Here is a 49,203-nt window from a genome sequence, read left to right as displayed (position 1 = left end):
TAAAAACACTCATTACTTATTCTCCAATACCGACATCATAAAAAGTCTTTTTTAATAAACCGTCCAAAGTTTGAGACTTCAATAACTCTTTTATTTTTATTGAAGCGCCACTATTTCCATAAGGATTTTCGACTTTATCCAGTGTTTTTTGAAATTCCTCGGAAAAAAGCCTGTTGAATGCATTCAAGATAGCGTCAACTTCAGGCTCACAATGAATCACGCTGTCAGCGCAAAGACGCCCTCTTTGTCTGTCGCCGATGTTAATTGTCCCAACCTTAAAAGCCGGCGCTTCTATCAAGCCGCTCGATGAATTTCCTACTACCGCATCGATATGTTTCAGCAGCGAAAGGTAACGTAACGACCCTAATGACACAAAAGATGCTATCCGCTCGGGGAAGCGCTGCCGGTATTGCTCAATCATGCCTATAATCACGCGGCCGTCAGTATCCGCATTTGGCTGGGTAAAAATAATGTGGCTATCGTCAAAACAATCCAGAGCTTTCAGAAGATTGTCAAATTGTGCCGCCGCCGTCGCTGTTTCCAACGTCACTGGATGAAAAGTCACCAGCAAATTACGCTTGCCCAATTTGAAATCAATAGCCTCTTCAAGCTCCGGCTTATCCAGCAGCTTCAAACGAAAAATATTGTCCAAACCCGGCGTGCCGGTGTTAAAAACCCGTTGAGGATGCTCCCCCAACTGAATGACCCTCTGCCGATAGCTTTCAGTTGCCGTAAAATGCAAGTGGGACATTTTAGTGATGGCGTGGCGAATCGCATCGTCAACCGCACCTTCCGTTATTTCGCCGCCATGAATATGAGCGATAGGTATGCGGTGAGTCATAGCAGCCTGAACTGCGGCAAATGTCTCGAAACGGTCACCTAAAACCACCAGCAAATCCGGCTGCAAATATTCCAGTGCATCGGCAAAACCGATAACGCCCAAGCCTATGGATTTACTGATGCCAACCGGCGTATCCGATGAAAGCAGCATTTCCACTTTACGACTAATAACAAAGCCGTCTTGCTCTATCTGTTTCCAGGTCAAGCCGAATTCCGGCGAAAGATGCATCCCTGTGACGATAACTTGCAACTCCAAAGCTGAATCGCCCTGAATTTCTTTCATCAACCAGTACAACAGGCCATATTCAGCCCGGGAACCGGTTACTACGCAAACTTTACGCTTTGTTTGCTGCATTTCAGATCACACTGCTTGGGATATTCACAACCCGCTCAGCCGCCCATTCCGTATTAGCCAGGTTGCCTTTTTGGCACTGCCGGTACATGGACAATTGATGCATGGGTTCCCAGATTGGCCTTGTCATTACGCCTTGCTGATTTGTTGCTTTTAAGAAAGCATCCCGCTCAGACATATCTTCAAGCATTACAGCATTTAACCAGTAATTCGAACATGCGGTTTTCGGCTCAATAAGACATTGAACCCCGTTTTGCTGTCCCCAAGCTATATATCTCGCAGCCAGCTTCCGCTTTTTCTCAAGGAATAATGACACACATTCAAGCTGCGCCACACCGAGTGCAGCATTAAGATTGGGCATCCGGTAATTAAAGCCTACCTGATCATGTATAAATTGCCATGAATGCGGTTGTTTTGCTGTCGTGGTCAGATGCTTGGCCTGTTTTGCCAAGGTTTCATCATCGGTCAAAATCATTCCGCCACCGCCGGTCGTCATGATTTTATTGCCGTTAAAACTTAAAACGCCTACTCGGCCAAAAGTTCCGCAATGCTGATTGTTTAACGTGCTGCCCAACGCTTCTGCTGCATCTTCAACCAGAGGAATATGATATTTTTCACATATTTGTACAATCCTGTCCATATCGGCAGGATGCCCAAACGTATGCATGGGTAGACAGGCGGCAATCCGTTTGCCGGTTTGTTTATTCCAGGTCTCGCCGTTGCGCTCTTCGGCAAATTCATCCAGATAGTCTTGCAACGCTTGAGGAGATAGCCCTAAGGTCGCCCTATCTACATCGACAAAAATCGGCTCAGCGCCGCAATAATGAATGGCATTGCAGGTTGCAATAAAAGTTAATGCTTGGGTAATTACTTCTTCATCCCGCTTAACACCGACAAGCATCAATGCCGTATGCAAAGCTGCCGTGCCGTTAACCGTAGCGACTGCATATTTTGCCCCGGTATATTCGGCGCAATCTTTTTCGAACCGGTCGACGTATTTCCCGACGCTGGATACGAAAGTGCTGTCTATAGCATCAATCAGGTATTCTTTTTCCCGGCCCTGAAACCGGGGCTCATGTAAGGGTATCAATTCATCAGTCTGATAAACTTCCCTGACAAAACGAATGAAGTCGTCATACATTGTAGATACCGGACTTGTACTTTTTCAGGTTTTCCGGATTTAAAAACCAATCCACCGTTAGCCGCAAGCCTTCGGTTATATCAATCCTGGGTTCAAAACCGGTTAGCGCCTTAATTTTTGTATTATCGCACCAGAGCCGGTTCACTTCGGATTTTTCAGGACGTAAGCGCTGGTCGTCGACAATAAACTCTACATCGCTATGCATGATGTTTTTAATGATATTCAGCGTATCGCCTACCGATATTTCCGAATTGGAGCCGATGTTAACCGTCTCACCGAGCGTTCTCTCCGACTCAGCAAGGGCAATAAATCCGCGACAGGTATCTTCCACATAATTAAAATCCCGTGTCGGCGATACATCGCCTAACTGAATTTGTTTTTTACCGCTGGCAATCTGGGTGATGATAGTTGGAATCACGGCTCTTGCCGATTGTCTGGGACCGTAGGTGTTAAAAGGGCGGGCTATCGTCAGCGGCAGTCCAAAGGCATTGTAAAAACTCATCGCCATTGCGTCGGCAGCAATTTTACTTGCGCTATAAGGCGATTGCGGCTGCATAGGGTGTTTTTCATCTATCGGCACATACCGGGCGGTCCCATAGACCTCGCTGGTTGATGTATGCACTACTCGCTGGACTTGGTTATCCAAAGCCGCTTGGCAAATATTTAAAGTGCCTTTGATATTAGTGTCGACATAACTGTCAGGAGCCACGTAAGAATAAGGGATCGCGATCAACGCAGCCAGATGGTAGATAATATCGATGCCTTGGGTGATATGTTTGCAATAATGCGGATCCCTGACGTCGCCGCTCAACACTTCGACTTGGTCCAGGCAATCGATGTCTTCCAACCATCCCCAGTTATTAAACGAATTGTACTGGGATAAGGATTTAACCTGGTGTCCCCGCTTAATCAGCATTTCGGTAAGATGCGAACCGATAAACCCATCGGCCCCGGTCACTAATATATTTGCCATAACTTCACTGTGTTATTGTTCAACCAACCCTGCTGTTACCAACGCCTCGGCCATGGCCCAGTCGGTTGGCGTATCGATATCCAAGCTCATGACCGCATCCATAACCAACGGCAACGTGCGTTCGGAATAAAACGACCGTTTTTGCTGCAAAACCGAAGTCTTGCACAGGTACATTGCGCCGTTCGGCGTCAATAACGACTCGACATCCTGGCGCCGAGTCTGCACGCGCTCCTCGCTCAGCGCGGTTAAAAAGCCGTCCCGAGTCCTGAACAGCGTCGTCAAATCGCGGTGTATTTCCTTGCAGCCGATCACGCAGTCCGCCTTCCGTTGCGCCATCATTGCCAACGCTTGCTCAATTATAGCAGATGACCGAAAAGGCGAAGTCGGCTGTAGCCACATCACTTGTTCAGGCAGATAATGATATTCGCCTGTGAACCATTGCAGCGCATGATCGACCACAACCAATGCCGAAGCCGTATCGTTCGCGCAATCGAGTGGCCGGATAAAAGGCACATGCAGCCCGGCCTCGCGGCCCACGTCGGCGTAACGCTCGGAATCGGTCGATAAAACGGCAACGCAATTGCCGGGATTAGCTTTTTCGATTGCCCTGGCCGTCCATGCAAGCAACGGCTTATCGCCCAGTAATTTGATGTTTTTATCCGAAATTCCTTTTGAGCCGCTCCTGGCCGGAACGATGATTAGCGTTTGTATGGGCATATTTTCTCGATGAGTAAATTCAACTTTTTGCATCAACAACATGTTAGACTTTCCGTTCAAATCTAGTACAAAATTCGCTTTATAGCTATCTAGACACTTAACTCCAAATAACTACACAAGTTATACCCGACACTATTAACCCAGAAATCGAACCGCACCACCTATGACTTCGCAACCACTTCGCGCCGCCATATTCATGCCCCGCGCCAATACATTTTATTTGTCTTTACTATTTGGACTAAAAAGAGGGTTTGAGCGACACAATGTCGAGGTATTTGCCTCGACTAGCATGTACGACGAACCCTGCTTACTGGAATTCTGCAACCAATTCAAACCCGACCTGATTTTTGAAATGAACCGTTCGCGCAGCCAATTGCCGAATCTGCCGCGACATATCAAACATGCCGCGTGGATCGTCGATACGCTGGGTCATACCGTCGATTATTATCACGGCAGCGATATGACTTATTTTTTTGGCGGCAACTGGAAACGCGCTTTTACCGCGGACGGCGGTTTGGTCGATTGGTTGCCTCCCGGCGCCTGCGAAATCTCTTATGATTTCCAGCCCCAACAACCAGTATCGGATTTTTCTTTTGTCGGCCACATTCCTAAACCTTGGACCGAAGAAGAACTGTCCCGCGAGATTTGTAACTATCAAAACCAAACTCTCAAGTTCGGCCAGTTGCACGACGAACTGTTGGACTACTGGAAAGCGATCAGCTTCGAGAACTTTGAAAACATCACTTACCTTACCTCGGCCTATGAGCTGGTCGAGCAGCGCTACGGGCAAAAAATCGATATAGAAGACCAACGCCTACGTTATGACCTGGGCTGCCGGATGGTGCGATTGAGAAACCGTCATCAATTGATGTCATTGGTTCTGCAAAGTTCCGACTCAATGCGAATCTATGGCTCCGAAAACTGGACGGACTGGCCGCAATACCGCCCCCATTATCATCATTTTGTCGATCACAGCCGGGAGCTGAAACAGATATATCAATCGACAAAACTCAATCTGCATGAAGGCGTCGGCCCACACTTTCGGGTATTCGATGCGATGTCGGCAGGCGGCCTGATGTTTGCCAAGCGAACGCCGGACGACAGTGCCGAAGGCGGTATACTCGAAATTTTTGAACCGTTTGTTCATTATGTTCCGTTTTCGGAAGAAGATTTTGCCGAACTTGCCGATAAATATCTCAGCGACGATGCGGCAAGACAGAAAATCGTCGCGAACGCAGCCGACAATGTACGCGCCCACCATACTTGGACTCATCGAGCAGAAAAGATTATTCAGGATTATTATCGTGTCGTTTGATACCGCCGAGCCCCTGCATCACCCGATGGCGACATTTTACGCCGAACAGGTGCACAGCCATATTCTCGCCGATGACCAGCAAGCTTTGCGCAAATACCAGCGCAGGATAAGGGCGGAACTGGAACGGTTCGGCATTGCCGTCGACCAGTTGCGAGACAAAACCATTCTGGACATAGGTTCAGGATGGCAAGCAATCGTATTTCAGCAGCTTGGCTGCCGGCAGGTGTACCACCTGGACATCAACAGTCGGCATGTGAAGTTTTTAAACCGTTACTGTGCCGACAACCAGATCGCCAATATCATCAGCGAGCAAGCCGACATCAGCCTGTCCCTTGGATCGGCCAAGCAGATCGACTTGGCTTTTGTCGCCGGCGTCTACCATCATCTTCAGGACCGCGAAGGCTTCATCAAAAACCTGCTGCCGAACATGGCGGCGAACAGCGATATTTTATTTCGGGTTTATCGTGCCGGTACCTGGAGCCGCTGGCTGACCTCAGCCTTAAGAGTAGCCAGCGCTGACCGGTTGACACCAACGCAACTGTTGAGCGCTTACCGGCTGCTACATCCGTATGGCGAAGACAATCAGTTCGTCGGCGACATGATCGACGATTTATTAACTCCGCAGTGGTTGGCGTTTCACCCACGCGAATTCATTGCCGATGCCGAACTGCTCAGCCTGCAATGTCAATGCCTGTCCGAGCCGTTTGCGTTCGATTTTTCCAGCCAGGATGAAAATTTCCGTGTGAAATGGCATATCGCCGATAAAAACGGCTTCCATAATCTCCTGCATCCGCTTACGACCGGCAAAGCCCATATTGTCGATGAGACCAACGCACCGCTGGAAATAGCCGAATTGCATGAACAGTTGCTCGACCTGCTAGCCAATCTTAACCGGCATACTGAACGCGACGCGGCGCTAGTCGTCGTATCACTGTATTTTTTGGTTAGAAAACACACCCATATTGACGCTTTTAACGGCCAAATCTCGCACGCGCCAGAAAACCCCGATCTGGCCGCATGGCGCATTGAACATCTGAAAAAATCATTACTCCATTTCCGTAATTGGTTGAACCAATGAACATTCTAGGTATCACTTCAGGCAGCGAAAGCGGCGCCTGCCTGTTCCAGAACGGCCAAATCCGACTGGCCGTCAGCGAGGAACGTTTATCCCGCAAAAAATTCGATGATGCTTTCCCGGAGCGGGCAATCGCCTGGATTCTTCGGGAAAGCCGGCTTGCAGCGGACGATATCGACTTGATCTGTTACGGCTTCAGCCTTGATCTTAACGACGCCGACGAACAAGCTTTAATCGATCGAATGTTAGCCACCGAACCCTCGCTAAATCAAACGGCTATGGTAATCATCCGTCAACGCATAACCAACGAAAACAACATCGACAAGGACAACCGACGGGCTTTTTTTGAAGCAATCCGCGAACAATTCCCGGATACCGCGATCTACAATTGCAGTCACCACGAATCCCATCAGGCCGCGGCTTTTGCTCCTTCGCCGTTCCAGGAAGCGCTTATCGTTACCGCCGACGGCCGCGGAGACTTTAAATCATTGACCATCAGCCGCGCCGGTAAAACCACAGGGATTGAAGAACTTTACACCAGCCCCAGTTGGCGTAGCCTTGGTTATTTTTATGGCCGCATGACCCACTTATGCGGTTTTACCGCGAACCGGCACGAAGGCAAAATTACCGGACTGGCGGCTTGCGGCAAGCCCGAAGCCGCTCAAACCTTGGTCGAAAGCATCATTCGCCTGGACAATGACTTGATCTGTCCCACTTTCGGCGAGCTTTATACGCCGTTTTTCACCAATTACTCGGATAACCTCATTGAACAAGCCGCAGCCTATTCTCGCGACGACTTGGCCGCTGCCGCGCAACAGCACCTGGAAAAAATTGTGTGCAGCTTGATCGAAAAATACGCAGTAAAAACCGGCCTACGCAACATCTGCCTGGCCGGTGGCGTGTTCAGCAACGTCAAGCTGAATCAAAAAATCCGCCAACTTGATTGTGTCGATGAGGTGTTTGTCTACCCGGCGATGAGCGACGGCGGCATCTGCGCCGGCAGCGTTTATCATTATCTGCTATCAGAACGTGAATCGATTGCAGCAATCGATCACGTCTATCTAGGTCCGACATGCGAATTGCCCGGCGCTAACACCGACCTTCAACAGCATCACATTCGGGTCGTTGCCGAACCCCGACCTGTCGATAAACTCGTCGCATTGCTTGAACAGCAGGCCATTGTCGGCTTGGTATCCGGCAGAAGCGAATTCGGCCCCCGTGCATTAGGCAACCGAAGTATTATCGCTTCGGCTTTTGATAAGAACATTACCGCGAAAATTAACCGCATGCTGCAACGCGACGACTTCATGCCGTTTGCTCCCAGCATCGCCGAAGATTTTGCCGGCCGTTGCCTGAAAAGCTACAGCCCGTCCTGTTTATCAGCGAACTTTATGACGTTGAGCTTTCCGGTTACCGAAGAATTTGCCTTGAACTCGCCGGCGGCAGTACATATCGATCGTACTGCTCGTCCACAAATTGTGACCCGGCACAGCCACCCGTTTTTTTACGATTTACTGATCGCCTGGCACCAGAAAACCGGCGGCCTGTGCCTGCTGAATACTTCGTTCAACATCCATGAGGAACCGATCGTAAACAGTGCTGGCGATGTCATACGCGCACTTGAACAGCATGCTGTCGACATCGTATTTAATCCGCCCAACCTATTCCTAAGCAAATCATAGCCTGGCATCCAATGAACAAACCTGCGACATTTTCCGAATTGCTGAACCCTGCCAATAACCATTGCATACACCCATGGGCGGACTTGTGGATTAACGCAGCGGGCCATGTCACTTGCTGCCCGCAAAACCGCACTCGTTTCGGCAATATCCATCAGCATAGCCTTGCCGAGTTATGGAATTCGGACGCCGCGCAATCCGTCCGCAAACTGATAGCAAATAACGACTACCAGGCGGCCGGCTGCGAAATCGAGTGTCCATTTTTACGCGGAGCTCCGACAGCGCCGGCAACGCAACCGCCCGCAGCCGAGCTGATTAACCAGGACTTCAGTCTACCGTTAGACGAGTCGGCCCTTGGAAAAAATATCGCCACCGTCGCCGAAGAATACAAAGCTAAAAAGCATTATTTGTCAGGCTTGCCGGTTTATGTGGATAGCCAACCGGTACTTCGTTGCAATTCAGCTTGCACCATGTGCGGCCAGCCGCATACTAGCGATCAGCAACATTCCGATGAGATACTGAGAAAAATCGAACCTCTGAAGGAAACAGCCAAGGTTTTTCGCTGGCAAGGCGGGGAAATTTTTACCAACAAGCGATTTTTTAATTACCTGCAACAATTCGACTCAGGCAATAACAGCGAATTAATAAAATACGTCATCACCAACGGCAGCGTATTGACAGAAGACCGTATCAAAGCGCTTACCAAAAACGAAAACCCGGTGTTTTTCTTACTCTCTATCGACGGTGTGAAAAAGCGAACGTTTGAAAAGATCCGTATCGGCTTGAATTACGAGAGAGTCATCGACTGCTTGCATAAGCTCAGTAAAGCCCAAGCGGAGAACAGGCAAGACAGGAAACTGGTCTGCTGGAATTATGTTGTTATGAACAGCACGCTGGACGAGATGTGCGATGCGGTCGATCTGGCCTCCGAGCTGAATATAGACTTGAATTTTGCCGCCTTGCAGGGAGATTTCCCTGAAGAAAATTGTTTTCGCTATCCGCTGCATGATGCCCAAACATTGCTGGATAAATTTACTGCGCTGAAAACTTACAGTCTTACCAAAAATATCAACGTCAGCGGTTTTGACGGCCTAGTCTACCGGCTAAAACAACGATTCGTCTAAGGCATCTTGGCCTGAACCAGTATGAATATGGATCATGCCGGTACAAGCCACAGTTAAGTCAATAGCTTTCCGACAACCGGCTCAACTCGTCCCTAAGATTGAATTTGGGTGAAAACTGCCATTTTTGGTAATTGAAGTTCATATGCGGTATTGCTGCATCGGATTCGTGAAATGCATAGCCAATCCTTGAGTTCGATTTAAAACTCGATACCACCAAAGTCGCCAGCTCTTCGGCTGTATAAGATTCATTCGACCAGATATCAAAGCATTTCTGCATATTGCCGGACTTTTCCAATAACTCGACAATTTCCTGTATCGAAACGATAACGTCCTGTATATGAGTAAAATGAAAACGGGTTTCGCTATCCAGCACCTGGACCAGTTCATTTTGTCTCGCTCGTTTTACGAAAGTCGGCAATAGCTTATTCACGTGATCTCGCTTACCTCCGTAAACATCGGATAAACGGCAAATAGCCAGCGGAATATTAAAACTATTTGAAAAAGCCATGATCAACTGCTCTGCGGTCTTCTTTGAAATAGCATAAATATGGTCTATAGAAACTTGCTCTTCGTCCATCCTATCGTAAAAAGATACTTCTCGAGTACTCAGATAAATAAACAGCGGTTTTTTTGCAGCTACAGCCCCGGTTTGACTGGCGATAATTTCAATCAAATTAGTTGTCGCCAGAATCGTGGAGTTTATACATTCCAAAGGTTTGGCTCTCGCCTCACTAACTCGGGAGACGCCAGCAGCATGAATAACAACATCAGTATTGCACAATAATGGACTTAATCGCTCTTTATCCAGCAAATCGAGATTGACATATTTAATGCCCAATTCAGCAAAATCGCGCGCCGTCTCCTCATTTGGAGAAGCTCTGTCTACACCTGTAATGACATATCCTAATTTGGCTAAAGCAATCGCCAATTCGCCGCCGACAAAACCGGATATTCCGGTAATAAAATATTTAACAGCCATTAAAAAACTCCTTAACAGCGCCAATCACATAATCACATTGCTCGTCCTCAAGGAACGGATGCATAGGCAACGATAACACCTCTCTAGCTACCTGTTCGGTAACCGGCAAACTGAAATGGCCGAGCTTCAGATGCTCGTTGCGGTGCAGCGGCGTTTCCCAGTGAACAAAGCATTCGATGCCTTTTTGTTGAAGATGATTCAATAACCGGTCCCGCTCTGCGCAACGGATCGGGTAGGAACTGAACACATCGAAATAACCGGTTTCTTGCGGCGGATTGGGCAATTTGAGGCCGGCGCAATTTTTCAGTCCAAAATCATAGCGCAAGGCGATTTGCCGACGCCGCTTTATATCGCCGTCAAAATATTTCATGTTAACGTTCAAGAAAGCGGCCTGTAAATTGTCCAGGCGGGAATTAAAGCCAAAAGCCACCAGTTCTTTATTCGGAGTTTGACCATGGTTTCTCAACAACCTGACTTGCTCGGCCAAACGGTCATCGTTAGTAGTGATAACGCCACCGTCGCCATAGCAATGCAGATTTTTCATCGGGTGCAGACTGAACGCATTTATGCTCCCGAAAGTCCCCGCATAGGCTCCGTTAATATGCGCTCCCATCGATTGCGCGGCATCCTCAACCACAAGCAGATCGTGTTTATCGGCAATCGCCAATACGGCATCCATCTCGCAGCAACGGCCATTCATATGCACGGGGATAATCGCTTTGGTTGAGGCGGTTATCGACTGTTCCAACGTTGCAACCGCCAAATTGAAATCGTCCGCTATATCGATTAAAACCGGTTTGGCTCCGCAATGTACTATCGCCGCAATCGTAGCGACAAAGGTATGCGCGACGGTGATCACTTCATCGCCTTGACCGATATTCAAGGCTTTCAGAGCCAAGAACAGCGCGTCGGTACCGCTATTGACACCGATCACGTGCTTCACTCCCAGCATTTCGGCAATTGATCTTTCGAACAGCCCGACCTCTTCCCGCAAAATGTAACTGGCATTAACCGTGACATTATTGAACGCCGACGCCAGCTCCTGTTTACGCTGCGCAAATTCTTGTTTTAAGCCGACATAGGGCACTCTAAATAAATCATGTTCTCGCAAAAGAATATTCCCAATATTTTTATAAAGAATTAATATCTTCAATAATTCTTTTTACCCGGCAATCCCAAGTATGTTTATCATTAATCAGCTTAATAGTATCTGCTTGCGCTTTGCTACCTAAATACCCTGAACTTTTGGCTTTTTCATAAACTTCATTAAAGGTTAACCAGGTAAATTCATAATAATGATATTGATACTCAAAGAAATTCGATAACCCTAGAATTTTGCCTGGACCATTACTGCTTATTTTGTCTTTATAAATATTAAATTTATCGCCATCATTTGTGTTATACCACAACAAAAGCGCTCCCGACGCCATGCAATCAATCGAACGGAAATGAAACGAAATACCGTCGTGCATATTAAATTGCGAACACTGATGAATACGATTAATTTCGGATTCTTTTTCAACAAACCCTTTATAAAACCGCGAAAATTTTGACCATTCCAGCCAGTTTTCAGTACCGTAGATATTGATCAATGACGAATTCCGTACAGCAAAATCAAGCAGTTCAACCCTATTGCTAATCCGTTTGGTTCTTATCAACAAATCGTAATATATATCCTGAGCCAGTTGTACCGGCTCACCCAATAGTTTCTCGGCAATATTATCGATGATTTTTACACAGGACTCGTGGGTCTGCCCAAAATAAGTATTAATCTCCATATATTGCGTATATTCATTTAATAGAGATTCAAATGTAATACTATTCGATTTCCCTGATAATACCCTATTTAATTCCTGCCGGCTCCAGGGTTTTGGAATATGACCTATAAAGCTGAACTCCACCGTATCGGTTTTCGATTGAGTGCCCGGAAAAAAAGTTTGTGTACAAGTCCCCGGTGGCATCCAGGCAGTATAACCGCCGGTATTGAAACTGAATTCCCAACCCGGATCGATAAAATAGGTTATCTCGCTACCTTTTATCTGGCTTTCCGAACGTCCGCCCATATCGACCAGCCATGAAATATGCATAACGTTCATTTCATCAAGCACCGGGATTTCATTTTTTACCCGGTTCATTTCAAAAACCACATCGGGTTTATTATCCCTAACCCATGCACACATTTCGTTCTCGGGTAGAAGTTTGCATTGTCCTGTCACTTGCCAGCCTTGTTTTTGAAATGCTCTGGCAAGAAACCCGAAAATTCGCCGATGAAACGAACTTTCGGAAGGCATGAATAACGAAACGTGTTTACTCATCAAATAAAAGATATAACTGAACTAAAACAAACAGGCATTTAAACGCGGGCATAAACTACATTAACTCCAGCAACGGCAGTTTTCTTTCCAAGCGTTTTTCAATCGCATCGCGCAGTAATCCGTAGCTTTTCATAATATCCGCCCTTACCGCACCGTCTTCTTGGCAAGCCCGCTCCCAACACATGACTTCCATTTTTAGCGGCACGGGTATGCGTTTTTTCACGTACTCATGAATATTTTTATCCATGGCGGTTGCGTTGGAAAAACCATAATCCCATTGCCGATAGTTTTCGTAAAGCACTCCCTCAATAAATTTAATATCATCAGGCGCAAAAAGATCGGGATGGTCATCTTTTAAATGCTGGGTCGAAAAACCGGTCAGTGCCCCGCGCTGGCTAGAGTGGTTCCATACCATGGGATGGCCGAAATAAGTGCTCTGCAATAAAACTTCCGACCATGATATGCCCAAGCGCTGACTGACTCTTCGCAGTGTCTGTTCAGGAGTGGTATGAATATCTTCCAGCCGAATCGCGAACTCATCATCGCCTGGACGGCGCTCCACCAAAGGCACGTCGCCGCTCAGCAATTCAGTAAAAAGTTTATTGACATAATCATGGCTGGGAATATCGTTTTTTACCTCGACTTCCGTCGGATACATATAGCGCTTGAAATGCGAACCTAATGTTTGCAGTGGCTTTCTTATCATGTGAACCAGCGTGATTTTCGGAAAAAACTTTTGCGCATTTTTCGCCAAAAGAGGATCCGGCATGTGCATATTCCAGGCTATTTTTGTAACAGACTCCGCATACTGCCTGCCCATAGCCCAGTTGTAAGCAAGATTGAATGTGACAAAAAAATCCTTTTCGGACAGTACCGTCGATTTAATACCGCCGAAATAGGTTTCTACCAGATGCATAAAAGTAGAAATAACGTACCCCACATACGGTCCCTGATAAGCAAACGGGTCATTATTTGCCGGTTGGCGAAAAAACAGCCTGCCATCCAGCGGTTTATCCGATAAAAAATCTAGCGTCGCCGGAACGTGTATTAATTTGTTATTTATTTCAACGAAATTTTGATTGCACTTGCCCTCGTATTCCATATTCTTGCCGTAATGTCTTATGCAGTTGCTTAACTGGCTCTCAACATGACCTCGGCCTATCATTATGTCGAAATATTTAAAATATTCGCGAAAGTCAAAGTTTCCTGTCTTGATAACTTCGGGATGGCCGTCCAATAAAGAACTGAAAAACACTGTCCCCGATCTGCCGTAATAACAAATCGGAATAATCTCGTTGATATTGTCAGGATGCGGGCCAATATAAGACTGGCATTGATGTAAATCCGCACCACTGTTTATTTTTATCAAAAACTCATCAGTAAGAGCTGCCATTTTTTACCTTCTAAATATGACCGTTAACAGTTAGCGAAAAGCTTTGTTTAAAACGGTGCTATATAATCAAACTCAATTGAATGCTATGCGCACTCAAACATAAGCCTTTAAATCTTCAATCGAATCGACTTCGCCCCATGATTTTTCATAAGGTATCGCAGTAACCGGTATCCGCTTAGCTTCGATCAGCCTTTGCAAAGTGCCGGTCATATGCATCCGGTCGCATTCGGCACTGGTCAGAACCGTTCGGATCCGCATCACTTCCGCCCAACTCTCCGGCGTGAAGCGCAACAAGCCCATGTATTGCCCCTGTACTTCGGCTATCGACTCGGGCTTGTTGCCGATCTCAGCGACAGTGCCGTCGCCGTTTAAACGAAAGGTTTCCGCATCCAGCAGCGGGTCGCCAAAACGCTTTTCCCATAACGCTTGCCAATGTGGATCGAACGTTACCGCCAATGGAGCGTTGCTAGCCATCAGCGACGCGACTGCGTCAGTTTCGTAGAAAATATCCGAATAGCTGACTATGCACGGCGAAGCTTGCAGCCAAGCTTGAGCGCAAGCCAACGACGACACCATATTGGTTTCCGACCAGCGCGGATTGTGGAATTCGGTTAAACCGGAATCAGCCAGCAGTTCCCGCTTGTAACCGGTGACAATCGCAATATCGCCGATACCGGCCTGCCGCAAAGCATCCAACTGCCTTTGTAGTAACGACTTTCCATGCAACTCCACCAGGCATTTGGGTCGGTCGTCCGTCATATCCTTCATACGGCTGCCGCGTCCGGCAGCGAGAATGATTGCTTTCATATAACCTCGATTGATTTTGTTTAAACTCGACGGGAGAAAGATGACCGATAACAGCAATGATTCATAAACGACAGGAAAGAACCATCCGATTATCGGCTGTCAGCACGGTTAAACAAAACCTGTAACCGCTGCATATCCGCTAATTGGAAAACCGCCTCGCGCTCAGGATGCCACATCCAGCCTTGCCACGGCAGAGTTTCATGGCGAATCGCCTCGATACAGCCATCTTCGGACGTTGCGGCCACGGTAAAACCCGGCGGGCAAACGGCCACGGCAAATCGATGAAAACTGTTAACATCGCCCGTCAATTCGCCTTGCAACCTATGCTTGGTGCCGACATGCCCCGCCACCGGCTGCAACGTCGAACCGGCCCACACGCTCAACATCTGCATGCCTCGGCAAATGCCGAGCACCGGCAAACATTTTTCTTCGGCATAGGCTAATAGACAACGTTCGGTATTATCGCGCTCGGGCGCATCGCCTATGTCATTGCCGCCGGACAACAATATGGCGTCAGGATTCGTTGCCGACAGCCAGTTTTGCATGGGCGAAGGATTGTTTCCCTGCATTTGCCCCATAACGTTAGGCACCGGCATGGGCATATAACCGGCAGCGACCAGCCATCGGCACAGATTCTGGTCCAACGCATCGCGGCGCTCGTTGCGTTCGGGCAGCCAATCCACCCGCTGGCTCACAGCCACCCGTATCACGCCAGCACCTCGACTCTTCGTCCGGCGCAGTCCATATGCAAACGTTGAGCGCCCGACCATCGGCGAAACAAGGCTTCGCCTACCCCAATTACCGCCGGCAATCCCAGCTCTCCGGCACGAATCGCCATATGCGAGTTAACTCCGCCCCAGGCCGTAATCAGACCGGCGATGGGATAAGCGAACAACCAGTCGAACCCAGGATCGGCGCTGGCGATGCAAACAATAGAGCCTGCCAATGAATTCCGCTCCTGATGTCCAACCACCGGCCCGGTCACTTGTTTTTGCGTAATGAAATTTGCCGACATTTCCGGCCATTCGAACGCCCAGACATCCTCAGAACTGGCAATCACTGGCGGCAGCGATACCATTGACGTTTCCAGGTAGCGCGCTTTGCCTTGTTCGATACTGCGCGCCAGCACATCTCGCGGATTGGCCGCAGCGACGTGCAGCTCCTTGAACGCGGTAATGTCGGCATAGGCCAGGTCTTCCCTCGAAAAGCCCCACTGTGCCCCATATTCGGCTATCAGGATCAACGCATCGGAAAGATTGCGGGTAAAGTGGAATTTTGCCAGTTCGCGCAGTTCGATGCCCGCCTGCAAGAAATCAAATAATCCGACAGGATCGACTTGCAATTGATGCGTCTTCAGCAGTTTGACCAGCTCGCGCATCTGCGGCAACGTGATTGCAAACGGCTTTACCGGTTCCGGCACCGGTAAGCGGCGCTCCCAATCGAAATACAGGTCAGGTGCTTCATCGTAACGCGGCGAGAGTATGTCATAAGTGCCGGGACGCAAATGGCCGTAACGCATCAAAAACGCGTCCTTATCCAGCATTGCCCGGTCCCGTGCCAACTGTCCGCTAACGGTGGAAATTCCGGCAAAGAAAGCGTCGTAATCCGCCTCGGAAAAAACCCCGACCGCAACCAACGATTTGAGCATTTGCACGGCGATAAACCCCGCCCTGGCCAAACCGGCAAACGGCAAAGTACCATAGCGTTTGGCATCTTCCAGCAACCAATAGATCCGCTCCAGTGAATCCATACCTGAATTCAATAATTGTTCGCGCCGGACATTAAGCCGATCCAGCTTCGCGGCATCGCTACGCCATAAACCATCCTGGGTATCGACGATACGATTGGTTAATCGCCGCAAACTGTCGGCAATTACCGCCTGTTCGTGTTTTGAAAACCCGGCTTGGGCAAGCCGCTCCAAACGCTGCGGCAAATCCAGCGTGTAACAGGAAAAAACAATCTCGAACTCCATCTTGTCGTGCAGCGTGGGTTCGGCCAATAGCCTGTCAATGTAATGATCGACCAGGCGTCCTGCCAAATCCTTGTCCAAATCGGCCGGAATAAACGAGTTAAACGATAAGCGTACATCAATATAAGGCAGGCCAAAGAAATGCGGCATTAATGGAAAACTGCGCAAGTTCCGGTAACCGTAGTTATGCCGCTGATAAGCCCAGATAGCATCGGTAACCAGCTCCCGATACAGCGAAAGCGCCAACGGCTTGGGCCGTATGCCGATAATTTCGGCCGGATTCCAGTCGGGCATCACGCCGTATACTGTACGCCGCCCCATCAATAACGGATGCGGTTGCATACCGCGCGCCACCTTATCCTGAATACGTTGCAAACGTTCCGCTTGCACGGCTTCGCTTTCCGACGGACTCGATAAAACCAGCGGACGGGCCTGCAACAGCCATAATATATCCTCTCCACCGGAACCCACCGTTACAGCAAACTCACAGTCAACCGGCACGCCACCAAACAACTCCAGCAATTCATCCAGCAAAGAGAGTACCCCAGCCAGTTCAACCGGCGGCCGGACTGTCGACAAAGCCGCCCGTTGCCATGTCTTTCCGCCCAGCCCTCCACCGGTTACCGCCGTGGTATCGGCTCCTTCCTGCCAATTTATAACCCGGTACGGCGCACAGGTATTCGGATCGTGGGAAAACGCGACACCGGACCATATCGTATTCTGTAGCATCGGCTGGACCAATATTTCGTCTATGTCTGCGGCTTGTGGGCCGTAAGAGGATATTACCTGTTCTATAGCGTTCTCCAGCTCTGTCGGCCAAACGTCCGGCAACGACAGAAAAGCGCCGGCATTCGATTGCATTTGTCCATCTTCAAGTAGACAACTAGAGCGCACGATCCACGGGCCTGTGCCTAGCCTTGCCACAACCTGGGCAAGGCAAATGGCGCGTGTCGCCCGCCATTCACCGACAGTAAAATGCGCCAGCGGCGCAATGCGTGCCGAGCGCAGCTCGTCCTTCAATAACGCCAGCGTGCCGGCCTTGGTAGAGAACCCTAGAGACATCGGCTTCTTTAAGCTAACTGGGCAATCCAGATATGAGTGGAATAAGGAATCCTGATCATTTCAGTATTCAAGCTCTGCAAATAGCCTTCAATAGCGGCCACTACCGATGGAAATTTATCGCCCGCCTGGCGGGCCAGGGTCGCATGAGAGCGCCAAGCCTCGACGCATTCGACAATTGCCTGCTGGTGAACAATCCGTGAATCCAGATGCACAACCGGCCCGTAAAGGCCGCTCGCATCGATTACCGCAGTTTGATCTTCCCTGCGTGAACCATAGCCGTAACCGGCAACATAGGTTTTGATGATGGCTTCAATCTGCGCTTGAATCGGGTCGTCGAGCTGGCGATGATTCCACATGCAGGCAAACCAACCGCGCGATTTAAGAATGCGCGCTGTTTCTTTTAGTGCACGCGCCCGATCACAAACATTGAACGAACTGCCAAAAGTCACCATATCAAAGTGACCGGCAGACTGGCCGGTGTGCTCTCCTGTGCCTTCCACCCAACATACATTAGTCATTGCGGCAGTACGCCGGATACCGTTGGCCCGCATCGCGTCGTTAGGCTCCACCGCCGTCACATTAAGCCCGCGAACCGCCAGCATAGCCGTTAAATGAGCCGTACCGGCTCCGACATCGCAACAGCTGCCGCCTTTTTCCATGTCGGCAATCGCCAGCATTGCGTCAATCGCGGCGTCGGAATAATCGGGTCGCAATAAATAGGCATCGGCTAATAGCGTGTAATCCCATTCAGTTTTCATGATTTTTCTCCATTAATCGATTCATTAATTCATCCGCTATCTCCTCGGCGGAACGACCGAGCTGGAACTCCACCACCCAATCCGCCGCTTCCGGCTCGTCAACTTGTAAATCCAGACCTGCAACATCAGTCAGCTCACCGGCATCGAAACGGCGGTAGATTCCTTTCGGATCACGGCGACGCAGCTCTTCTATCGGCACTTTCAGATAAACTTCAAAATAACCGGGTAGATTTTTCCGGTTCCAGGTATGAATTTCGCGAAACAGGGAAATAGTAGCGATCACCACAATCAGCCCTTGCCGAGCCAAGATGCGGCATAAATGGGCATATTGAAACGCCAACGCCAACCGGCTTTCACGGCCATGATTGTCGGTATTGACCGATACCGCACCAAACACTTCCCGTAATTCATCGCCGTCCAGCAAAACCACTTGTTCGCCCTTTATCCGCAAACGCCGGGCAAGCTCCCGTGCCAAAGTGGTTTTTCCGGCAGCCGAAAGGCCAGTCAGCCAATAAACTCTCATCGTTAAAAGCCGGATTTAATTTGCTCTAAGGCCGAAAGCCTTGTTTTAACCAATTTTAATAATTGTCCGGCAATAGCCTGATAAGAAAACGTCTTGGACAATGTTTTATAAGCCCGTTCGGCGATTGTTTTTCTTTCACTTTCATTATTTAAGTAATAAATCACTTTATTGATAAAGTCGGTCTCATCCGTATATAAAACAACTTCTTCATTACTGAAATAATCGGTTATTTTCGAACTGTCATATAATATATCCCTGGATAACATAAACGAACCTGAGGCCATTATCTCTAGTGCCCGCATATGCAAAGTCATTCCCGGACTGGTATTAAGGCAGATTTTGGCTTTATTCATAATGCAATTAAGAACAGCCCCATTTTCGGCAACACCTTTAACGTAAGGTGAAAATTTTTGATATTTATCCCAATTATTACCATAAATATGAATATTAAAATCATACCCTGAATCAATTAACCGGGATATGAACCATAATTTTGTTTGCGTTAAAAACTCATAATGAAGACGCGTTCTTAAAATAACATCCACTGCTTCATCACTTAATTCAAAACCATGAATATTTAACAAATCATTAAGCTGCTTGTGATTATAATTTTCTGCTATAAGCGTACAGAACTCATGGAAGGCGTGCATATCCATGTGTTTGCAATAATCATCGATAATCCGGTAAATATCGAATAAATCCTGCTTGGAAAAAACGCCTTGCTCAACCAATACCGTTTCCCTTTCATTGAGCTGGAAATCATATTTGCTTGGATTACGAATGGGCTCGAATGTAATCGCAGGATCAACCAGATGGGTAACCAACAAAATATCGCAATCGTAATTTTTAATATTACCGATGGGATAATATATTTTGTCGTTATACCCTAGAGGCAGGAAGCCCATATTGCTATTGGCATATACCGGAAATTGTTCCAGCCCCAACCAATCTTTAGCAACAACGCAAGTAAAATCACGCGTCTTAGGCGGAATCTGATTATACATAATGCCAGGCAATATATCCTGAATCCAATTCACGAATGGAATCGATTCAGGCACGCCGGGAAATTCATGGCGGAAATGATTAATCGTTAAAATAATATCGGGCTTGAAATTATTTATTTGCTCGATGAAATATTCGATATTGGCAAGATAGTAATTTTCTTCCTCGATGCAATTTGTAGTAATTGCACCCAACCGGTCAAACCCGTCCAGTAAATCGCGGATACAGTATTTCAGGAAACTAGAAAACCGGGATATAAACCCCATTACTCGTAGCGAGTTAATATTTTCCGGCTTGAATTTATCCTGCCATCCGGCATCCGTTATGCTGCCGTAATACTCATGGATTTCATGCAGATTAGCAGCATAACGCTGAGCGCGTTGCTGCTGGGCTTGATTGATAAGTTCGAGCATCTGCTCGGCCCTTAATCCGCCCTGCACTTTCATATCCAGCAAAACGGTCGGTAGCGCAACCTGGAATTGCAAAAACTCCTGGCAAAGCAGACCGATAGCATTATGGTTAAAAAACTGGACCCGTTCTGACCTGATGACCGGTTCCCAGTCATGAAGCAGCATATTCAGCACAAACAGGCCGGGTTCCTGCTCGATGACATAAACAGGCACCTCGAATTCTTCCATCTCCGGGATGGGCCGCTCGGTATTTTTAAAAGCTTCCAATAACTCATAACCAGAACCCAGACTCAGCAATGCGTAGCAGCTGGTATTTTCCCGCTTATAAAGACTTGAATTATCGCGGATAAACTGGCAATTACCCAATAGCGCGACATTATCCAACCGGTAATAACTATTGCCGTTTAAAGCTAACGATATTTCCCAATATTCCTCACCTATCAACTTATCAATGACAATATCGATGTGGTTACTTTGGATGCCTGCGATCAGTTCGTTAAATAATTCAGGCCGGCTAGCGTTTAAAACCGCCATATTCTTAACCAATCTGTCCCGACAAGCCTGTATTGTGCCTGAAGATCGGCTACGCAAGACCACATTATCGCCAAATAATTCAACCAAGACCGGTTCGGCATGATTTGCAACGGCATCAGGTGTTGGATAACCGCTCAGCGCCTTTACCGACGATTTTTCAATAAAATGCTCGACAGCGGCATTGTAAGTAAAGTGCTGCGCCAGCAATAACGGCGATTTAGCAGGCACCAAGCGGTTATCGAGGATATTTTTTAAATCTTGCTCGGTTTTGAAGAACAGGCAACAATCATCCCAATGCGGCAGTTCTGCGACATCCCGGCAATCGTAAACCACTGGAATACAGCCGCAAGCAGCAACTTCGGCAAGACGCTGGGAATTAATCTCAAACGGATGGGAAACGATCGCATAAGCCGCAGAACGATAGGCATCGGCAACCTTAACGCCATGTTGCAGCTCACCTTGATAGAAAGGCGCAATCAGCGGGTCCTGATCCCAGTAACGCCCGTAAATCTCCACCGGCAATGTAGAATTTTGACAAAGCCACTTTACCGAATAATCCCTGATCACATAATGCAGCAGCTTCCAAAACACAAACCAATAACTAAAAGCTGAACGTTCGGCGATGTTTGTTACCGTTTGTTCATCAAAACGTCCCCCCTGATTTAATATTTCAACCAACTCCGCAATAACGTGCAGTTGCTGATCGTCAGCCAAATTCACTACCGGCAAATAGGAACTGCCGACAAAAATAACTTTTTGTTGCCGTTGCTGTTTATCGTCCGAATAGAATATGTCTTCATCAATGACAAAATGTTGGCGTTCCACCCTTTCGTCACCGCACTGTTTAAGATGCTGGTCAAAAATCGGCGAAATGGAAAAATTAAAATCATGGTTCCGCCAGTTTATTAACTGGTGGTTTCTAATTCTCGGCATCAAATCCTGCCACCACATAATATTGATGACATCATCATGAAGAAATTCGTGATTTACATTATTCACGTTGAAAGTAACATGCGGATTAAAATCGATATATTTATTAAGCATATCGACAACATTGCCCGTTTCCATGTCATTAGACTCAATATAAAAGAGAACTTGACAGCCTCTTTTTTCGAACGCTTTCGCCACGCCTTGCGAACTGTATTGCATGACCGTTGTCAGGCGATAGCTGGGAATAAATATTCGTATTGGCTCGCCTTCAACAACCGGTTTCAGCGCTTTCGCCTTTCGAATTAATTGTTGAGCAAATGCCAGCCGTTTTTTTTTGATAATCTCCAAAGCATTCGCAAAATCTTCCTGCACAGCGGCTTTTACTTCTTCTTCCAAATCATTGGGCATTTCAACCCTTTCAGGCAGTCGCAGTCTGGATATGATAAAAAAGTCGACAAGATCGGGTAATTCGACATGGATCAGGTTTTCAATACCATGTAACGGTAATTCCCCCCGGTAATAACAGACTTGCAGGCCGTCTATGGTCGGATGACCGCAATAGACCCGTTTTTTTTGCTTGGCTTCGTTTAACGCTAAAAGCGGGTCGACAAAATAGGTATCCCTATCAAGAAAATCCGATAGTTTTTTGTCGCTCAACTGGTTTTTTATTTCATAGAAAATATCGGCGCGTTCGCGGCGTTTGACATTAATCTCCTCAATGATATCGGCGGGCATCTCATTAAAATGCACTACACCATCCTGAGAAATAGCAATGATTTGCGGTATCGGCAAATGATTATACGAAAAAAACTCAACAAAGCTGTCGGATTGCACCTGAATAAAATTATCCAGTACGATATCGGTTAACGGTCCATCGTAATAACAATACTGCAAACGCTCACCGCCTCTTGCATCGACGATTTTGTTTTGCTTCACCGCTTCCGAATAAGCATCTTCTATATTAAGAAAAAATGTATCCTTGCTCATCTTACCTTGCTGGTCGTCTCCACATTGCTCAGCCATCGTAATGCCAACTTAAAACCATCAAATAAAATTGATATGCTCGGGCGGGTTTTTTAAATCCCACAGGAACTTGTTAACATAATCCTGCCGACAACCGATCGCACAATCCTTATGCACATCCACTGATTCGGCAACATCCTTATGCACCTGCCAATAACGCTCGCTGTGACTAACCAGATCGTAAAAGGAATCCTGATGTAAATCGCCGATATAGAAGCGCTCCTTATTAAAGAAAGGTCCGCAAGGATAGATTTTCCCGTTGCCGGAGATTTGCAATAAAAACGGCGTACCGAAACATTGATCGTATTTTCGGTAACCGTCTTTATACAGATTGGTTTCTCCGGCGGCATTGATTTTGTTCCATTTCACCTGCACCACGTAATTGTCATTGCTGAATTTTTCGGCCTGTTTCAACATGTCGCCGATTTTCAAATAAGCGTCGTAATCGATGCCGATTTCCTTATATTCGGAATCCGAGCAATGCTTGATCACGAAATAATCCACGCCCAACTCAGCGCCTAGTTCGGCTTCCGCCAATACCTCATCGAAGCATTCAGGGATCAGCACCATCTGCAAACCCAGCGTGCATTTATAGTTGTTTTCTTTTTTGATTTTCACCAACTCACGAATTTTGTCGATCAATAAATGGAAATTGTTTTCGCTGGATTGATGCACACGCCGAAAACCTTCCGGAGTACCGGCGGATAGATTGAAGCGGATATAGCTCATGTTTTTCAGCAAATCGTGCGCCCTATCCATATCCAGCAACAAGCCGTTGGTGGCCATTGCGGTGTCGATGCCCAGCTCTGCAGCCAGCACAGTGGCATCGTATAGCGTGGGATTGAGAGTCGGTTCGCCGTCACCGATAAAACCCAGCGACTTGACTCCAAGTTTGCCGCAATCCTCGACAAATTGCAGCAGCGCCTCGCGGCCAATCATGGTGCCCTTGGTCATATTCTGAACCACGGCATAGCAATATAGACAGGCGGTATTGCAAAATTTGGTCAGCCCCATGTCGATATGCACCGGCGCAAAGCGCTGGCCGTTTTGCCAAGCCTGAATCCTGTCCAAGTGATGCAGCATTTTATGGCCGTCGAAACGAAAGCGTTCCTTCTGGGTTCGAAAGCTGGGCCCGGTAAATTGATTCGGTACCGGTTTGTCCTGCTCGCAGTCCTCTTCCAGTCGAATAATGCCCTTCTGATCATCATGCGAAACACTTTTCAACTTCTGACCCGGCAGCTTGGTCAATTGGCTGGTGTCGATTACTTGATATTCACTGTTCGACAAGGCGCTACGATCGACAATCCGATTAGAGGTTCGCAATTTGTGCCCGGGCTGACTGAATATTGGAACGTTATCAGGTATTGAGGTTACGACAGAGTTGCCGAAACGGTTGGTTGATTCGTCTTTTGCCATGAGTAATGCTCTTATCTGTTCGTTAGAAAGGACCGGTGAAACTACGGTCAGGCAAGTCTCTTGCCAAATCGGATTGCAATTCCATCTTCACTGTTTGTTTTAGCGGCTGTTTATTCAACATCTCCAGTACCGTGACCGCAATTTCTTCCGCCCCCGGATAATAATGATTGGCCATAAAGTGCGAGGTCGGCACAGGATGATTGGGATAGGCAATTAACCGGGGCGGCTGTTTCAGGCGCTGCCCATGCGACTGAAACAGTTTGGACAGCAGATTATGCGCCATTGACGCTATTTCCGGCGCACAATCAGCCACGAGCAACAAGCCGGTCTTATCTATGGATCGGGCAACGCTATCGACATCCAGCGGCGTCAGGCAGCGCATGTCCAACACCTCGGCATCAATGCCGTGTTTTGCCAACACGGCCGCGGCTTTCAGCGCTTCTATCGTCATATGGGAAAACGCCGCCAAGGTAATATCGCCGCCTTGCCGCAACAATGCTGCGCCGTTCAACGCACTTGGGGAGCGATTTTTATCGACCTCGCCTTTGATGTGGTGCAACCATCGATGCTCGATAAACAACACAGGATTATTGTCTGCGATAGCATCCAGCATGGAGTGATAGGCGTCTCCGGCTGTGGTCGGCATTACTACCTTCAAGCCCGGCACTTGTGCAAACATGGCTTGCAAACTCTGCGAATGCTGAGGCCCCTGTCCCCAGCCGCGGCCAATGATGACTCTGATCACTAATGGCACTTGCTGTTGACCGTCGAACATATAGCGCCATTTGGCCGCATTGTTGACCAACTGATCGACCGACAGCAAGGCAAAATCGATGCGTTGATGCACCAGCACCGGCCGCATGCCGCCCAGCGCCGCGCCGATGCAGATACCGGTCATGCCGTTTTCGGCCAGCGGCATATCCAGCACCCGCTCCGCGCCGTATTTCTCGCGCAAACCCTGAGTAGTGGCAAAAACGGTTTTCGGATCAGACACGCCTTCGCCGATCAGGATCATCTCCGGATACGTGGCCAGACCATCATCCAACGCCTCACGTATCGCTTCGCCATAACTCATCATCGTTACATTACGCATACAGATGATGCCTCATACTATCGATAGACGGGCGGTTGCCTCGCAGCGACCACTGGAAAGCCTGTTCAATTTCATCGGCAAGCACCCTCTCCATTTCCGCCAGCTCCGATTCATTGCTTAAACGACTCTCCAGTAAAAACTGCCGGGTTTGCAAGAGTGGACAACGCTGTTTCCAGCCATTAAGTTCGCCGGGGCTACGATAACCCAGCTCGTCATCTTCGTTAGGTCCGCAGTGTTCCGGCCAGCGGTGGGTATGCAATTCCAGAAACTGAGGTCCTTGACCGGCTCGGGCGTTGGCAACGGCGGTTTGCGCCATTGCATACACTTGATCTACTTGGTTGCCATCGCCGCTGACAGCCTGCAAGCCATGAGCGGCGGCTATTTTATATATATCGCGTTCGGGCTGACGTTCTGTCAACGGCGTCATCACCGAATATTGGTTGTTCTCGCAAACAAACAGCAGCGGCAATTTTTTCAACGCCGCAAAATTCATGGTTTCGTGCATCACGCCTTCTTCAAAACAGCCGTCGCCGAAAAAAACCACCACGACATTGGTCGCTTCCGGCGTCCTCGGCTCTGGCCTCCTGCTTCGCTCTACCTCCTCCATCCATGGAGTCGTGCCTCCCGCGACACTGGCACATCCCTGTGCGGCGCCGGATTTTTTCATCTGCTCGGCCCAGGCATAACCGCCCGCCAATGGCACCGTACCTCCGACTATCGGCGTGGAAGCGATAAAACCGGCGGCCAGATCGGTCAGATGCATCGAGCCGCCGCGGCCGCCGCAACAGCCTTCAGCAAAACCGTACAACTCAGCCAGCAAGCGACGCAAGTCACCGCCCTTGGCCAGGTAATGACCATGACCGCGATGATTACTGAACACTTTGTCTTGCGGCGTCAAATGAGCGCTGACACCCACTGCGATGGCTTCTTCGCCGATACAGAGATGAGTCGGACAACGCATTTCCTGCTGTTGATAACGCTCGGCAATCGCCTCTTCAATTCGGCGGATACGAAGCATTTGAAAGTAGAGTTGCTTTAACTCGGCAGTTGCTTGGGCCATGGCGGTTATTTCAACAAAGTCGTGATGTATTTAAATAATGCTACTGCCCTTACCGGCTCACGATTGCAAACAATCTGCACATCCAGCGCAGCAGCGGCGCTACCGGCAAACAAAGCCTGCTCCGGCGCTATTCCCCCTCCCAAACATAAACCCGCAATTGATAAAAATGCATCTCCTGCACCTATTCTGTCCACCACTTTCGAGGACAGAGCCGGAATTTTATAGGCAGTTTTGGTTTCGTCCAGCATCAGTGCGCCTTTAGTACCACGAGTAATGGCAATATGCGTGGCCCGCAACCGGTCCGCTAATTGTCCAGCTAATTCTTCAATCGCTCCGCCTTTGTCATGAACCGCTAACCGTAATTCCGGTTCGTTCAGAGACAAAAAATCGGCGTTAGGATAACGTGTAATGAGGTGATAGCCGCGATTGCCACTGTTGATCTGAGCATTTACTGCCAGATATTTCGCGCCATTTGATAGTGCCGCCACCATTTCACTAGAGATAAAGCCGTTGCCGAAATCCGGCACAATCACCACATCGTACTCGCTCAGATGCTTATTCAGCCAAGCGACGATCTTACGATTAGTTTCTTCGGGGAGCGGTCCATCGTCATAGAAATACACTTCAAACAACTTGGCAATATCATTATCCACATATCGCCGTTTAACGATGGTCGGCCGGTCCTGGCTGAAGAAAAATACGGGGTCGATAGCCGGATTGAGATTGGTACGAATAAAATCCTCGTGGCTTTTGGTGGTGCCCAACCCAGACAGCAACGTAACATTATCGGTAAACTCAGCAACATGATTGGCCACTGCAATCGCACCGCCGGCGAAACGTTCATAATCGTTGTATTTGACCGCAAACACGTTGCCCTTGCCAGTCTGGCCCAGCGGCGAGGTGTAATGGTACTCGTCAATTATTGCCTCACCAACCACCAGCACGTTGAGACGGCTCAGGCTTTTCAGCTTGTCAATAATATCCGCGGTAGTGATAGATTCCTTGAACTGATCGAGATAGCCGGAAATTTCCGGCGAAAACACCTCAAAAAATTCATTTAACAACTGGGTCGAGCTGGAGGTCAGTTCATCAGTAAAGAAAACCCGTCCGCCGTGACGTTCAACGGCGTCCTTTTCATGCTGGATATTGCCGGTAATATCGTCGCTGGTGCTTTTGTAGTCGCTGCCTTTTACATATAAATCCGGTTTGACCTGGTCCAGCACTTCGACCGCAGTCACTGCGTGGTTGATCGCTACTTTGTCGACACAAGCCAACGCGGCGATATTTTCGGCGCGCAGATATTCGTTGAACACAGGCCGCCCAGGGCCTTTATTGACGAACTCGTCGGCAGTAACGCTGACCAGCAAGCTGTCAGCCTGCCGCGAGGCGCTTTGTAGATGGCGTATATGCCCGATGTGCAGCAAATCGAAAGTACCGTGACACAGTGCCACGGTTTTGCCTGCTGCTTTAAGTTCGGCAGAACGCTGAGCCAGTTGTTCGATAGAAACAATTTTTTCCGTGGACATATCGTTATTTCCTGACGAGATGATCGGTAATATGATGCAGTACGAACAAATGGCCTAGCTCGACCATGCCGTAATGGTTGCTGTCCAGCCAATAGTTCCAGCGTCCCAGCTTGCGTAGCGGATTGTCGTCCTTGAAGCCGCTCAGCGTCATCACCTCCAGGCCTTTGGTGTTGGCGGCCTGCACCGCATTAATAATGTTCAGCGATTGTCCAGAACTGCTGATAGCAATCAATAAATCGTCGGTGTTTGCAAAGGCGGTAATTTGTTTGGCAAATGCCTGCTCGTAGCCGAAATCGTTGGTAAAACAGGTCAACGGCGCCGCCTCGTGCAACGTCAATGCGCACAAACCGCCGACATTACGCAGATCGGTAATCACATGGCTCGCAATCGCCGCGCTGCCGCCGTTACCCAGCACAATGACCTTGGCTTGCTGTTCGCGGACTCTGGCAAATTCGGTCAATACCTGTTGAATCACTGCTTCCCCATCCAGCGTTTGTGCATGGTGATCTGTAAAAATGCTGCTCATCAACAACTGTGCGAATTGTGATGCCGCTTGTCCTATAGCCATCTGCCGCCTCTTTATTTGCCGAGATATTTAAACCAGTCGCTAGTGGCATCGGCTATCGAAGCAGATGTCCACAACGGCGCGTTTTGCCAATAATCGATATGAGCCAACATATTGGCGACGCCTTGCTCAAAACTAACTTGCGGCTGCCAGTCAAGTTTTGCCTTGATCTTGCTAGTGTCAGCAAAGGTGCAATCGGGCTCGCCGGGCCGCTTGGGAATGTATTCAATCGCGCCACCCAGCAACCCGACCAGCTGGTTAACGCTATAAGTACCACCGCTGCCAACGTTCATGATTTCGCCGCAAATGTCCGACTGCGCTGCGGCGATGAAGGCCCGGGCGACATCGGTGACATAGGTAAAGTCGCGAGTCTGATTGCCGTCGCCAACCACGGTAAACGGTTTGTTGTTGATCTTTTGCGCCAAAAACACCCCGAACACTGCGCCATAAGCGCCGGTAGTGCGGGCATGCGGACCATAAACGTTGAACAGGCGCAACGATATGGCCGGCAAGTTATACAGTTGCGCCCAATGCATCACCATTTCCTCGCCAAGATATTTGGTCAGGGCATAAGGATATTGCGGTCTGATAGCGGCAGTTTCCGGAGTCGGGAATTGCTCAGCCAGTCCATAGCAAGACGATGACGCGGCATAGACGAAACGTTTAACATTGGCGGATCGGGCCGCTTCCAGTACATTAAAAGTCCCACTGACATTGGTTTCATAATAGGCACGCGGCCGTTCGATCGACGGCACGATGTCGGCCAATCCCGCCAGATGAAATACCCAATCGATATCGGCGAATAACGGCGCAATCGCCTCGGCATCGCGAATATCGGCCTGGTGAAACGCGAAATGAGCTTGGCCGAGCAGGTCGGCAATGGTCTCCTTGCGACCGCCGGAAAGGTTGTCGATCACCCTGACCTGATAGCCTTGCCGCCACAATTCGCGGCTTAAATGGCTACCGATAAAGCCTGCACCGCCTGTAACCAGTACTTTCATGTTCCGCGCCTAGATAAAGTTGATATGGGCAGGTTGCTGCACCGTTAATTTGTCGAGATATTGGTTAACTGCTTCCATCCTGCAATTTTTGCGGCATTGGGAAATATCCAGTTCCTGAGTGATGTATTGCCAGTTCTGCCGTCTTTTGTCGCTTTCCCAAATGTCTTGAAACGACTGCTGATGGATATTGCCGTAGGCAAAGCGCTGATCGGTCAGATAGGCGCTGCAACCGTAGACTTCGCCGTCGGCCATGATATAAGCCCAGAAATACGGCGTGGCATGGCAGGTTTTATAGCGCACCGCATCGGATATGGAATAATTTTTCATGGTCTGTTCGCGGAAAATCACGTTAAAACCATCGCCGTTGAATTTGTCCAGCTCCTCCGCCATACCTAGCAGATTATCGTAGCGCAGGTTTTCGTAGCGGCGGGTTTCGCTGGACAGATGCTGAGAATAGGGCTTGACCACTAGATAATCCAAGCCAATGTCACGGCAGATGGCCGCCAGTGTGGTCACTTCATCGCGGTTTTCCGGCAGCAGCAGGATTTGCGCGCCCAAAGTGCATGATAATTGATGGGCTTTTTTATAGGCGGCGGCACGGCGCAGATTGCTCAGCACCAAGTCGAAATCCGAAGCCTTGGTTTGATGAATCGCGGCATAATTCTCAGCACTGCCGGCATTCAGCGACACCTTGATCCATGACACCAGTGGCAGCGACTGCTCGACAAAACGCTGGCTCATCAAAGTGCCATTCGTGGTGAAGGCTGTGTCGATACCAGCATCGGCAGTCAGCCTGACGATTTCGTTAATCTCCTTGTGCAACATCGGCTCGCCTTCGCCGGCATACATGATGCTCTTCACGCCCAATCGGCCCATTTCGGCCAGACGCTCCGCCAAAATTTTGACATCCAGCCGCTGCGCTTTGTAACCGATATAGTCGACCGCGCAAAACGTACAGCGATGATTGCAGGCGCCAACCGGCGAAACCTCCATATAGATAGGATACAAGGATTTGGCTTGTTGCCAGTCATGCTTGCCAGTCAACCACTGCGTCACCCGCTGCGGGTGATACATCAGTTTGTGACTGTCTATGCCGTAATTATCTGCCATGTTTTTGTCGTTTAGTGTGCTAGAGATGTTTGGTGAACATTGCAGAAATTTTAAAAGCAATTATTACGCCAACGTACCAATACTACGACAAGCAACGATTGACTTTTATATTATAAGTATAGACTATATCAGCCAAATCCGGTAAACCCCGACTGCTGTGTATATCCAATCATGCACCTCTGTTGAGATAATTGGCTTTAGTACCACAAGCAAATCAGCGGAAAAATATAGGCTTTGTGCCATGCAACCTGGCTTTAATCAGGCACGTAGCGCTGAGTTTCATTCGACACACAATAGGCCACATCAAAGCATAGCTTGCGTCTTGGTAAGATGCGAGCTGCTATCAACGATAATTACTGCTTTGAACTGATCTTCGGGAAAGAGCCAACTTAGAGCGATTGCCCTGCACCTCACTTACTCTAGTTATCGGCACTCAAACCGAATAACCAAGCTTGCCCAAACAGCTTGAAATTCTTTACCGCATCAGCCAAAACCTCATCAACTTTGGCTTGGTTAACCTTAATAGTGTCCCCTTGCTTCAGGTTTTCAGCACGCCGAACTAAGCTCATGTTGTTTTTCAACCAACTGTACCCTCTGGGTCACGCCGCATACCAGAGCATAAGGTATGGTGCCTGCCCAACATGCAATTTCTTCAACCGGCAAACCTTTGCCCCACAAGGTCACAGGGTCGCCGGGTTGTGCGTGGACTTGATTTCCAAGATCAATAGTAATCATGTCCATTGACACCCTACCAATAAGCGGAAAACGCTTGCCATTAACCAATACCGGCGTTCCGGCTTTAGCATAGCGGGGATAACCATCACCATAACCTATCGCAGCAACCCCCATTGTTGTTTGTTTTTCGCATATCCAGCTTCCGCCGTAGCCAACTGTATCTCCTGCTTCGATTTGCTTAACCGCTATCAACCGTGAATGCAATTCCATAACCGGTTTTAACCCCAGTTGCCGACCTGTTGACTCAGGAAAAGGTGATATACCGTACAACATAATGCCAGGGCGTACCCAATCGCTTAAGGACTGCTTCCAGCCTAATATACCCGCAGAATTAGCCATGCTACGCTCACCGGATAAACCTGCAACAGCTTCGTTGAACAGACTGATCTGTTTTAGCGTTTTATCGTCATTAAAATCGTCGGCACAGGCAAAATGCGTCATCAAATTGATCGGTTGCTTTATCAGGACGCATTGGCTCAATCGCTGATATGCAGAACTAAATTCTTTTGCCTTGAAACCCAGACGGTTCATGCCAGTATCAAGTTTTAGCCAGACAGCACAAGCTCCCGAAACTTCTCCGGCTTCAAGAATTTCCAGTTGAGTTAAGGAGTGCACCACTGCGTCCAATTGATAATGCAGTAATTCATCAAATTCTTCGGCACAGGTAAATCCTTCTAAAACGGCAATTCTATTTTCGAATCCCGCTTTGCGCAATCGGATGCCTTCATCAACCCTGGCCACTGCAAAGGCGTCGACATATTGTAAAGCTTCGGCAATACGCAACAAGCCATGTCCGTAACCATTGGCCTTGATGACCGCCATCACTTTGGCATCAGGTGCACAACTGCGTACTTTGGATAAGTTATGCCGAACTGCATCCAGATTCAGCACTGCATAGGCTGCCGGGGTCATTCATAATCCCCGCTACCATACGGATTCCCGGCAAAATTCTCAAAGCGGGTATATTGCCCCAAAAATGTGAGTCTTACAGTCCCCAATGGACCATTACGTTGCTTGCCGATAATGACCTCGGCAATGCCTTTATCAGGACTATCTTCATGATATACTTCGTCCCGATACACGAATACGATTAAATCGGCGTCCTGCTCGATAGCGCCCGACTCGCGCAAGTCGGACATCATTGGGCGTTTATTAGGGCGCTGTTCAAGATTACGGTTGAGCTGGGACAAAGCTACTACAGGAACGTTCAACTCCTTGGCCAGCGCTTTTAAGCCTCTGGAAATATCTGAAATCTGCTGCACCCTATTATCGCCACTGGAAGGTGATTGCATGAGCTGTAAATAATCCAATACAATCAAACCCAGCTGGCCATGTTCACGCGCCAAACGTCTAGCTCTTGAGCGCACTTCGGTCGGTGTTAATGCAGGGGTATCGTCGATGAATAATTTAGTCTCAGCCAGCAAATTGATGGCCGACGTCAAGCGTGGCCACTCATCATCTTCTAGCTTGCCGGTTCTGATTTTATGCTGGTCGATACGGCCTAATGATGACATCATTCGCATAGCCAGCGAGTCCCCCGGCATTTCCATACTGAATACCGCAACCGGTTTATCACCTTTAATGGCAATATTTTCCGCCATATTCATAGCAATAGTCGTTTTACCCATGGAAGGTCGGCCGGCTACGATAATCAAGTCGGCAGGTTGTAAGCCGGAAGTCAGTTCATCAAAATCAGTAAATCCTGTCGCTGCTCCGGTAATGGAACCTTCCTGTTCAAACAGTGTTTCAATCTTATCGACAGCTCGAGCTAACAACGATTTGATAGTTGCAAAACCGCCCTGCCCGCGCTGTCTTTGCTCGGCTATCTTAAAGACTTCGCGTTCGGCATTTTCAAGGAGGTCGGCTGTCTCGCGTCCTTCCGTATTGAATGCGGAATCCGAAATCTCGGTACCGACATGAATCAACTGACGCAGTACTGACCGGTCTCTGACAATATTGGCGTAAGTGACGATATTCGCGGCACTGGGAGTGTCTTTTGCGAGCATGCCTAAATAAGACAGGCCGCCAGAATTTTCCAGCTCTCCTACCGCTTCCAACGCCTCTGATATAGTAATCACATCAAAAGGGATCTGTTTTTCGGCCAGTTGCTCAATCGTCTTGAAAATAAGCCGATGGTCTCTGCGATAAAAATCACTTTCAACCACTTTATCCGACACAGAATCCCAAGTTTGATTATCCAGCATTAGTCCACCCAAAACCGATTGCTCAGCCTGAATTGAATTAGGCGGAATTTTTAAAGAATCTAACGAATAATCATGAATAATTGAGTAGTTTTCAGACATAATCCATAGCAGTTAAGACATAAAACCTAGAAAAAAAGTCCAGAATATTAAAAAATACAAAAAATAAAATAATATCAGCGATAACGGCAGATAAGTTGTTGCAGCCCAATCAATTTGTTATCAACCATGCCTTATGCGGTTAAAAAATCAATCTAGCTACTGTTGGCATTATAAACTAACTTGTAACCTTTAACCTGGTTACAGTTATTCATGTCCAGGGCAAATGCATATAAGATATTAAAAACAACATTTTTTCAAAAAAGCTAATGAGTCAGCCTGAAAAAAGCCGTCTCAACAATGATTACCGATTCCAAGGCCTCGATCTCAAACGGGCACAAGCCCTTAAACGGAACTCGTTTCGATGAATAGCGTTTTCCTGCCCCCAAAGCCGAAGCAGGCTGGGTTTGATCGTTTTGATGGTCAAAATTAGCGCAAAAAATAGCCTCATCCAGAGTCTGAAGTTCCAGGCCACGGCTGCCATCAATAAATTGATGCAGTCCCCGACGGGGCTCTTGAGGAAATTTCTCGCTAAGCGAAAGTCGGACTTTAAATGACCAATGATCGGTTCAATCGCTGCCCTGGCCCTGCGCTGGCAACGTTTGCGTTTTTTGTCCCGTTGATAACGATTGTCGCGTTTTAGCGGCGGAGCCGGCAAAATTATTTGCGTGCCGTCTACCGTTTTTGGGCCACGGTAACCGCGGTAGCAGACACCGGTTTTCACGGCCTTGCCGCGGCTGTTTTGACAGTGCGCCAGCACCTCCGGTAGGGTCTTGCTGTCATGCAGATTGTGTGGATGACTGACCACACCGACAACGATGTTGGTCTTGGCCGTGGCGGCAATGGAGACTTTATTGCCGTATTCGTAAGGTTTGTGGTCCTTGCCTCTAGTGCCCCGTGTGGGTATTGCCGATGCAGTACACGTCGAGGTTCATGCAGGGCGTAAATTTTGTCGCTGTCTTTGGGGTGTTGGCTCAGAACCCGCTCGTAAAACAGAAAGTCTTTTTGATAATGTTCGAACAAGGCGTAGCATGGCAAGGTTCTGCGCAGTTCCCGGATCAGGAATGGGCAATGGTGCGCAGTCGTTTCAACCTAAAAAGAGCACTTGCCCTAGCTAAACAGGGACCGGTGGCAGTTTAGGGGTTGCAATTGACGGCCGCGAAGGTATTTTACCAGCGCCAAACTCAGGATCCGGCACCAGCGTTGTAAGGGCAAGTGCTCTTTTTAGGATTATTGTTCTTACGATATCTTCGATGATCAATGGCATCCCTTCTTATGATTATATAGTGATGTCATCTCCAGATTGTCAGCTAAGGACTTCCAAGATTATTTTATCAGTTGAACGAAGAGTGTATCGACACACACTGAGGAGCGCTGATCAATGCAGATGGCAAAACAGCGTGTGGTCGCGGGATCGAAAACACAATAAAAATCCGCTTTATAGGGGTCACAGTGCCTGGGGTTCTGCAAACCGACTGGTTTTAGGCCAGAAGGGGACGGAAGTTCAATTGCTGGAACTTAAAGGCTGAACGTAACTCTGGATACGATGGGCCGCCAGCGCGAGATTGCCAAACAGATTATTGATGAGGAAAGTGATTATGTCCTGGGGTTAAAGAAAACCACGGCGCTTTGCATGAAGCCAGGACACTTAATAAAATGACTGACCGCGATATGTTCGAAAGCTAACTCGTGATATAAACTGGAACTGAAGGTCTGGCGATACTTTGATTGTGTGTCGACTTATACAACAAAGCCCTTATCAAGTCTAAGATTCTGACTTTTTAAGGGCTAATGATTTGTAAAGTTTCCTGTATTTATATAGTTTTGTCTAAGTTACTCTTCTATAGTAACAACTGGTCTATCAACCAGTTCGACATAAGCCATAGGCGCATCATCACCAGGTCTAAATCCGCATTTCATAATACGCAAGTATCCCCCCGCTCTATTTTTATAACGAGGACCGAGCTCATTAAAAAGCTTGGTTACTACATCACGATCACGTAACCGAGAAAAAGCAAGGCGCCTTTTAGCAACGCTATCTTCTTTAGACAAAGTAATTAATGGCTCAGCGAAGCTTCTTAACTCTTTGGCTTTTGGTAAAGTTGTTTTTATTAATTCATGTTTAAATAATGAACTAACCATGTTACTAAATAGCGCCTTACGATGACTACTATTTATATTGAATTTTCTACCGGATTTACGATGTCTCATTGTAAGAAGACCTAATGTTAGTGATTTATTGCGTGAGTTTGATCTGCAAGGTTTTCAGGAGGCCAATTTTCCAAGCGCATACCTAAAGATAAACCTTTTAAAGCAAGAATGTCTTTTATTTCTGTTAAAGACTTTTTGCCAAGATTTGGAGTTTTTAATAACTCAACTTCGGTACGTTGAATTAAGTCACCAATATAAAAGATATTCTCAGCTTTTAAACAGTTAGCAGAACGTACTGTTAACTCGAGATCATCTACAGGACGAAGAAGAACGGGATCAAATATTTCTTCAACTTCAACTTCTTCCTCAGCAAGCTGATCATTTACTTTTTCGAAATCAACAAAAACTGATAATTGATCATGAAGTATTGTGGCAGCAAGCTTAATAGTTTCTTCCGGATCAACAGTGCCATTTGTTTCCAGTTCGATTATTAATTTATCTAGATTAGTGCGCTGTTCAACACGTGTGCTTTCAACCTGATAAGCAACCTTGACAATCGGGCTATATGAAGCATCAAGCTGAAGTGCGCCAACAATGAGGCTATGTTCGGAATTAGATTTACGAACACTTACAGGTTCGTAACCTCTTCCTCTACGTACCCTGATTTTCATATTCAAGGCGCCATTCTGTGTCAGATTAGCTATTACCAATTCGGGATTGATAATCTCCACATCATGTGGCAGCACAATGTCGGCTGCGGTAACGCATCCTGCTCCATTCTTTGAAAGGGTAAGCTCAACTTCATCTTTAGAATGAAGAACAACCGCCAGTTTTTTAAGATTAAGTAAAATATCAATTACATCTTCCTGAACACCTTCTATAGTGGTGTACTCATGAAGAACGCCTTCAATTTCAACATCTGTAACTGCGCAGCCAGGAATTGTGGACAACAAGACACGCCGCAATGCGTTACCAATAGAATGACCAAACCCTCTCTCAAGAGGCTCAATAACAATCTTAGAATGATTAGGTGTTTTGCTTATAACCTCAACTAAACGAGGCTTCAGCAAGCCAGAAATAGAATTCTGCATTTATATCCCTCAAAACTACGATTATTTAGAGTAAAGCTCAACTACCAACTGCTCATTGATATCGCTACCTAAATCTACACGATCCGGCAGAGAGCTGAATGTACCTGACATTGCTTTAGAATTAACTTCAACCCAAGAAGGAAAGCCATACTGTTCAGTAACAGCCAAAGCATCAACAATTCTTTGTTGTTTTTTTGCTTTTTCTCTAACGGCTAGAATATCGCCTGGAGAAACTTGATAAGAAGGAACATTAATCAATACATTATTCACCTGGATGGATTTATGACTGACCAACTGGCGAGCTTCTGCCCGAGTAGAAGCAAAACCCATGCGGTATACAACATTATCTAATCTTGATTCCAATAGGTTCAATAAATTTTGGCCTGTTGCACCTTTTTTCAAATCTGCAGATTTGTAATAGTTTCTGAATTGCTTTTCCAGAATACCATATATTCTGCGTAAACGTTGCTTAGCTCTTAACTGAATAGCGTAATCGGAGCTTCTTGCACGCTTGGTACCATGCTGACCAGGACGTTGATCCAATTTACATTTATTTTCTAAAGACTTTCCTCTGCTTTTTAAAAACAGGTCAGTGCCTTCTCTTCGACTTAATTTACAGGTAGGCCCAAGATATCTTGCCATAACAAACTACTCCAGATTTTTATACGCGGCGTTTTTTCGGCGGACGGCAACCATTATGAGGAATTGGCGTCACATCAACAATGTTATTTATTTTGAATCCTAAATTGTTCAGAGAACGCACAGCAGATTCACGGCCAGGTCCAGGACCTTTAATCATGACATCAAGGTTTTTCATTCCGAATTCCAAAGCGACAGAACCGGCCTTCTCCGCCGCAACCTGAGCAGCAAATGGCGTACTTTTTCTGGAACCACGAAAGCCTGAGCCCCCTGATGTTGCCCAAGAAAGAGCATTACCTTTTCTATCTGTGATAGTTATAATTGTATTGTTGAAAGAAGCATGGACATGCACTATGCCGTCGGCAACTTCTTTTTTTATACGTTTTCTAGAACGATTTTGACTCGCCATTTACTTCAACCTCTTAAAGGAATATCTTATTTTTTAATTGCCTTACGCGGACCTTTTCGAGTACGTGCATTAGTTCTCGTCCTCTGTCCTCTTAAAGGCAACCCTCTACGATGTCTTATTCCGCGATAGCAACCCAGATCCATCAAACGCTTGATATTCATAGAAACTTCACGACGCAGATCACCTTCCACTGTCATCTTTGAAACCACATTACGAATAGTTTCTAATTGTTCTTCAGTCAGCTCTTTAATTTTTATCGAAGTGGCTATACCCACTTCAGCGCAAATTTCACTTGCAGTTTGACGACCAATACCATAAATAGCAGTCAAAGCAATTACTGCATGTTTATGATCTGGTATATTTATCCCGGCAATACGTGCCATCTAGATACTCCCCTTGGTAGCACTCTAAAGTTAAGCGCTAAATTATAGCATTACATAAATTATGGCGCAACGATTATTATCCTTGTCGCTGTTTATGTTTCCCGTCTTCACAGATAACCCTAACAACACCATTTCTTTTTACAACTTTGCATTTTCTACAAATTTTTTTAACTGAGGCTCGAACCTTCACCACTAACTCCTAAATTGCTCTTGTGCAATAATTTATTTTTTCAGATTGGCTTTTTTCATTAAGCCATCATACTGCTGTGACATAACATGAGTTTGCATCTGAGAAATGAAATCCATTACAACCACCACAATAATCAATAAAGATGTCCCTCCAAAATAAAAGGGAACATTCCAGTAAACAATCAAAAACTCGGGTAACAAACATACTAACGTAATGTAAAACGCCCCGGTTAGAGTCAACCGCGTCATCACTTTGTCAATATATGAACTTGTTTGAAGGCCAGGTCTTATTCCGGGTAAAAATGCCCCTGACTTCTTTAGGTTCTCAGCAGTTTCTTTTGAATTAAATACTAAAGCCGTATAAAAGAAACAAAAGAAAATAATAGCTGTTGCGTAGAAAATAACATAAACCGGCTGACCAGGAGATAACATCGTGGCCACATCTTGCAACCAAGTAAATCCCTCACTATTACCAAACCATCCTGCGATAGTGGCTGGAAACAAAATTATACTTGAGGCAAAGATTGGTGGTATTACTCCTGCCATATTGAGCTTTAGAGGCAAAAAACTGCTTTGCCCCGCATACATCTTACGGCCTTGCTGCCTTTTTGGATAATTGATGAGAATCCTTCTCTGCCCGCGCTCAACAAAAACAACCAATGCGGTAACTGAAATCGACAACACAAACAATAATAAGATAAACGCTCCATTCATCTCACCCGTTCTTGCTAACTCTAAAGTTCCGCCAATTGCTTTTGGCAAGCCAGAAACAATACCTGCAAATATAATAAGTGAGATGCCATTACCAATTCCACGCTCTGTAACCTGTTCACCAAGCCACATCAAGAAAACAGTGCCCGTAACCAAGGTAACAGTTGTAATAACGATAAAGCTAATTCCTGGATTCAAAACCACTGAAAGACCACCAGCAGTCTGATTTTGCAAAGCGAGCGAAATCCCAATCGCCTGAAAAGTCGCCAAAATAACCGTACCAAATCGAGTATATTGTGAAATTTTACGCCGACCCGACTCACCCTCTTTTTTTAGCTGTTCCATCGCAGGAATAACAACCGTCATCAACTGCATAATAATTGATGCAGAAATATAAGGCATTATGCCAAGAGCAAAAAGACTTAGCCGCATCAAAGCGCCACCCGAGAACATATTAAACATGTCCAAGATTGATCCGCTTTGCTGTTCAAACATAACAGCTAACGCCTTAGGATCTATTCCAGGCACAGGAATATGGGCACCGACTCTGTATACAAAAAAAGCTCCTAAAACAAAAAGCAACCTAGCTTTAAGCTCTGAAAAACCGCCGACCTTGCCAGATACCTGCGCTCTTGTATTCACCTTAAACCTCTACTTTGCCGCCAGCAGCTTCAATAGATTCTTTAGCTCCGCCAGTTACTTTTACACCTTTAACAGTAACAGCCCTGGTTAATTCACCAGACTTAATTATTTTTGCTTTTTTAGTAAAAGCTGGAACTATGTTGGCATCAATCAAAACTTTAAGATCTATAACTTCTGAATTTAACCCATTCAGCTCGTTTAATCTCACTTCCGCTGAATACTTACTTATGAGTGAAATGAATCCAATCTTGGGCAACCGACGTTGTAAAGGCATCTGTCCACCTTCAAAACCAACCTTATGAAAGCCGCCACTTCGAGCCTTTTGACCCTTATGACCTCTTCCGCAAGTCTTACCAAGTGTACAGCCTATGCCGCGGCCTACACGTTTGGATTTTTTCCGAGCCCCTTCACTTGAACGGATAGTATTTAAAAACATTACACTTCCTCAAATTTTAGCATGTACGATATTTTATTTATCATACCTCTGTTTTCAGGTGTATCGAGCACCACAACAGTCTGATTGATTTTTCTTAAGCCCAAACCTTTTAGACAAGCTTGGTGACGTGGCAATCGGCCAAATCTGCTTTTTGTCATCGTAACACTTAATTTATTGCCAGCCATTACTACTACCCAATAATCTGTTCAACTGATAAACCGCGTTTTGCGGCTATTTGGTTAGCACTATGCATTCCTGTAAGACCATTAATAGTTGCCCTAACAACATTAATAGGGTTACTGGTTCCGATACATTTAGCTAATACATTATGCACACCAACCACTTCAAATACCGCTCTCATTGCTCCACCGGCAATAATACCTGTACCTTCAGAAGCGGGCTGCATATAGACCTTAGCCGCTCCAGTTGTATTCATAATGGGATATTGCAAAGTATCGCCTTTTAAAGATACTTTACGCATGTTTTTACGCGCTTGTTCCAAAGATTTCTGGATTGCAATAGGTACTTCACGGGCTTTACTTACACCATATCCAACTCTGCCTTCGCCATCACCAACTACTGTTAATGCAGTGAAACCGAAAACTCTTCCGCCTTTTACAACTTTTGCAACACGCCTTACATTGACTAATTTTTCTTGTAAACCATCTGCACTAACCTGAGAAGGTGCTGTAGACATTCTATTCCCCTAAAATTTCAAACCGGCTTCACGTGCAGCATCAGCTAAAGCCTTAACGCGACCATGATATTTAAACCCTGAACGATCAAAAGCAACTTCGGAAATTCCGGCAGCAATCGCTCTTTGTGCAATAAATTTTCCTACTTCCGCTGCTGCACTAATATTTCCAGTGTTTTTTAAAGCTGCTTTAATATCAGCTTGTGTTGTTGAAGCGCTTGCTAACGTTGTCGCTCCATCAGCACTAATAACTTGAGCATATATATGTTGCGAAGTCTTGTGTATTGACAAGCGCGTTGCACTTAATTTCTTTATTTTGCAGCGCAATTTTAATGCGCGCTTCATACGAGATTGTTTCTTATCCATTACGCTACCTTACTTCTTTTTAGCTTCTTTTCTTGCGACATGCTCTTCAGCATATCTGACACCTTTACCTTTGTAAGGCTCTGGTGGACGATAAGCTCTAATTTTTGCTGCAACCTCACCTACGAGTTGCTTGTCACTTCCTTTGACTATTATTTCAGTTTGGCTAGGTGTTTCAATTGAAACCCCCGCTGGAACTTCAAAATCAACTGGATGAGAAAAACCAAGAGCTAAATTAAGTATATTTCCTTTAGCTTGAGCCCTGTAACCGACACCAATCAAAGTCAACTTTCTTTCAAACCCTGCAGAGACTCCAACAATCATATTGCTGACTATTGCTCTAGCTGTTCCAGCCTGCGCAGTAGCTTTTTTATCATCTCTATCCCACTGGACTTGGATTACATTATCTGTAATACCAAAACTAACAGCTGAATTAATATCATAAGATAATTGACCATTGTTTCCTTTTACGGTCACATTATTACCCTCTAGTTTTATATCCACACCTTTGGGGATAATTACTGGGGCCTTTGCAATTCTTGACATATCCTGACCTACACCTTAACAAACAGTACAAATGACTTCGCCGCCATGTCCAATTGAACGAGCAGCTCTATCGGTCATAACACCATTCGATGTTGATACGATAGCAATCCCTAGCCCGCCAAGAACCTTCGGCAATTCATCCTTAGATTTATAAATACGCAAACCAGGCTTGCTAATTCTTTTAATATTTTCGATTACAGGGGCACCTTTGTAATATTTTAATTCGATTGTCATTTCCGAATGGCTACCATTCGTCTCAACCGTATAACCTGTAATAAAACCCTCTTCTTGTAATACCTTAGCAATAGATACTTTCAATTTTGACGAAGGCTGCTTAACGATCTTTTTACCTGCAGATTGACCATTTCTTATTCGGGTCAGCATATCTGCAACAGGGTCTGTCATACTCATCTTATAATTTCTCCAAACTTGATCTAAAAGACCTTACCAACTTGCCTTTACTAATCCCGGCACATCGCCACGCATTGTCGCTTCTCTCAGTTTATTTCGACTAAGACCAAACTTACGGTAGTAACCGTGCGGACGCCCAGTTAAATTACAACGGTTACGTACTCTTGATGCACTAGAGTCCCTTGGTAATTTTTGAAGTTGCAAATGAGCAGATTCTTTATCTTCAAATGTGGCATTCGGATCTCTGATGATTTCTTTCAGAGAGTTACGTTTAGCCTCATATTTTTGTACTAATTTTTTACGCTTGTCTTCACGCGCAACCATTGATTTCTTTGCCATTTTAGTGCGCCCTTTAGTTTTTAAATGGGAAATTAAAAAGCTTCAACAAAGCTAAACCTTCTTCATTAGTTTTGGCCGTTGTTGTAATAGTTATATCCATGCCACGTAATATATCAATCTTATCATAATCAATTTCAGGGAAAATGATTTGCTCTTTAACGCCCATGGAATAATTACCGCGCCCATCAAAACTTTTAGGACTTAATCCTCTAAAATCACGAATTCGAGGAATAGAAATACTTATCAATCGATCTAAAAACTCATACATTCTATCGCTACGCAAAGTTACTTTGCAGCCTATGGGCATATCGTCACGAATTTTAAAACCAGCGATTGATTTTCTAGCCAATGTGACAACTGGTTTTTGTCCGGAAATCTTTTCCATATCGCTAACAGCAGCTTGCAACACTTTTTTATCGGCAACAGCGCCACCAACACCCATATTGAGTGTTATTTTTGTAATCCGCGGCGCCTGCATTATCGAATTGTAAGCGAACTGCTCAACTAATGCTGGAAGGATTTTTTCTTTATATACGGTTTCTAGTCTAGCCATGATTTTTATCTACACCTTATACATCAACAACTTCATTTGTTGACTTAAAATATCTGACTTTTTTTCCATCTTCTAGAAACTTAAAGCCGACACGATCTGCTTTCTTGGTCTCAGGATTATATAAACCTATATTGGAAATATTAATCGGCATATCCTTGACAATAATGCCACCTGAAATCCCAGCATTTGGATTTGGTTTTTGGTTCTTTTTGACTTGATTAATTCCTTCAACCAAAACCTTATTATCCTTTAAAACTTTGCTTACTCTACCGCTCTTACCCTTGTCCTTTCCGGTACGAACGATTACTTCATCGCCTTGTCTAATTTTTTGCATCTTTCAACCCTACCTTATAATACTTCAGGAGCCAGTGAGATGATCTTCATAAATCTCTCACCTCTTAGCTCACGTGTTACAGGGCCAAAAATGCGTGTACCAAGTGGCTGTAAATTATTATTAAGAATTACCGCGGCATTTCCATCAAAGCGAATAACGGAACCATCTGGTCTTCGAACACCTTTACAGGTTCTAACAACCAACGCGTTATAAACCTCACCTTTTTTTACCCTTCCGCGTGGTATAGCATCTTTAATGCTTACCTTGATGATGTCTCCAATCCCTGCGTAACGTCTATGAGACCCACCCAATACTTTGATACACATGACCTTTTTTGCACCGCTGTTATCGGCGACTTCAAGGTTAGTTTGCATCTGAATCATGATTTATTCCTAAATTATCTGTTTATTAAATAGCTCAGCAATGCTATTTGTTGGCGCTTTCTAAAACATCAACCAATTTAAAGGTTTTATTCTTAGACATAGGTCTGCATGATGTAATTGAAACTACGTCGCCTTCATGACAAATATTTTGTTCATCATGAGCCATCATCTTAGTTGAACGCTTAATGTATTTACCATAAACAGGGTGCTTTACAACGCGCTCAACTAAGACCGTAATGGTTTTGTCCATTTTATTGCTAACAACCCGACCTGTGATTGTTCGTAATTTGGTTACGTTTTCACTCATTATTATGCACTCGCCATTTCGTTTAATATGGTGTGGATACGAGCCACGTCATGTCTAACCTTCTTCACTTGATCCGGCTTAGATAATTGACCAGTTCCTTTTTGCATTTTAAGGTTAAATTGTTCGCGTGACAATTCAAGCAACATGGCGCTTAATTCATCTTTTGATTTCTGGCGTAATTCACTGGCTTTCATTACATTATCGTCCGAGCAGTAAAAAGTGTTTTTAAAGGTAACTTAGCAGCACCTAAAGCGAATGCTTCACGTGCTAACTCTTCAGAAACACCCTGTATTTCATACAACATTGTTCCTGGCTTAACTTGAGCAACCCAGTATTCTACACTACCTTTCCCTTTTCCCATACGAACTTCTAATGGTTTTTTAGTAATTGGCTTATCTGGGAAAATTCTTATCCAAATTTTACCACCACGCTTAACGTGCCGTGTAATTGTTCTACGAGCCGACTCAATTTGACGAGCAGTTAATCTACCACGCTCAACAGACTTAAGTCCAAAATCTCCAAAACTTACAGATGATCCACGTACGGCAGTACCGTTATTTCTGCCTTTATGTTGTTTACGGAATTTAGTTCTTTTAGGTTGAAGCATTTTTTTCTATCCCTTCAACTATTTCTTGGAGTCTGAATTAATCGATGCAATATGCGCATCCATATCGAATACTTCACCTTTGAATATCCACACTTTAATGCCGATAATTCCATAAGTGGTATGAGCTTCAGCTGTTGCATAATCAATATCAGCTCTTAATGTATGCAGAGGAACTCGACCCTCTCTATACCATTCACTTCGAGCAATTTCGGCGCCATTCAAACGACCTCCGACATTGATTTTTATACCTTCAGCACCTAAGCGCATTGTATTAGTCACTGCGCGCTTCATTGCTCGACGATACATAATTCTTTTTTCGAGCTGCTGTGCAACACCTTCAGCCACCAATTGTGCGTCCAATTCTGGTTTTCTAATCTCTTCAACATTTAGTTGAACGGGAATTCCCATTATTTTCGACACTGCCTGTCTCAATCCTTCGATATCCTCGCCTTTTTTACCTATTACAATACCCGGTCTTGCAGTATGTATTGTAATATGTGCATTATTCGGTGGACGGTTAATCTGAATACGGCTTACAGAAGCATGAGCTAACTTTTCCTTAATGTAGTCTCTGACCGTCAAATCCTGATGCAAAAAAACAGAATAATCTTGATTATTCGCGTACCATCTTGAATTCCAATCCTTTACAATACCTAGGCGTATGCCCGTTGGATGTACTTTTTGACCCATTTTCTGCCCCTACTCGTATTCTGCGACTTTAACTGTAATATGGCAGGTTCTTTTAAGGATATGATTTGCACGTCCTTTAGCTCTTGCCTTGAATCTTTTCATAGTCGCCCCTTCATTCACATAAACGGTTGACACTTTTAATTCATCAATATCCGCGCTGTCATTATGCTCTGCATTAGCGATAGCCGATTCAAGAATTTTTTTGATAATCGCAGCCGCTTTTTTTGAGCTGAACTTCAATGTGTTCAACGCTTTTTCAACTGGCATTCCACGAATTTGATCACCTACTAACCGTGCTTTTTGCGCAGATAGCGGGGCATTTTTTAATTTTGCTGAAACTTCCATAACACAACCTATCTAGATTTCTTATCAGCCACATGGCCTTTATATGTGCGAGTTGGTGAAAACTCACCTAATTTATGCCCGACCATATTCTCAGAAATCAGAACTGGTATATGCAGTCGTCCATTATGAATTGCAATGGTTAACCCCAACATATCTGGAATTATCATCGATCTTCTTGACCATGTTTTAATCGGTTTCCGATTATTAGTACTTACAGCATCTTCAACTTTTTTAAGCAGATGATGATCAATAAAAGGACCTTTTTTAATTGAACGTGGCACGTTAATTCCTCTCTATTTCAGCTTACGACGTCTGATAATCATATTATCAGTACGTTTGTTATTTCTGGTTTTATAACCTTTAGTTGGCATGCCCCAGGGAGATACAGGATGTCTACCACCTGATGTACGACCTTCACCACCACCATGCGGATGGTCAACTGGATTCATTACAACACCTCGAACAGTTGGGCGAACACCACGCCATCTTGAAGCTCCTGCTTTTCCAAGAGATACTAGGTTATGCTCTGAATTGGAAACCTCACCAATCACTGCGCGACAATCAGCCATAACCTTGCGCATTTCACCAGACCTTAATCTGATGGTTGCATGAGCACCATCTTTAGCCACTAATTGTACGGATGTACCAGCACTACGAGCAATTTGAGCTCCCTTGCCTGGCTTCAGTTCCACACAATGAACTGTGGTACCCATCGGTATATTTCTCAATGGCATGCAGTTACCAGCTTTCACAGCTGTGGTTTCCGAAGAAAGAACCTCCTGCCCAACTTCAAGCCCTTTAGGTGCAATAATGTATTTACGCTCCCCATCCTTGAATAATATCAAAGCAATATTGGCAGTTCTGTTTGGATCATATTCCAGACGCTCAACAACGGCGGGAATATTGATCTTATTTCTTTTAAAATCAATAACTCGATAGTGTTGTTTATGACCACCACCCACATGACGCGTTGTTATACGCCCCTGATTATTACGCCCTCCACTTTTGCTATTTTTACTCAACAAAGGCGCATACGGTTTTCCTTTATGCAAATCATCATTTTTGATGCGCACAACAAACCGTGAACCCGGTGACGTCGGTTTAGACTTTACAATAGCCATGCTTTCTACCGTTTCCTATTGATCTTTTAAAACTTAAATTATTAAGCAGCAGAGAAATCTATGTCATGGCCAGACTTAAGTTTTACATAAGCCTTTTTCCAATCAGATCGTTGCCCCAGTGAGCCGCCAAATCTTTTCTTTTTGCCTTTGACGTTTAAAACCTGAACTGAATCAACTTCAACACTAAACATTTGTTCCACTGCACTTTTAATTTGCTTTTTAGTTGCTTGCTTTTGCACTTTAAAAACAAATCGATTATTTTTTTCTGCAGCAATCGTGCTTTTCTCAGACACAATCGGAGCTTGTAGCACACTTGCTAAGTGATATTTATTTAAACTCACGCCAAACGCTCCTCTATTTGCTTCAACGCGCCAGATGTAGCAATAACTTTATCGGCCGAAACCAATAAAACGGGGCTTAAATTAACCGCCTCGATCACTTCCACATAAGGTATGTTCCTTGATGCTAAGGCTAAGTTTGCATCAACACTTTCTACAACAATCAGAATACGTTTCGCATCAATATTTTTTATTGCTGCATTTAGCTCTTTAGTTTTAGGACTAGAAGGCAATATATCATTGCTAACCAACAGACGACCCTGCCTTAGTAGCTCAGACAGGATTGACCGAATACCAACCCGAAACATTTTTTTATTCAGCTTTTGGTCATAATTTCTAGGTCTTGCAGCAAATGCAACACCACCCGTCCTCCAGACCGGACTACGAGTAGTACCAGACCTTGCACGTCCCGTTCCTTTTTGTCTCCATGGCTTCGTACCACCACCACTTACATCCGAGCGCGTCTTCTGTGCCTTTGTTCCAGCACGGGCACCAGCTAAATGGCGAACAACCAATTGATGAACTAAAGTTTCATTAAACGCCTGACCAAAAATAGCTTCTGTTACCTCCACATTTCCAGCAGAGTCTTTTTCACTTAACGCAGGTACTTGCATACTCATGACTTAACCTTTATTTCGCATTTTCATGGCAGGTGTAATTACCACATCACCGCCTTTAGCGCCAGGCACTGCGCCCTTTACTAAAATTAAATTTCTTGCTGTATCAATAGAATGTATAGTCAGGTTCTGAACTGTAACTTTTTCAGCTCCCATGTGACCTTCCATTTTCTTGCCCTTAAATACACGACCCGGCGTTTGACACATACCGATGGAACCTAATACTCTATGTGAGCGCGAGTTACCGTGTGTAGCATCCTGCATACTGAAATTATGACGTTTTATACCACCAGCAAAACCTTTACCAATACTTTTACCCTGAACATCAACAACCTGGCCAACAGAAAAAATATCTAAGGATAACTGAGAGCCGGCAGATAACCCCTCGCCTTCACCTTCTTCGAGTCTGAACTCCCAAAGGCCACGTCCAGCTGTCACATTAGCCGCTGCATAATGACCCGCCATTGCTTTATTGACTCTAGAAGATTTCTTATCGCCCGCTGCTACTTGAATCGAACGATATCCATCAACTTCAATACCTTTAACCTGAGTAACTCTGTTTGAGTCAATCTGGAGTACAGTAACTGGTACTGACGAACCATCTTCACAAAAAACTCTGGTCATACCACATTTACGACCTATAAGACCTATTGACATCTGCCAATTCCCCTGCTTCTTAATTCAATTTTATTTGAACATCAACACCAGCTGCAAGATCCAACTTCATCAATGCATCTACGGTTTTTTCTGTTGGTTCAACGATATCCAATAATCTTTTATACGTTCTCAATTCATACTGATCTCTCGCATCTTTATTTACATGCGGTGAAATCAAAATCGTAAAACGCTCTTTTTTAGTAGGCAAGGGAATTGGGCCTTTGACTTGAGCACCCGTTCTTCTTGCTGTTTCTACTATCTCGCCAGCCGATTGATCAATCAATTTATGATCAAATGATTTCAAACGGATTCTGATAGTTTGATTAGACATATACATTACTCGATTATTGATGCAACGACGCCTGCACCTACTGTACGACCGCCTTCACGAATTGCAAATCGCAAACCGTCATCCATAGCAATCGGTGAAATCAGTTTTACTTTGACTGAGATGTTATCGCCCGGCATCACCATTTCAACGCCTTCTGGCAACTCGACAGCCCCGGTCACGTCTGTCGTT

58 protein-coding genes are annotated in these 49,203 nt (G+C 45.9%); 4 read left to right on the top strand and 54 right to left on the bottom strand.

Going from position 1 to position 49,203, the window contains the following annotated elements:
* Positions 1–16 precede the first annotated feature (16 nt).
* From neuC to EPO18_RS12845, 4 genes are read right to left on the bottom strand one after another with little or no spacing between them, the layout of a single operon-like run.
* A complete protein-coding gene (gene neuC, locus EPO18_RS12860; protein WP_292433783.1) occupies positions 17–1,195 on the bottom strand; it encodes a UDP-N-acetylglucosamine 2-epimerase in 1,179 nt (392 codons plus the stop codon).
* A gap of 1 nt (position 1,196) precedes the next feature.
* Positions 1,197–2,333, bottom strand: coding sequence for a LegC family aminotransferase (locus tag EPO18_RS12855; protein WP_292433781.1), 1,137 nt, complete (start codon positions 2,331–2,333; stop codon positions 1,197–1,199).
* The gene (locus EPO18_RS12850) at positions 2,326–3,306 is read right to left on the bottom strand and encodes an NAD-dependent 4,6-dehydratase LegB (protein ID WP_292433779.1); all 981 of its coding nucleotides are present in this window, start codon (positions 3,304–3,306) and stop codon (positions 2,326–2,328) included. Before EPO18_RS12850 ends, EPO18_RS12855 begins: the two co-directional genes overlap by 8 nt.
* Positions 3,307–3,318: 12 nt before the next feature.
* Positions 3,319–4,065, bottom strand: a complete 747-nt coding sequence (locus EPO18_RS12845) for an acylneuraminate cytidylyltransferase family protein (RefSeq protein ID WP_292433777.1) — start codon at positions 4,063–4,065, stop codon at positions 3,319–3,321.
* A gap of 247 nt (positions 4,066–4,312) precedes the next feature.
* Between EPO18_RS12845 and EPO18_RS12840 the strand changes: the two genes are divergently transcribed.
* From EPO18_RS12840 to EPO18_RS12825, 4 genes are read left to right on the top strand one after another with little or no spacing between them, the layout of a single operon-like run.
* Positions 4,313–5,338 (top strand): glycosyltransferase, encoded by a 1,026-nt coding sequence (locus EPO18_RS12840; protein ID WP_292433775.1) that lies wholly within the window; start codon positions 4,313–4,315, stop codon positions 5,336–5,338.
* Positions 5,328–6,416: a class I SAM-dependent methyltransferase gene (locus tag EPO18_RS12835; protein WP_292433773.1), complete on the top strand. Its 1,089-nt coding sequence runs from the start codon at positions 5,328–5,330 to the stop codon at positions 6,414–6,416. Before EPO18_RS12840 ends, EPO18_RS12835 begins: the two co-directional genes overlap by 11 nt.
* Positions 6,413–8,095 (top strand): carbamoyltransferase C-terminal domain-containing protein, encoded by a 1,683-nt coding sequence (locus tag EPO18_RS12830; protein WP_292433771.1) that lies wholly within the window; start codon positions 6,413–6,415, stop codon positions 8,093–8,095. The genes EPO18_RS12835 and EPO18_RS12830 overlap by 4 nt, the downstream gene beginning before the upstream one ends.
* A gap of 11 nt (positions 8,096–8,106) precedes the next feature.
* The gene (locus tag EPO18_RS12825) at positions 8,107–9,216 is read left to right on the top strand and encodes a radical SAM/SPASM domain-containing protein (RefSeq protein ID WP_292433769.1); all 1,110 of its coding nucleotides are present in this window, start codon (positions 8,107–8,109) and stop codon (positions 9,214–9,216) included.
* A gap of 58 nt (positions 9,217–9,274) precedes the next feature.
* Here EPO18_RS12825 and EPO18_RS12820 read toward each other — a convergent pair whose 3' ends face one another.
* From EPO18_RS12820 to EPO18_RS12575, 50 genes are all read right to left on the bottom strand, one after another.
* Positions 9,275–10,195 carry an NAD-dependent epimerase/dehydratase family protein gene (locus EPO18_RS12820; protein WP_292433767.1) on the bottom strand — a complete coding sequence of 307 codons (921 nt, stop codon included), beginning with the start codon at positions 10,193–10,195 and terminating at the stop codon, positions 9,275–9,277.
* Positions 10,185–11,306: a DegT/DnrJ/EryC1/StrS family aminotransferase gene (locus EPO18_RS12815; protein ID WP_292433765.1), complete on the bottom strand. Its 1,122-nt coding sequence runs from the start codon at positions 11,304–11,306 to the stop codon at positions 10,185–10,187. Before EPO18_RS12815 ends, EPO18_RS12820 begins: the two co-directional genes overlap by 11 nt.
* A gap of 19 nt (positions 11,307–11,325) precedes the next feature.
* The gene (locus EPO18_RS12810; protein ID WP_292433764.1) at positions 11,326–12,510 is read right to left on the bottom strand and encodes a CgeB family protein; all 1,185 of its coding nucleotides are present in this window, start codon (positions 12,508–12,510) and stop codon (positions 11,326–11,328) included.
* Between the two features lie 55 nt (positions 12,511–12,565).
* Positions 12,566–13,903 (bottom strand): sulfotransferase, encoded by a 1,338-nt coding sequence (locus tag EPO18_RS12805; RefSeq protein ID WP_292433761.1) that lies wholly within the window; start codon positions 13,901–13,903, stop codon positions 12,566–12,568.
* Between the two features lie 93 nt (positions 13,904–13,996).
* The gene (locus tag EPO18_RS12800; RefSeq protein ID WP_292433760.1) at positions 13,997–14,710 is read right to left on the bottom strand and encodes a phosphocholine cytidylyltransferase family protein; all 714 of its coding nucleotides are present in this window, start codon (positions 14,708–14,710) and stop codon (positions 13,997–13,999) included.
* A gap of 89 nt (positions 14,711–14,799) precedes the next feature.
* A complete protein-coding gene (locus tag EPO18_RS12795) occupies positions 14,800–15,411 on the bottom strand; it encodes a gamma-glutamyl-gamma-aminobutyrate hydrolase family protein (protein WP_292433759.1) in 612 nt (203 codons plus the stop codon).
* A 5-nt stretch (positions 15,412–15,416) separates the two neighbouring features.
* On the bottom strand, positions 15,417–17,741 hold the full coding sequence (locus EPO18_RS12790) for a PEP-utilizing enzyme (protein ID WP_292433758.1): 2,325 nt from the start codon (positions 17,739–17,741) through the stop codon (positions 15,417–15,419).
* Positions 17,742–17,749: 8 nt separating this feature from the next.
* A complete protein-coding gene (locus tag EPO18_RS12785; protein ID WP_292433757.1) occupies positions 17,750–18,499 on the bottom strand; it encodes a class I SAM-dependent methyltransferase in 750 nt (249 codons plus the stop codon).
* Positions 18,489–19,022, bottom strand: coding sequence for an adenylyl-sulfate kinase (locus tag EPO18_RS12780; RefSeq protein ID WP_292433756.1), 534 nt, complete (start codon positions 19,020–19,022; stop codon positions 18,489–18,491). The genes EPO18_RS12785 and EPO18_RS12780 overlap by 11 nt, the downstream gene beginning before the upstream one ends.
* Before the next feature lie 2 nt (positions 19,023–19,024).
* Positions 19,025–22,921 carry a glycosyltransferase family protein gene (locus EPO18_RS12775; RefSeq protein ID WP_292433755.1) on the bottom strand — a complete coding sequence of 1,299 codons (3,897 nt, stop codon included), beginning with the start codon at positions 22,919–22,921 and terminating at the stop codon, positions 19,025–19,027.
* 21 nt (positions 22,922–22,942) lie between these two features.
* Positions 22,943–24,337 carry a radical SAM/SPASM domain-containing protein gene (locus tag EPO18_RS12770; RefSeq protein ID WP_292433754.1) on the bottom strand — a complete coding sequence of 465 codons (1,395 nt, stop codon included), beginning with the start codon at positions 24,335–24,337 and terminating at the stop codon, positions 22,943–22,945.
* A gap of 22 nt (positions 24,338–24,359) precedes the next feature.
* A complete protein-coding gene (locus tag EPO18_RS12765; RefSeq protein WP_292433753.1) occupies positions 24,360–25,430 on the bottom strand; it encodes an alpha-ketoacid dehydrogenase subunit beta in 1,071 nt (356 codons plus the stop codon).
* A complete protein-coding gene (locus tag EPO18_RS12760) occupies positions 25,423–26,490 on the bottom strand; it encodes a thiamine pyrophosphate-dependent dehydrogenase E1 component subunit alpha (protein WP_292433752.1) in 1,068 nt (355 codons plus the stop codon). Before EPO18_RS12760 ends, EPO18_RS12765 begins: the two co-directional genes overlap by 8 nt.
* A gap of 5 nt (positions 26,491–26,495) precedes the next feature.
* Positions 26,496–28,016 (bottom strand): PfkB family carbohydrate kinase, encoded by a 1,521-nt coding sequence (locus EPO18_RS12755; protein ID WP_292433751.1) that lies wholly within the window; start codon positions 28,014–28,016, stop codon positions 26,496–26,498.
* A 4-nt stretch (positions 28,017–28,020) separates the two neighbouring features.
* The gene (locus EPO18_RS12750) at positions 28,021–28,584 is read right to left on the bottom strand and encodes an SIS domain-containing protein (RefSeq protein WP_292433750.1); all 564 of its coding nucleotides are present in this window, start codon (positions 28,582–28,584) and stop codon (positions 28,021–28,023) included.
* 11 nt (positions 28,585–28,595) lie between these two features.
* Entirely contained in the window at positions 28,596–29,582 is a 987-nt protein-coding gene (locus EPO18_RS12745) for an SDR family oxidoreductase (RefSeq protein WP_292433749.1), read from the bottom strand.
* A 9-nt stretch (positions 29,583–29,591) separates the two neighbouring features.
* Positions 29,592–30,692: a radical SAM/SPASM domain-containing protein gene (locus EPO18_RS12740; protein WP_292433748.1), complete on the bottom strand. Its 1,101-nt coding sequence runs from the start codon at positions 30,690–30,692 to the stop codon at positions 29,592–29,594.
* Between the two features lie 419 nt (positions 30,693–31,111).
* Positions 31,112–31,261, bottom strand: coding sequence for a hypothetical protein (locus EPO18_RS12735; RefSeq protein ID WP_292433747.1), 150 nt, complete (start codon positions 31,259–31,261; stop codon positions 31,112–31,114).
* The gene (gene alr / locus EPO18_RS12730) at positions 31,239–32,339 is read right to left on the bottom strand and encodes an alanine racemase (protein ID WP_292433746.1); all 1,101 of its coding nucleotides are present in this window, start codon (positions 32,337–32,339) and stop codon (positions 31,239–31,241) included. The genes EPO18_RS12735 and alr overlap by 23 nt, the downstream gene beginning before the upstream one ends.
* Entirely contained in the window at positions 32,336–33,730 is a 1,395-nt protein-coding gene (dnaB, locus tag EPO18_RS12725; protein ID WP_292433745.1) for a replicative DNA helicase, read from the bottom strand. The genes alr and dnaB overlap by 4 nt, the downstream gene beginning before the upstream one ends.
* Positions 33,731–34,031: 301 nt before the next feature.
* The gene (locus EPO18_RS12720) at positions 34,032–34,634 is read right to left on the bottom strand and encodes a transposase (RefSeq protein ID WP_292433785.1); all 603 of its coding nucleotides are present in this window, start codon (positions 34,632–34,634) and stop codon (positions 34,032–34,034) included.
* Between the two features lie 926 nt (positions 34,635–35,560).
* Positions 35,561–35,938, bottom strand: coding sequence for a 50S ribosomal protein L17 (rplQ, locus tag EPO18_RS12715; RefSeq protein WP_292433744.1), 378 nt, complete (start codon positions 35,936–35,938; stop codon positions 35,561–35,563).
* Positions 35,939–35,955: 17 nt separating this feature from the next.
* On the bottom strand, positions 35,956–36,969 hold the full coding sequence (locus EPO18_RS12710; RefSeq protein ID WP_292433743.1) for a DNA-directed RNA polymerase subunit alpha: 1,014 nt from the start codon (positions 36,967–36,969) through the stop codon (positions 35,956–35,958).
* A 21-nt stretch (positions 36,970–36,990) separates the two neighbouring features.
* Positions 36,991–37,611, bottom strand: coding sequence for a 30S ribosomal protein S4 (gene rpsD / locus EPO18_RS12705; protein WP_292433742.1), 621 nt, complete (start codon positions 37,609–37,611; stop codon positions 36,991–36,993).
* 19 nt (positions 37,612–37,630) lie between these two features.
* Positions 37,631–38,017 (bottom strand): 30S ribosomal protein S11, encoded by a 387-nt coding sequence (gene rpsK / locus EPO18_RS12700; RefSeq protein WP_006890467.1) that lies wholly within the window; start codon positions 38,015–38,017, stop codon positions 37,631–37,633.
* Positions 38,018–38,043: 26 nt separating this feature from the next.
* A complete protein-coding gene (gene rpsM / locus EPO18_RS12695; RefSeq protein ID WP_292433741.1) occupies positions 38,044–38,400 on the bottom strand; it encodes a 30S ribosomal protein S13 in 357 nt (118 codons plus the stop codon).
* 76 nt (positions 38,401–38,476) lie between these two features.
* Positions 38,477–38,590, bottom strand: coding sequence for a 50S ribosomal protein L36 (rpmJ, locus tag EPO18_RS12690; protein ID WP_081466878.1), 114 nt, complete (start codon positions 38,588–38,590; stop codon positions 38,477–38,479).
* Positions 38,591–38,622: 32 nt separating this feature from the next.
* Entirely contained in the window at positions 38,623–39,942 is a 1,320-nt protein-coding gene (secY, locus tag EPO18_RS12685) for a preprotein translocase subunit SecY (protein WP_292433740.1), read from the bottom strand.
* A gap of 1 nt (position 39,943) precedes the next feature.
* A complete protein-coding gene (rplO, locus tag EPO18_RS12680; RefSeq protein ID WP_292433739.1) occupies positions 39,944–40,378 on the bottom strand; it encodes a 50S ribosomal protein L15 in 435 nt (144 codons plus the stop codon).
* Complete coding sequence (rpmD, locus tag EPO18_RS12675; RefSeq protein ID WP_292433738.1) at positions 40,378–40,563, bottom strand: 50S ribosomal protein L30; 186 nt, start codon at positions 40,561–40,563, stop codon at positions 40,378–40,380. Before rpmD ends, rplO begins: the two co-directional genes overlap by 1 nt.
* 5 nt (positions 40,564–40,568) lie before the next feature.
* Positions 40,569–41,075 (bottom strand): 30S ribosomal protein S5, encoded by a 507-nt coding sequence (gene rpsE / locus EPO18_RS12670; protein ID WP_006890472.1) that lies wholly within the window; start codon positions 41,073–41,075, stop codon positions 40,569–40,571.
* 9 nt (positions 41,076–41,084) lie between these two features.
* Positions 41,085–41,438, bottom strand: coding sequence for a 50S ribosomal protein L18 (gene rplR, locus EPO18_RS12665; protein WP_292433737.1), 354 nt, complete (start codon positions 41,436–41,438; stop codon positions 41,085–41,087).
* Positions 41,439–41,447: 9 nt separating this feature from the next.
* On the bottom strand, positions 41,448–41,981 hold the full coding sequence (gene rplF, locus EPO18_RS12660) for a 50S ribosomal protein L6 (protein WP_292433736.1): 534 nt from the start codon (positions 41,979–41,981) through the stop codon (positions 41,448–41,450).
* A 15-nt stretch (positions 41,982–41,996) separates the two neighbouring features.
* On the bottom strand, positions 41,997–42,392 hold the full coding sequence (gene rpsH, locus EPO18_RS12655) for a 30S ribosomal protein S8 (protein WP_292433735.1): 396 nt from the start codon (positions 42,390–42,392) through the stop codon (positions 41,997–41,999).
* Positions 42,393–42,425: 33 nt separating this feature from the next.
* Positions 42,426–42,731 (bottom strand): 30S ribosomal protein S14, encoded by a 306-nt coding sequence (rpsN, locus tag EPO18_RS12650; RefSeq protein ID WP_292433734.1) that lies wholly within the window; start codon positions 42,729–42,731, stop codon positions 42,426–42,428.
* A 13-nt stretch (positions 42,732–42,744) separates the two neighbouring features.
* Complete coding sequence (gene rplE, locus EPO18_RS12645) at positions 42,745–43,284, bottom strand: 50S ribosomal protein L5 (protein WP_292433733.1); 540 nt, start codon at positions 43,282–43,284, stop codon at positions 42,745–42,747.
* Positions 43,285–43,300: 16 nt separating this feature from the next.
* Entirely contained in the window at positions 43,301–43,618 is a 318-nt protein-coding gene (gene rplX / locus EPO18_RS12640; RefSeq protein ID WP_292433732.1) for a 50S ribosomal protein L24, read from the bottom strand.
* Positions 43,619–43,632: 14 nt separating this feature from the next.
* Positions 43,633–44,001: a 50S ribosomal protein L14 gene (gene rplN / locus EPO18_RS12635; protein WP_292433731.1), complete on the bottom strand. Its 369-nt coding sequence runs from the start codon at positions 43,999–44,001 to the stop codon at positions 43,633–43,635.
* Positions 44,002–44,044: 43 nt separating this feature from the next.
* Positions 44,045–44,308 (bottom strand): 30S ribosomal protein S17, encoded by a 264-nt coding sequence (gene rpsQ, locus EPO18_RS12630; RefSeq protein WP_292433730.1) that lies wholly within the window; start codon positions 44,306–44,308, stop codon positions 44,045–44,047.
* Positions 44,309–44,310: 2 nt separating this feature from the next.
* Positions 44,311–44,502 (bottom strand): 50S ribosomal protein L29, encoded by a 192-nt coding sequence (gene rpmC, locus EPO18_RS12625; RefSeq protein WP_292433729.1) that lies wholly within the window; start codon positions 44,500–44,502, stop codon positions 44,311–44,313.
* The gene (gene rplP / locus EPO18_RS12620; protein ID WP_006890482.1) at positions 44,502–44,915 is read right to left on the bottom strand and encodes a 50S ribosomal protein L16; all 414 of its coding nucleotides are present in this window, start codon (positions 44,913–44,915) and stop codon (positions 44,502–44,504) included. The genes rpmC and rplP overlap by 1 nt, the downstream gene beginning before the upstream one ends.
* 18 nt (positions 44,916–44,933) lie before the next feature.
* Positions 44,934–45,605: a 30S ribosomal protein S3 gene (rpsC, locus tag EPO18_RS12615; protein WP_292433728.1), complete on the bottom strand. Its 672-nt coding sequence runs from the start codon at positions 45,603–45,605 to the stop codon at positions 44,934–44,936.
* A 9-nt stretch (positions 45,606–45,614) separates the two neighbouring features.
* Positions 45,615–45,950, bottom strand: a complete 336-nt coding sequence (gene rplV / locus EPO18_RS12610) for a 50S ribosomal protein L22 (RefSeq protein ID WP_292433727.1) — start codon at positions 45,948–45,950, stop codon at positions 45,615–45,617.
* A gap of 8 nt (positions 45,951–45,958) precedes the next feature.
* The gene (gene rpsS, locus EPO18_RS12605; protein ID WP_006890485.1) at positions 45,959–46,231 is read right to left on the bottom strand and encodes a 30S ribosomal protein S19; all 273 of its coding nucleotides are present in this window, start codon (positions 46,229–46,231) and stop codon (positions 45,959–45,961) included.
* Between the two features lie 12 nt (positions 46,232–46,243).
* A complete protein-coding gene (gene rplB / locus EPO18_RS12600) occupies positions 46,244–47,071 on the bottom strand; it encodes a 50S ribosomal protein L2 (RefSeq protein ID WP_292433726.1) in 828 nt (275 codons plus the stop codon).
* A gap of 41 nt (positions 47,072–47,112) precedes the next feature.
* The gene (gene rplW, locus EPO18_RS12595) at positions 47,113–47,412 is read right to left on the bottom strand and encodes a 50S ribosomal protein L23 (RefSeq protein WP_292433725.1); all 300 of its coding nucleotides are present in this window, start codon (positions 47,410–47,412) and stop codon (positions 47,113–47,115) included.
* Positions 47,409–48,029 (bottom strand): 50S ribosomal protein L4, encoded by a 621-nt coding sequence (gene rplD / locus EPO18_RS12590; protein ID WP_292433724.1) that lies wholly within the window; start codon positions 48,027–48,029, stop codon positions 47,409–47,411. Before rplD ends, rplW begins: the two co-directional genes overlap by 4 nt.
* A 3-nt stretch (positions 48,030–48,032) precedes the next feature.
* A complete protein-coding gene (rplC, locus tag EPO18_RS12585; RefSeq protein WP_292433723.1) occupies positions 48,033–48,683 on the bottom strand; it encodes a 50S ribosomal protein L3 in 651 nt (216 codons plus the stop codon).
* 19 nt (positions 48,684–48,702) lie between these two features.
* Entirely contained in the window at positions 48,703–49,014 is a 312-nt protein-coding gene (gene rpsJ, locus EPO18_RS12580; protein ID WP_006890490.1) for a 30S ribosomal protein S10, read from the bottom strand.
* A 5-nt stretch (positions 49,015–49,019) separates the two neighbouring features.
* Positions 49,020–49,203: EF-Tu C-terminal domain-related protein (locus EPO18_RS12575; protein WP_472850897.1), on the bottom strand; the 184-nt coding region annotated here is incomplete at its 5' end.

Source organism: Methylobacter sp. (genome assembly GCF_004322395.1).
In the GTDB taxonomy this organism is placed as follows: Bacteria; Pseudomonadota; Gammaproteobacteria; order Methylococcales; family Methylomonadaceae; genus Methylobacter_A.
This window is presented reverse-complemented; position numbering and strand designations above follow the sequence as displayed.

What these genes read in the sequence shown, in the direction of transcription:
- EPO18_RS12765 (WP_292433753.1), bottom strand. Translation starts at nt 25,430, where the DNA reads ATGCGTAATGTAACGATGATGAGTTATGGCGAAGCGATACGTGAGGCG.
- EPO18_RS12800 (WP_292433760.1), bottom strand. Translation starts at nt 14,710, where the DNA reads ATGAAAGCAATCATTCTCGCTGCCGGACGCGGCAGCCGTATGAAGGAT.
- rpsN (WP_292433734.1), bottom strand. Translation starts at nt 42,731, where the DNA reads ATGGCAAAGAAATCAATGGTTGCGCGTGAAGACAAGCGTAAAAAATTA.
- rpsH (WP_292433735.1), bottom strand. Translation starts at nt 42,392, where the DNA reads ATGAGTATGACAGACCCTGTTGCAGATATGCTGACCCGAATAAGAAAT.
- dnaB (WP_292433745.1), bottom strand. Translation starts at nt 33,730, where the DNA reads ATGTCTGAAAACTACTCAATTATTCATGATTATTCGTTAGATTCTTTA.
- EPO18_RS12820 (WP_292433767.1), bottom strand. Translation starts at nt 10,195, where the DNA reads ATGGCTGTTAAATATTTTATTACCGGAATATCCGGTTTTGTCGGCGGC.
- EPO18_RS12710 (WP_292433743.1), bottom strand. Translation starts at nt 36,969, where the DNA reads ATGCAGAATTCTATTTCTGGCTTGCTGAAGCCTCGTTTAGTTGAGGTT.
- rplB (WP_292433726.1), bottom strand. Translation starts at nt 47,071, where the DNA reads ATGGCTATTGTAAAGTCTAAACCGACGTCACCGGGTTCACGGTTTGTT.
- neuC (WP_292433783.1), bottom strand. Translation starts at nt 1,195, where the DNA reads ATGCAGCAAACAAAGCGTAAAGTTTGCGTAGTAACCGGTTCCCGGGCT.
- EPO18_RS12830 (WP_292433771.1), top strand. Translation starts at nt 6,413, where the DNA reads ATGAACATTCTAGGTATCACTTCAGGCAGCGAAAGCGGCGCCTGCCTG.
- EPO18_RS12825 (WP_292433769.1), top strand. Translation starts at nt 8,107, where the DNA reads ATGAACAAACCTGCGACATTTTCCGAATTGCTGAACCCTGCCAATAAC.
- EPO18_RS12845 (WP_292433777.1), bottom strand. Translation starts at nt 4,065, where the DNA reads ATGTTGTTGATGCAAAAAGTTGAATTTACTCATCGAGAAAATATGCCC.
- rpsE (WP_006890472.1), bottom strand. Translation starts at nt 41,075, where the DNA reads ATGTCTACAGCACCTTCTCAGGTTAGTGCAGATGGTTTACAAGAAAAA.
- EPO18_RS12750 (WP_292433750.1), bottom strand. Translation starts at nt 28,584, where the DNA reads ATGGCTATAGGACAAGCGGCATCACAATTCGCACAGTTGTTGATGAGC.
- EPO18_RS12810 (WP_292433764.1), bottom strand. Translation starts at nt 12,510, where the DNA reads ATGAGTAAACACGTTTCGTTATTCATGCCTTCCGAAAGTTCGTTTCAT.
- EPO18_RS12770 (WP_292433754.1), bottom strand. Translation starts at nt 24,337, where the DNA reads ATGGCAAAAGACGAATCAACCAACCGTTTCGGCAACTCTGTCGTAACC.
- EPO18_RS12780 (WP_292433756.1), bottom strand. Translation starts at nt 19,022, where the DNA reads ATGAGAGTTTATTGGCTGACTGGCCTTTCGGCTGCCGGAAAAACCACT.
- EPO18_RS12805 (WP_292433761.1), bottom strand. Translation starts at nt 13,903, where the DNA reads ATGGCAGCTCTTACTGATGAGTTTTTGATAAAAATAAACAGTGGTGCG.
- rplV (WP_292433727.1), bottom strand. Translation starts at nt 45,950, where the DNA reads ATGGAAGTTTCAGCAAAATTAAAAAATGCCCCGCTATCTGCGCAAAAA.
- rplN (WP_292433731.1), bottom strand. Translation starts at nt 44,001, where the DNA reads ATGATTCAGATGCAAACTAACCTTGAAGTCGCCGATAACAGCGGTGCA.
- rplQ (WP_292433744.1), bottom strand. Translation starts at nt 35,938, where the DNA reads ATGAGACATCGTAAATCCGGTAGAAAATTCAATATAAATAGTAGTCAT.
- rplP (WP_006890482.1), bottom strand. Translation starts at nt 44,915, where the DNA reads ATGCTTCAACCTAAAAGAACTAAATTCCGTAAACAACATAAAGGCAGA.
- rplX (WP_292433732.1), bottom strand. Translation starts at nt 43,618, where the DNA reads ATGCAAAAAATTAGACAAGGCGATGAAGTAATCGTTCGTACCGGAAAG.
- rplR (WP_292433737.1), bottom strand. Translation starts at nt 41,438, where the DNA reads ATGGATAAGAAACAATCTCGTATGAAGCGCGCATTAAAATTGCGCTGC.
- rpsJ (WP_006890490.1), bottom strand. Translation starts at nt 49,014, where the DNA reads ATGTCTAATCAAACTATCAGAATCCGTTTGAAATCATTTGATCATAAA.
- EPO18_RS12745 (WP_292433749.1), bottom strand. Translation starts at nt 29,582, where the DNA reads ATGAAAGTACTGGTTACAGGCGGTGCAGGCTTTATCGGTAGCCATTTA.
- rpsQ (WP_292433730.1), bottom strand. Translation starts at nt 44,308, where the DNA reads ATGAGTGAAAACGTAACCAAATTACGAACAATCACAGGTCGGGTTGTT.
- EPO18_RS12840 (WP_292433775.1), top strand. Translation starts at nt 4,313, where the DNA reads ATGTACGACGAACCCTGCTTACTGGAATTCTGCAACCAATTCAAACCC.
- EPO18_RS12755 (WP_292433751.1), bottom strand. Translation starts at nt 28,016, where the DNA reads ATGTCCACGGAAAAAATTGTTTCTATCGAACAACTGGCTCAGCGTTCT.
- EPO18_RS12850 (WP_292433779.1), bottom strand. Translation starts at nt 3,306, where the DNA reads ATGGCAAATATATTAGTGACCGGGGCCGATGGGTTTATCGGTTCGCAT.
- rplF (WP_292433736.1), bottom strand. Translation starts at nt 41,981, where the DNA reads ATGTCAAGAATTGCAAAGGCCCCAGTAATTATCCCCAAAGGTGTGGAT.
- rpsM (WP_292433741.1), bottom strand. Translation starts at nt 38,400, where the DNA reads ATGGCACGTATTGCCGGGATAAATATACCAGATCATAAACATGCAGTA.
- rpmC (WP_292433729.1), bottom strand. Translation starts at nt 44,502, where the DNA reads ATGAAAGCCAGTGAATTACGCCAGAAATCAAAAGATGAATTAAGCGCC.
- EPO18_RS12740 (WP_292433748.1), bottom strand. Translation starts at nt 30,692, where the DNA reads ATGGCAGATAATTACGGCATAGACAGTCACAAACTGATGTATCACCCG.
- EPO18_RS12735 (WP_292433747.1), bottom strand. Translation starts at nt 31,261, where the DNA reads ATGAGCTTAGTTCGGCGTGCTGAAAACCTGAAGCAAGGGGACACTATT.
- rplD (WP_292433724.1), bottom strand. Translation starts at nt 48,029, where the DNA reads ATGAGTATGCAAGTACCTGCGTTAAGTGAAAAAGACTCTGCTGGAAAT.
- rpsC (WP_292433728.1), bottom strand. Translation starts at nt 45,605, where the DNA reads ATGGGTCAAAAAGTACATCCAACGGGCATACGCCTAGGTATTGTAAAG.
- rplC (WP_292433723.1), bottom strand. Translation starts at nt 48,683, where the DNA reads ATGTCAATAGGTCTTATAGGTCGTAAATGTGGTATGACCAGAGTTTTT.
- EPO18_RS12775 (WP_292433755.1), bottom strand. Translation starts at nt 22,921, where the DNA reads ATGGCTGAGCAATGTGGAGACGACCAGCAAGGTAAGATGAGCAAGGAT.
- EPO18_RS12855 (WP_292433781.1), bottom strand. Translation starts at nt 2,333, where the DNA reads ATGTATGACGACTTCATTCGTTTTGTCAGGGAAGTTTATCAGACTGAT.
- alr (WP_292433746.1), bottom strand. Translation starts at nt 32,339, where the DNA reads ATGACCCCGGCAGCCTATGCAGTGCTGAATCTGGATGCAGTTCGGCAT.
- rpsD (WP_292433742.1), bottom strand. Translation starts at nt 37,611, where the DNA reads ATGGCAAGATATCTTGGGCCTACCTGTAAATTAAGTCGAAGAGAAGGC.
- rpmD (WP_292433738.1), bottom strand. Translation starts at nt 40,563, where the DNA reads ATGGCTGGCAATAAATTAAGTGTTACGATGACAAAAAGCAGATTTGGC.
- EPO18_RS12785 (WP_292433757.1), bottom strand. Translation starts at nt 18,499, where the DNA reads ATGAAAACTGAATGGGATTACACGCTATTAGCCGATGCCTATTTATTG.
- rplE (WP_292433733.1), bottom strand. Translation starts at nt 43,284, where the DNA reads ATGGCTAGACTAGAAACCGTATATAAAGAAAAAATCCTTCCAGCATTA.
- EPO18_RS12790 (WP_292433758.1), bottom strand. Translation starts at nt 17,741, where the DNA reads ATGTCTCTAGGGTTCTCTACCAAGGCCGGCACGCTGGCGTTATTGAAG.
- EPO18_RS12760 (WP_292433752.1), bottom strand. Translation starts at nt 26,490, where the DNA reads ATGGCCCAAGCAACTGCCGAGTTAAAGCAACTCTACTTTCAAATGCTT.
- rplO (WP_292433739.1), bottom strand. Translation starts at nt 40,378, where the DNA reads ATGTTTTTAAATACTATCCGTTCAAGTGAAGGGGCTCGGAAAAAATCC.
- rpsK (WP_006890467.1), bottom strand. Translation starts at nt 38,017, where the DNA reads ATGGCGAGTCAAAATCGTTCTAGAAAACGTATAAAAAAAGAAGTTGCC.